This window comes from Sphingomonas elodea ATCC 31461, assembly GCF_000226955.1.
GTDB lineage: Bacteria > Pseudomonadota > Alphaproteobacteria > Sphingomonadales > Sphingomonadaceae > Sphingomonas > Sphingomonas elodea.
Genome location: NZ_AGFU01000067.1, coordinates 1 through 56,108 on the forward strand (window position 1 = coordinate 1; position 56,108 = coordinate 56,108).

General features: G+C 67.7%; 52 protein-coding genes and 1 riboswitch (1 of these 53 running past the window's edge). Of the genes, 30 read left to right on the top strand and 22 right to left on the bottom strand.

Annotated elements, in window-relative coordinates; all coding sequences use genetic code 11:
- On the top strand, positions 1 to 2,223 hold a 2,223-nt coding region (locus tag KK7_RS0116100), incomplete at its 5' end, for an autotransporter family protein (protein ID WP_010545675.1).
- A gap of 256 nt (positions 2,224 to 2,479) precedes the next feature.
- Here KK7_RS0116100 and KK7_RS0116105 read toward each other — a convergent pair.
- The 6 genes from KK7_RS0116105 to KK7_RS0116130 form a co-directional block, all read right to left on the bottom strand.
- Positions 2,480 to 3,586, bottom strand: coding sequence for a pectinesterase family protein (locus KK7_RS0116105; protein ID WP_010545676.1), 1,107 nt, complete (start codon positions 3,584 to 3,586; stop codon positions 2,480 to 2,482).
- Complete coding sequence (locus tag KK7_RS0116110) at positions 3,583 to 4,554, bottom strand: alpha/beta hydrolase (RefSeq protein WP_010545677.1); 972 nt, start codon at positions 4,552 to 4,554, stop codon at positions 3,583 to 3,585. The genes KK7_RS0116105 and KK7_RS0116110 overlap by 4 nt, the downstream gene beginning before the upstream one ends.
- Entirely contained in the window at positions 4,554 to 7,604 is a 3,051-nt protein-coding gene (locus tag KK7_RS0116115) for a TonB-dependent receptor (RefSeq protein ID WP_010545678.1), read from the bottom strand. Before KK7_RS0116115 ends, KK7_RS0116110 begins: the two co-directional genes overlap by 1 nt.
- A 94-nt stretch (positions 7,605 to 7,698) precedes the next feature.
- Entirely contained in the window at positions 7,699 to 8,622 is a 924-nt protein-coding gene (locus tag KK7_RS0116120) for a FecR family protein (protein ID WP_010545679.1), read from the bottom strand.
- Positions 8,606 to 9,175: an RNA polymerase sigma factor gene (locus tag KK7_RS0116125; protein ID WP_040598927.1), complete on the bottom strand. Its 570-nt coding sequence runs from the start codon at positions 9,173 to 9,175 to the stop codon at positions 8,606 to 8,608. The genes KK7_RS0116120 and KK7_RS0116125 overlap by 17 nt, the downstream gene beginning before the upstream one ends.
- A gap of 60 nt (positions 9,176 to 9,235) precedes the next feature.
- Complete coding sequence (locus KK7_RS0116130; RefSeq protein ID WP_010545681.1) at positions 9,236 to 10,540, bottom strand: sugar porter family MFS transporter; 1,305 nt, start codon at positions 10,538 to 10,540, stop codon at positions 9,236 to 9,238.
- A gap of 173 nt (positions 10,541 to 10,713) precedes the next feature.
- On the opposite strand from KK7_RS0116130, the gene KK7_RS0116135 reads away from it, so the two are divergent.
- From KK7_RS0116135 to KK7_RS0116160, 6 genes are all read left to right on the top strand, one after another.
- Positions 10,714 to 12,186: a carboxylesterase/lipase family protein gene (locus KK7_RS0116135; RefSeq protein ID WP_010545682.1), complete on the top strand. Its 1,473-nt coding sequence runs from the start codon at positions 10,714 to 10,716 to the stop codon at positions 12,184 to 12,186.
- Positions 12,187 to 12,373: 187 nt separating this feature from the next.
- Entirely contained in the window at positions 12,374 to 15,448 is a 3,075-nt protein-coding gene (locus KK7_RS0116140; protein ID WP_010545683.1) for a TonB-dependent receptor, read from the top strand.
- Positions 15,449 to 15,545: 97 nt separating this feature from the next.
- Entirely contained in the window at positions 15,546 to 17,060 is a 1,515-nt protein-coding gene (locus KK7_RS0116145; RefSeq protein WP_010545684.1) for a tryptophan halogenase family protein, read from the top strand.
- 39 nt (positions 17,061 to 17,099) lie between these two features.
- Complete coding sequence (locus KK7_RS21005) at positions 17,100 to 17,501, top strand: DUF2946 family protein (protein WP_010545685.1); 402 nt, start codon at positions 17,100 to 17,102, stop codon at positions 17,499 to 17,501.
- Between the two features lie 67 nt (positions 17,502 to 17,568).
- A complete protein-coding gene (locus KK7_RS0116155) occupies positions 17,569 to 19,938 on the top strand; it encodes a TonB-dependent receptor family protein (protein ID WP_040598930.1) in 2,370 nt (789 codons plus the stop codon).
- A 13-nt stretch (positions 19,939 to 19,951) separates the two neighbouring features.
- A complete protein-coding gene (locus KK7_RS0116160; RefSeq protein ID WP_010545687.1) occupies positions 19,952 to 21,322 on the top strand; it encodes a PepSY-associated TM helix domain-containing protein in 1,371 nt (456 codons plus the stop codon).
- On the opposite strand, the gene KK7_RS0116165 is transcribed toward KK7_RS0116160, so the two are convergent.
- On the bottom strand, positions 21,323 to 21,772 hold the full coding sequence (locus tag KK7_RS0116165; protein WP_010545688.1) for a PH domain-containing protein: 450 nt from the start codon (positions 21,770 to 21,772) through the stop codon (positions 21,323 to 21,325).
- Positions 21,773 to 21,815: 43 nt separating this feature from the next.
- Complete coding sequence (locus tag KK7_RS21010; RefSeq protein WP_010545689.1) at positions 21,816 to 22,193, bottom strand: EF-hand domain-containing protein; 378 nt, start codon at positions 22,191 to 22,193, stop codon at positions 21,816 to 21,818.
- A gap of 128 nt (positions 22,194 to 22,321) precedes the next feature.
- Between KK7_RS21010 and purB the strand changes: the two genes are divergently transcribed.
- The 3 genes from purB to KK7_RS0116185 all read left to right on the top strand — a co-directional run bounded on the left by purB (position 22,322) and on the right by KK7_RS0116185 (position 26,841).
- Complete coding sequence (purB, locus tag KK7_RS0116175; protein ID WP_010545690.1) at positions 22,322 to 23,638, top strand: adenylosuccinate lyase; 1,317 nt, start codon at positions 22,322 to 22,324, stop codon at positions 23,636 to 23,638.
- An 89-nt stretch (positions 23,639 to 23,727) separates the two neighbouring features.
- Positions 23,728 to 24,273: a biliverdin-producing heme oxygenase gene (locus KK7_RS0116180; RefSeq protein WP_010545691.1), complete on the top strand. Its 546-nt coding sequence runs from the start codon at positions 23,728 to 23,730 to the stop codon at positions 24,271 to 24,273.
- Positions 24,274 to 26,841 carry an HWE histidine kinase domain-containing protein gene (locus KK7_RS0116185; protein ID WP_010545692.1) on the top strand — a complete coding sequence of 856 codons (2,568 nt, stop codon included), beginning with the start codon at positions 24,274 to 24,276 and terminating at the stop codon, positions 26,839 to 26,841.
- A gap of 37 nt (positions 26,842 to 26,878) precedes the next feature.
- Here the strand turns inward: KK7_RS0116185 and KK7_RS0116190 are convergent, their stop codons facing one another.
- Both KK7_RS0116190 and KK7_RS0116195 read right to left on the bottom strand, forming a co-directional pair.
- On the bottom strand, positions 26,879 to 27,364 hold the full coding sequence (locus KK7_RS0116190; RefSeq protein ID WP_010545693.1) for a cupin domain-containing protein: 486 nt from the start codon (positions 27,362 to 27,364) through the stop codon (positions 26,879 to 26,881).
- 67 nt (positions 27,365 to 27,431) lie between these two features.
- Positions 27,432 to 28,325 carry a LysR family transcriptional regulator gene (locus tag KK7_RS0116195; RefSeq protein WP_010545694.1) on the bottom strand — a complete coding sequence of 298 codons (894 nt, stop codon included), beginning with the start codon at positions 28,323 to 28,325 and terminating at the stop codon, positions 27,432 to 27,434.
- 127 nt (positions 28,326 to 28,452) lie between these two features.
- Here KK7_RS0116195 and KK7_RS0116200 point away from each other — a divergent pair, with 127 nt between their 5' ends.
- Positions 28,453 to 29,502, top strand: coding sequence for an NAD(P)-dependent alcohol dehydrogenase (locus KK7_RS0116200; RefSeq protein ID WP_010545695.1), 1,050 nt, complete (start codon positions 28,453 to 28,455; stop codon positions 29,500 to 29,502).
- Positions 29,503 to 29,537: 35 nt separating this feature from the next.
- On the opposite strand, the gene KK7_RS0116205 is transcribed toward KK7_RS0116200, so the two are convergent.
- The 3 genes from KK7_RS0116205 to KK7_RS0116215 are packed head-to-tail and all read right to left on the bottom strand — an operon-like array spanning position 29,538 to position 31,874.
- Entirely contained in the window at positions 29,538 to 29,762 is a 225-nt protein-coding gene (locus KK7_RS0116205; protein ID WP_010545696.1) for a hypothetical protein, read from the bottom strand.
- Positions 29,759 to 31,201 (bottom strand): radical SAM protein, encoded by a 1,443-nt coding sequence (locus KK7_RS0116210; protein ID WP_010545697.1) that lies wholly within the window; start codon positions 31,199 to 31,201, stop codon positions 29,759 to 29,761. Before KK7_RS0116210 ends, KK7_RS0116205 begins: the two co-directional genes overlap by 4 nt.
- A complete protein-coding gene (locus tag KK7_RS0116215) occupies positions 31,092 to 31,874 on the bottom strand; it encodes a prolipoprotein diacylglyceryl transferase family protein (RefSeq protein ID WP_010545698.1) in 783 nt (260 codons plus the stop codon). Before KK7_RS0116215 ends, KK7_RS0116210 begins: the two co-directional genes overlap by 110 nt.
- Positions 31,875 to 31,957: 83 nt before the next feature.
- On the opposite strand from KK7_RS0116215, the gene recO reads away from it, so the two are divergent.
- From recO to KK7_RS0116230, 3 genes are read left to right on the top strand one after another with little or no spacing between them, the layout of a single operon-like run.
- A complete protein-coding gene (recO, locus tag KK7_RS0116220) occupies positions 31,958 to 32,689 on the top strand; it encodes a DNA repair protein RecO (protein ID WP_010545699.1) in 732 nt (243 codons plus the stop codon).
- Positions 32,690 to 32,742: 53 nt separating this feature from the next.
- Positions 32,743 to 33,795 (top strand): 3-isopropylmalate dehydrogenase, encoded by a 1,053-nt coding sequence (gene leuB / locus KK7_RS0116225; RefSeq protein ID WP_010545700.1) that lies wholly within the window; start codon positions 32,743 to 32,745, stop codon positions 33,793 to 33,795.
- The gene (locus tag KK7_RS0116230) at positions 33,792 to 34,895 is read left to right on the top strand and encodes a glycosyltransferase (protein WP_010545701.1); all 1,104 of its coding nucleotides are present in this window, start codon (positions 33,792 to 33,794) and stop codon (positions 34,893 to 34,895) included. Before leuB ends, KK7_RS0116230 begins: the two co-directional genes overlap by 4 nt.
- A gap of 130 nt (positions 34,896 to 35,025) precedes the next feature.
- Here KK7_RS0116230 and KK7_RS0116235 read toward each other — a convergent pair whose 3' ends face one another.
- Together KK7_RS0116235 and KK7_RS0116240 are read right to left on the bottom strand one after the other, a co-directional pair.
- Complete coding sequence (locus tag KK7_RS0116235) at positions 35,026 to 36,144, bottom strand: NADH:flavin oxidoreductase (RefSeq protein WP_010545702.1); 1,119 nt, start codon at positions 36,142 to 36,144, stop codon at positions 35,026 to 35,028.
- 84 nt (positions 36,145 to 36,228) lie between these two features.
- A complete protein-coding gene (locus tag KK7_RS0116240; RefSeq protein WP_010545703.1) occupies positions 36,229 to 37,533 on the bottom strand; it encodes a phospholipid carrier-dependent glycosyltransferase in 1,305 nt (434 codons plus the stop codon).
- An 82-nt stretch (positions 37,534 to 37,615) separates the two neighbouring features.
- Here KK7_RS0116240 and KK7_RS0116245 point away from each other — a divergent pair, with 82 nt between their 5' ends.
- Genes KK7_RS0116245 through KK7_RS0116255 form a run of 3 tightly spaced genes read left to right on the top strand, consistent with a single transcriptional unit; the run spans position 37,616 to position 40,013 of the window.
- Positions 37,616 to 38,824: a trans-sulfuration enzyme family protein gene (locus KK7_RS0116245; protein ID WP_010545704.1), complete on the top strand. Its 1,209-nt coding sequence runs from the start codon at positions 37,616 to 37,618 to the stop codon at positions 38,822 to 38,824.
- A complete protein-coding gene (gene apaG, locus KK7_RS0116250; RefSeq protein WP_010545705.1) occupies positions 38,821 to 39,225 on the top strand; it encodes a Co2+/Mg2+ efflux protein ApaG in 405 nt (134 codons plus the stop codon). Before KK7_RS0116245 ends, apaG begins: the two co-directional genes overlap by 4 nt.
- The gene (locus KK7_RS0116255; RefSeq protein WP_010545706.1) at positions 39,222 to 40,013 is read left to right on the top strand and encodes a LysR family transcriptional regulator; all 792 of its coding nucleotides are present in this window, start codon (positions 39,222 to 39,224) and stop codon (positions 40,011 to 40,013) included. The genes apaG and KK7_RS0116255 overlap by 4 nt, the downstream gene beginning before the upstream one ends.
- Before the next feature lie 89 nt (positions 40,014 to 40,102).
- Here KK7_RS0116255 and KK7_RS0116260 read toward each other — a convergent pair whose 3' ends face one another.
- The 6 genes from KK7_RS0116260 to KK7_RS0116285 form a co-directional block, all read right to left on the bottom strand.
- Positions 40,103 to 40,885 (bottom strand): ABC transporter ATP-binding protein, encoded by a 783-nt coding sequence (locus KK7_RS0116260; RefSeq protein ID WP_010545707.1) that lies wholly within the window; start codon positions 40,883 to 40,885, stop codon positions 40,103 to 40,105.
- Complete coding sequence (locus KK7_RS0116265) at positions 40,876 to 41,847, bottom strand: FecCD family ABC transporter permease (protein ID WP_010545708.1); 972 nt, start codon at positions 41,845 to 41,847, stop codon at positions 40,876 to 40,878. The genes KK7_RS0116260 and KK7_RS0116265 overlap by 10 nt, the downstream gene beginning before the upstream one ends.
- Complete coding sequence (locus tag KK7_RS0116270) at positions 41,844 to 42,668, bottom strand: ABC transporter substrate-binding protein (RefSeq protein ID WP_010545709.1); 825 nt, start codon at positions 42,666 to 42,668, stop codon at positions 41,844 to 41,846. The genes KK7_RS0116265 and KK7_RS0116270 overlap by 4 nt, the downstream gene beginning before the upstream one ends.
- Complete coding sequence (locus KK7_RS0116275; protein ID WP_010545710.1) at positions 42,668 to 44,518, bottom strand: TonB-dependent receptor plug domain-containing protein; 1,851 nt, start codon at positions 44,516 to 44,518, stop codon at positions 42,668 to 42,670. The genes KK7_RS0116270 and KK7_RS0116275 overlap by 1 nt, the downstream gene beginning before the upstream one ends.
- A gap of 106 nt (positions 44,519 to 44,624) precedes the next feature.
- Positions 44,625 to 44,821, bottom strand: a riboswitch (cobalamin riboswitch).
- A gap of 37 nt (positions 44,822 to 44,858) precedes the next feature.
- Entirely contained in the window at positions 44,859 to 45,746 is an 888-nt protein-coding gene (locus tag KK7_RS0116280) for a bestrophin family protein (protein WP_010545711.1), read from the bottom strand.
- Positions 45,747 to 45,783: 37 nt separating this feature from the next.
- Positions 45,784 to 45,978, bottom strand: coding sequence for a hypothetical protein (locus tag KK7_RS0116285; RefSeq protein ID WP_010545712.1), 195 nt, complete (start codon positions 45,976 to 45,978; stop codon positions 45,784 to 45,786).
- Positions 45,979 to 46,274: 296 nt separating this feature from the next.
- Between KK7_RS0116285 and KK7_RS0116290 the strand changes: the two genes are divergently transcribed.
- Positions 46,275 to 46,613 (top strand): hypothetical protein, encoded by a 339-nt coding sequence (locus KK7_RS0116290; RefSeq protein WP_138983986.1) that lies wholly within the window; start codon positions 46,275 to 46,277, stop codon positions 46,611 to 46,613.
- A gap of 32 nt (positions 46,614 to 46,645) precedes the next feature.
- On the opposite strand, the gene KK7_RS0116295 is transcribed toward KK7_RS0116290, so the two are convergent.
- The gene (locus KK7_RS0116295; RefSeq protein WP_010545714.1) at positions 46,646 to 47,083 is read right to left on the bottom strand and encodes a bactofilin family protein; all 438 of its coding nucleotides are present in this window, start codon (positions 47,081 to 47,083) and stop codon (positions 46,646 to 46,648) included.
- 300 nt (positions 47,084 to 47,383) lie between these two features.
- Between KK7_RS0116295 and rpsL the strand changes: the two genes are divergently transcribed.
- From rpsL to rpsC, 12 genes are all read left to right on the top strand, one after another.
- The gene (gene rpsL / locus KK7_RS0116300; protein WP_010545715.1) at positions 47,384 to 47,755 is read left to right on the top strand and encodes a 30S ribosomal protein S12; all 372 of its coding nucleotides are present in this window, start codon (positions 47,384 to 47,386) and stop codon (positions 47,753 to 47,755) included.
- Between the two features lie 62 nt (positions 47,756 to 47,817).
- Complete coding sequence (gene rpsG, locus KK7_RS0116305) at positions 47,818 to 48,288, top strand: 30S ribosomal protein S7 (RefSeq protein ID WP_010545716.1); 471 nt, start codon at positions 47,818 to 47,820, stop codon at positions 48,286 to 48,288.
- A 66-nt stretch (positions 48,289 to 48,354) separates the two neighbouring features.
- Entirely contained in the window at positions 48,355 to 50,451 is a 2,097-nt protein-coding gene (fusA, locus tag KK7_RS0116310) for an elongation factor G (protein WP_010545717.1), read from the top strand.
- An 81-nt stretch (positions 50,452 to 50,532) separates the two neighbouring features.
- A complete protein-coding gene (gene tuf, locus KK7_RS0116315) occupies positions 50,533 to 51,726 on the top strand; it encodes an elongation factor Tu (protein WP_010545718.1) in 1,194 nt (397 codons plus the stop codon).
- Between the two features lie 270 nt (positions 51,727 to 51,996).
- Positions 51,997 to 52,308: a 30S ribosomal protein S10 gene (rpsJ, locus tag KK7_RS0116320; RefSeq protein ID WP_010545719.1), complete on the top strand. Its 312-nt coding sequence runs from the start codon at positions 51,997 to 51,999 to the stop codon at positions 52,306 to 52,308.
- A gap of 364 nt (positions 52,309 to 52,672) precedes the next feature.
- Positions 52,673 to 53,422, top strand: coding sequence for a 50S ribosomal protein L3 (gene rplC, locus KK7_RS0116325; protein WP_010545720.1), 750 nt, complete (start codon positions 52,673 to 52,675; stop codon positions 53,420 to 53,422).
- Entirely contained in the window at positions 53,423 to 54,049 is a 627-nt protein-coding gene (rplD, locus tag KK7_RS0116330) for a 50S ribosomal protein L4 (RefSeq protein ID WP_010545721.1), read from the top strand.
- Positions 54,042 to 54,353: a 50S ribosomal protein L23 gene (locus KK7_RS0116335; protein ID WP_010545722.1), complete on the top strand. Its 312-nt coding sequence runs from the start codon at positions 54,042 to 54,044 to the stop codon at positions 54,351 to 54,353. Before rplD ends, KK7_RS0116335 begins: the two co-directional genes overlap by 8 nt.
- Positions 54,354 to 54,357: 4 nt before the next feature.
- Complete coding sequence (rplB, locus tag KK7_RS0116340) at positions 54,358 to 55,209, top strand: 50S ribosomal protein L2 (protein ID WP_010545723.1); 852 nt, start codon at positions 54,358 to 54,360, stop codon at positions 55,207 to 55,209.
- 3 nt (positions 55,210 to 55,212) lie between these two features.
- Positions 55,213 to 55,491, top strand: a complete 279-nt coding sequence (gene rpsS, locus KK7_RS0116345; protein WP_010545724.1) for a 30S ribosomal protein S19 — start codon at positions 55,213 to 55,215, stop codon at positions 55,489 to 55,491.
- Positions 55,491 to 55,868, top strand: coding sequence for a 50S ribosomal protein L22 (gene rplV / locus KK7_RS0116350; protein WP_010545725.1), 378 nt, complete (start codon positions 55,491 to 55,493; stop codon positions 55,866 to 55,868). Before rpsS ends, rplV begins: the two co-directional genes overlap by 1 nt.
- On the top strand, positions 55,868 to 56,108 hold the 5' portion of the coding sequence (gene rpsC, locus KK7_RS0116355) for a 30S ribosomal protein S3 (RefSeq protein ID WP_010545726.1). Its footprint extends 470 nt past the window's final position; 241 of the gene's 711 nt are visible here — the first part of the coding sequence; its start codon is at positions 55,868 to 55,870; the stop codon falls past the right edge of the window. Before rplV ends, rpsC begins: the two co-directional genes overlap by 1 nt.

The window sequence follows — 56,108 nt, forward strand, 5'->3', positions numbered from 1 at the left end:
GGCGCCTTCGGTGCGGACAGCTTCACCTATACCGCGACCGGTCCCGGTGGCGCCTCGCAGCCGGCGACGGTGACCGTGACGATCGCCACTCCGGGCGCACCGACGGCGGGCAACGCCAGCGCGGACGTCGCGTTCGGCAGCACCGGTCAGGCGATCGCGCTGACGCCGAGCGGGGTCTTTACCACGCTTCAGGTGGCCACGGCCCCGAGCAAGGGCAGCGTGACCATCGACGGCACCACGGCGACCTATGTGCCGACGGCGGGCAGCTTCGGCGCCGACAGCTTCACCTACACCGTGACGGGGCCGGGCGGCACCTCGGCGCCGGCGACGGTGACCGTGACCATCTCCACCCCGCCGCCACCCGCGGCGGAGCCGGTGAACGTCGCCGCAGCCGGCACCACGGTGCAGAACGGCTCCAGCGTCGGCATCGACCTGTCGACCCTGGTGTCCGGCACCTTTACCCAGGTCGAGATCGCGGCGCCGCCGCGCAACGGCACGCTGGTCCTGCGCGGGCCTGCGTCCGCCGCGGCGGCAACGCGGGTGCCGGGCGAGATCCGGGCGATGGCGACGGTGGGCTGGACGGCCGTCTACTCGCCCAACCCCGGCTTCTCCGGCAAGGACAGCTTCCAGTTCGTGGCGGTCGGCCCGGGCGGTCGCTCGGTTCCCGCTACGGTAGAGATCGATGTGACCGGCCAGGCCCCGACCGTCCTGCCCAAGACCGCCGCGATCGGCGACGCCCAGACGGTGTCGGTCGACCTCACGGCGGGGGCGGTGGGCGGGCCGTTCCTGACAGCGATCATCGACAGCGTCACGCCGGCCGATGCGGCGACCACCCGCATCGTCAAGGGGGGCACCGCGGCGGAGCCGACCTTCCGTCTGGACGTCACCCCCAAGGCGCATTTCGGCGGCACGGTGGTGGTGCGCTATCGCCTGACCAATGCCTTCGGTGCTTCGGCACCGGCGGACGTGACGGTCACCGTCACCGCCCGTCCGGACCCGTCGGCCGATCCGGTCGTCCGGGCGATCTCCGACGGACAGGTGGAGACGGCGCGCCGCTTCGCCCGGGCGCAGGTGTCCAACTTCATGGCGCGGGCGCAGCAGCTGCACCATGGCGGCGGGGCGACCAATCCGCTTGGCGTCGCGGTCAGTCTGCGCGACGTGATTGCCCAGCCGCGCATGCCGGACAACACCCAGCATGATGCCGGCCTGGCGAGCAGCGATCTCACCCGCGCGCTCGGTCGCGACACCGGCGGGGCGGAGAACGACCTGACCAATGCCGCACTGCCCGGCCGGATCACCCGCGACTCCGCCCGGATGGGCGGGGGCAAGGACGGTGCCGCTGCGGACGAGCCCGAGGTGAACGATGCGTCGGGCTCGGGCGAGCGATCGGTCGGTTCGCTGGCCTTCTGGACCGGCGGCTCGATCGAAATCGGCACGCTGGATCGCCGCTCGGGTCGCGCGAAGATCAGCATGTCGAGCGGCGGGCTCTCCGCCGGTGCGGACGTGCGGATCGCCGACTGGGCGACGGTCGGGATTGGCGGTGGCTATGGCGGCGACGTCAGCCGGATCGACGGCGAGGCGGCGCGGGTGCAGAGCAGCACCAAGGTGGTCGCCGCCTATGGCAGCTTCGCACCGGTGGGCGGCATGTTCGTCGATGCGATGCTCGGCCGCGGGTCGCTCGACTACCAGACCCGGCGCACCGTGGCGGCCAACGGCACGGTGGCGCTCGGCCAGCGCGACGGCACGATGACCTTCGGTGCGCTCTCCGCCGGGATCGACCGGCGCGAGGCGGGACTGCGCTGGTCGGGCTATGGCCGGATGGAGTGGCTGCACGGTACGCTCGATGCCTATGCCGAAACCGGCGCGGACCGCTATTCGCTGCGGTTCGACCGGCGCGGCATCCGCTCGCTGACCGGCGTGGTCGGCGGACGGGTGGAATTCACCCGCGACATCGGCTTCGCCAAGGTCAGCCCGCGGATGAGCGCGGAGTGGCTGCACGAGTTCCGCGGCGCGGGCATCCAGGCGCTCGACTATGCGGACTTCACCGGCACCTCGGTCTATCGCCTCCGCAATACCGGCTGGCAGCGCGAGCAGTATCAGTTCGCGGTCGGCAGCAGGCTCAACCTGATCATCCGCTGGAGCATCGATGTGGAGGTCGGCATGCGCGCTGCGGCAGGGGAGCGCGTCGGCCAGGGCCGGCTGCGGATCAGCAAGGAGTTCTGACGCGGCTTCCTCCCCCTTGGGCCGCACCTCGCGGGCCAGCGGGCCGCTGCCCGAACGGAGCGGAGGAGGGTGCAGAAAGGGGCGGCAGCTGTCCGGCCGCGCCCCTTTCGTGCGTCGCGGCAGCGGGCGCTGGTTCTGGCGCCCTGGCCTCTCCCCGACGCGCCTGCCCGAAGGTGGGGCGCCGACAGGGCGGGCAGGAGGGCGGCGGTCGATGCGGGCGGGGCGTCGACGCGGCGCCGGGCCGGCCCTGGTGCCGCTAGCGGCCCGGCTTTTGCTGCCAGCCCTCGAACAGCCGCGCCCGCACGGCCGCGATCGGCAGTGCAGCGGTCCAGCGGATCGCCTGCGGGTTGCGGCGCGCGCCGGGGCCGGTGGAGCCGCTTTCGGAGAAGCGCGACTCCTCGGGCCGGAAGATCGCCGTCTTGGTGCCGTCACGGGCGGTGCCGGCCATGCTGGTCCAGTGATCGGGATGGATATGCGCATCCATCGTGCAGTCGAGAAAGGATGCCTGGCCGACCGCCTGCGGATCGGCATAGCGGCCGTCGGGAAACCGCGTCGTCGGATGCCAGGGCCGGCCGAGCGCGACCGATCCGTCCGCCACGCCGGCCTCGCGGGTGAGACGGGAGCGATGGATCACGATGCCGATCGGTTGCGACAGCGGGGTCGACGGTGCGGTGATGAACGAGGCGTACTCGCCTGGCGGTGTGGGCTGGGCGCGGCGACGCGAGCGGATTTCGCTATCCTCGATCAGCAGCATGCCGCTGCCGAAGATGAAGTCGACATTGCCCGCGATCAGCCCCCGCCGGAACCAGGCGCGGCGTCCGCGGGTAAACAGCGTGTCCTGGTAGCCGAGCAGCGATACCCCGTCGAACGCCACCCGGTCGCTGTCGGTGTCGAGCAGCAGTGCCACGCCCTGGGACGCGCCGACCTTCTTCGAATCGCCCGCAGCCAGGGCATCATTGGCGAGATAGTCGAAGTCGTTCTCGATCGTCAGGCCGCGCACCGTCACGTCGCTGGCATGGATGGTCAGCGTCGCCGAGCCCGGCGTGCCCCATTGGGCGGGGTCATAGCGGCCCGCGGTCTCGGCCACCGCCCCGAACACGATGCGCGTGCGGTCCGCGCCGGCGCCGGTGATCCGCACCCGGTCGCGCCGCACCACCGGCTTCTCCCGATAGGTGCCGGGCGCGATGGTGATCGAGGTCCAGGAGGTCGACCGGTCGCCGGCGGCGGCGTCCAATGCCCCTTGCAACGTGGGGAAGCAGCGCGGCGTCGTGCCGCAGCGCGTCGATACCTGATAGGCGGGCGAGGCGGCAGCGGCGACGCCGGTCAGCATCGTCCCCAGCAGCGCGGCCGATAGCAGCTTCATCGGGATCCTTTCTTCGGCGCGGGCGTGCGCAGGAACAGGTCGATCTCGTCCACCACCCGGTCGAGATAGGGCTGGTACAGCCAGAAGGTGTGCGGCGCGTAGTCGAACGCAAAGAAGCGGTGGCGGATGCCCGCGCGCGCCAGGGCGGCGAGCACCGCATCCTTGCCCGCGGTGAAGCGGGGCTGGCCGCTGCCGAGGATCAGCGTCGGCGGCACATGCGGCCCCAGATGGCTTGCGGCGCTGGCGGTCTTCCAGCGCTCCGCCTGGCGGGTGAAGCCGCCTTCCACCCAGCGCGCGAACGAGGAGGCATCGCCGGCCGCATCCTCGAAGCGGCGCGCGAGCGGGCTGGTCATGTCGAGCACGCCGTCGCAATCGATCAGCGCGCGTACCTTCGTATCCGCCTCGGCGGGCGCATAGAGACCCGAGCCGGCGGTGGTGGCGAGCAACGCCGCCATCTGCCCGCCGGAGGAATCGCCGCCGAGCGCGATCCGCTCGCGTGACACGCCCAGTTCCGCGGCATGCGCCTTGGCCCAGAGGATCGCGTCGTTCACGTCGCGCAGCCCGGCCGGGTACGGGGCCTCCGGCGCAAGCCGGAACTCGGGCAGCAGCACCGCATAGCCGCGCTGGGCGAGCCGATTGGCCATGGCATAGCCGTGCGACTTGTTGCCCGATCGCCAGGCCCCGCCATGCACCCACAGGATCGCCTGTCCGTTCGCGCGGGCCCTGGGCGGCAGGAACACGTCGAGGTGCAGCTCGCGGTCGCCGATCTTCCGGTAGCGGCGATCGAACCAGATCCGCTGCCCTTCCCGCACCGTCAGGTCGGGCAAACGGATGTCTGGATGTTTCGCGCGATCGGACTCGAACCGCGCGGAAACGGTGAAGCTGTCGTCGATCGGGATCGCCTGCTGGGCGGAAGCGATGCTCGCCCAGCCCAGCAGCAGCCCCGCCGTCAGCAGCCGCACCGCCATCAGAAGCGCAACCGCGCGCCGACGAACCACTGCGCGCCGGTATGGGTATATTCGCGCGTCAGGTCCTGGGTGCCGTCGCCGGTACCGTAGATGCGCTCCACTTCGTCGGTGATGTTGATCCCCTCCACGCTGATCGTCAGGCGCGCGCTGACATTGTAAAAGGCGGAGAAGTCGACATGGGTCGGCCCGTATTTCCGCTCCTGGAAGTTACCGCTGCTGCCGGGCTGCACCAGCAGATAATCGTCGCGCTTGTTGGCGGAGACGCGGGCGCCGAACGCCTTGGTGTCGTAATAGAGCGTCAGGTTGTACGAGTTCTTCGAGAGCCCGGTGGAATCGCGCGCCGAGACATAGGTGTAGTTCGACGCCATGCCGAGGTGCGAGAGCAGGCCCGGCAGGAAGGTGAAGGGCTGGTTGTAGGTCAGCTCTACCCCCTTCACGCTGTTGCCGCTGTCCGCGTTGACCGGGATCGTGAAGGTATAGGGCACCTTGGCCGGATCGGCATTGTACGAGGGATCATATTGCGGATCGGCATAGATCGCCGGCCAGAAGGCGGGATCGACCATCCGCTGCACCACCTGGGTGCGCAGCGAGGTGACGATGTCCTTGTTGAACAGGTTCACCGCGAGCAGGCCGCCCTGGCCGAAATAATATTCCAGGCCGACATCAAGGTCGTTCGACTGATAGGGCTTGAGATCCGGGTTGCCGAGATTGCCCACCGTGCGGGTGGTATAGCCGAACACCGGCCCGGCGATGTTGAGCGAGCCGAGCCCCGGCCGCGTCATCGAGCGCGAATAGGCGAAGCGCGCGATCAGCTTGTCGGTGATGTCGAGCGCGAGGTTGAGCGAGGGCAGATAATTCTCGTAGCTGCGCCGCACCGCCACCGGCGTGCCGGCCAGCACCGCCTCGGAGGTGAGGTTGGTCTTCACATAGCGCAGGCCGGTATTGGCGCGCAGCTGCATCGCGCCGATGTCGAACGTGCCGTTCAGTTCGACGAAGCCGCCCAGCGTCTCCTCCTTCACCGTCCAGCCGGCGCCGATATTGGGCTGGTAGCCTGCCGGCACGACATTGCCGGCGGCGATCTTGTCGAAATCGATCACCGCGAACTTCGGCAGGCCGACGCCGCCGAAGTCCTTGCCGAAATTGGCGATGGGGAACGCCATCATGTAGCTGGACGGGTTGAAGCTCGGGTTGCTGCCGGCGCCTTCCGAATAACGGACCTTGCGGTTGTTGTAGGCGAAGCCTGTCTTCAGCGAGACGTGGTCGGCGGTGTAGCCGAGGTTGAGCTTGCCGGTATAGTTTTCCTTGAGGACGTTGTTGATCCGGTTCGAGGCGGTCAGCGCATTGATGTAGTTGCTGGCCTGGTTGGGATCATAGCTGCCGAAGCCGACCACGGGCACATAGGGGTTCTTGGTGTAATCATAGCTGTAGGGGTGCGGGACCGAGCGGGCGTAGAAGCGCAGCTCGGTGCGATCGGCATCGTCGCTCGCCTTGCCGATCATGCCGTCGATCTTGATCTTGTCCGTCACGTCGTAGCTGCTCGACAGGACATATTGGTTGAAGTTCGACGTGGAGCGCTGGTGACGGCTCTCGTACCAGGAAGTCACGTCGTTGAAGCTGGCGGCGATCAACTGCTTGCCATCCGGTGCCACGGTGAAAGACACCGGTGTCTGTCCCACAAAATTGCCCGCCGGGCCATGGGTGAGCAGCCATTCCATCGAATTGTAGCTGAAGCGATCATTGTCGAGCTGCGAGTGGAGCACGTCGAACGTCACCAGCCAGGCATCGACGGGCTTGAACTGGAGCGAGCCGGTGATGCCGAAGCGCTTCTGGTTGTTGCCGAAGAAATCGGCGCGCGGGAGGCGTGGTGCCCACAGGCAGTCGAGCGGATCGGTGGCACCGCAGCCGCCCTTGGGCGTGCCGGTCACCTTCGGGTTGGTATCGGCCCAGGAATCGCCGGTGAGATAGGGCGTCGTCCACAGCACGCTGGATGCGCCTTCCTGATGGACGGTGCGCTCCGAATAGGCGGCCGAGACGAGCACGCCGATGCTATCGTCGGCGAAGGTGTCGCTGATCACCGCGGCCAGGCGCGGATCGACCTTCCGGGTAAGCGAATTATAGCCGCCCTGGGCCGAGCCGTAGAAGTGGAAGCCCTTCGAATCGAGCGGCTTGGCCGAATAGAGGTCGACCGTGCCGGCGATGCCGCCTTCCTCCATCGACGCGGTCTGCGTCTTCTGGATGTCGATCCGGTTGAACAGTTCGGAGGCGAAGACGTGGAAGTCGAAGGCGCGGCCCGCGTTGATCGTGAAGCCGCCGGAATCGAGGCCGTCGCTGCTCGACGGCACTTCCATGCCGTTCAGCGTGGTGCGGGTAAAATCGGGGGCGAAGCCGCGCAGGGTGATGTTGCGGCCCTCGCCGCCCTCGCGCGAGATGGCGACGCCCGGCAGGCGCTGGATCGATTCCGCCAGATTGAGATCGGGCAGCTTGGCGATGTCTTCCGCCATGATGCTCTCGATCGTGTTGACCGCGCGCCGCTTGTTCTGCTGGGCGCCCTGCAGCGAGCGGCGATAGCCGATGACGACGATGTCCTGCTCGGCGGCCTGTTCCGCGGCGGGGGCGTCCTGTCCGATCGGATCGGCGGCGGGCTGGGGGACGATGTCCACCGCCGCCATGCCCGCGCTGCGCATCCCCTGGGTGGCGCTGGCCGGAATGGTCTGGGCATAGAGGTTGCGCGCGACCTGGGCAGGCTTTTCGCGCCGCTTGAGCACGACCGCGCCGCCGACCTTCATCGGCGTGAGATCGGTGCCGGCGAGCAGCTGGCGCAGCGCCGCCTCGACCTCCATCGATCCCTGCACGCGGTTGACATTGAGCCCGCTGGTCAGCGCCTCGGGTGCGAGGATCTGGATGCCTGCTTGGTGCGCGAACTGCGGCACGCCGGTGCGGGCCGGCTGCGCGGCGATATCGAAGCGCCGCACCTGCGCGCGCGCGGCCGGTGCGACGACGAGGCTGGCGACGGAAACAGCGCCCAGCAGCCCATTGCGGAAATGGTGCATCCCGATCCTCTCCCTGTTCTTGTCGGCGTCCCTTTTTCCGGTGCGCTCTTCTGAGGAAGAGTGGAATCGCTTCCCTTTCCGTCAGCTAGCCGAGTTATTTTTTTCGCGACAACAGGATTTCGTCCGCTGACGCCGTGACTTGCACGTCGAGCGTGGCCTCCAGCGTCTGGGCGAAATCGAGCGGGCTGTTGATTTTGAACAGTCCCACCAGCTTTTCGCGCCCCAGCGCCTCGTCGGTGAGGACGAGCTGCTGGTGGTTGTAGCGGTTGAACGTGTCGATCGCGCTGCGCAGCGTGTCGCCCTCCAGCGAAACCTCGCCCTCGCGCCACGCCAGCGCGCGCTCGATCGCGGCGGGGGCGCTGCCGATCTGGGGATTGGGATTGCCCGCCTCGAACCGGGCATAGTCGCCGGCGTGAAGAATGCTCATCGCGCCGCTGGCATCGGTTGCCCACACCGCCACCACGCCTTCGGTGACGGCGATCTGTACGCCCGTTTCGGTGCGGTGCACGGAGAAGGCCGTGCCCACCGCGCGCGCATGGGCGATGCCGGCATCGACCACGAAGGGCCGCCGGCGGTCCTTGGCGACCTGGAACCAGGCCTGGCCGCGATCGAGCGCGATCTGCCGGCTGTCCTTCGACAGCAGTACGCGCACGCTGCTGTCGGTATCGAGCGCGGCGATCGAACCGTCCGACAGCGGCAGGCGGCGGATCTCGCCCTTCGCCGTCGCCAGCCGCTCGCCCCACAGGCGGGGCAGGCCGATAATCGCGGCGAAGCTGGCGGCGAGGCCGCCGCCGGCCGCGCCGAGCAGCCAGCGGCGGCTGGGCCGGACCATGGGGCGGGCGGGGGCCTCGGGCGCCAGGCTTTCGTCGATCACGCTGAGCGCCGCCTGGGCACGCAGCAGCGCGCCGGCATGGCGCCGGTCCGCCGCCAGCCAGCCTTCCAGCGCCTGCTGCCCGGCCGCATCCAGCGGGTGCCGCAGCGCCCAGCGCGCGGCCTCGTCCTCAACGCGATCGGACACGGGCGCGGCCCTCCTGTGCGATGCCGGGTGCGGCGGGTTCGGGATCGGTGAGCAGGTGGAGCAGCTTGCGCAGGCTGCGGCTGGCATCGTTTTCGACCACCGTCTCGCTCACGTCGAGCAGCGCGGCGATCTCCTTCTGCGACAGGCCGTCCAGCCGGCGGAGCAGGAAGATGCGGCGGGCGCGCTCGGTCAGCGTCTCCAGCGCCGACTGGACGCGGCGAAGTTCGAACCGGGCGGAGGCGATGCGTTCGGGCGACAGCTCATCGCTGCCGCGCGCGGCGTCGAGCTCGGCGATCGTCTCCAGATGCACGACGCGCGCCGCCTTGAGCTGCTGCTGCAGCATGTTGCGCGCCATCGCGAACAGATAGGCGCGGCCATTTTCGATGTGCTGCACGTCGCGCAGCTGGGCGAGCCGGCAATAGCATTCCTGGACGATGTCATCGACATCCGAGGCGGTGGTGACGCGACGCCGCAGCCACGTGCGGAGTTCCCGCTCGTGCGGCAGGATCTCGCGTCCCACCCATAAGGCTAGTTCCTCGCGTGTCGTGGCCATTCTCCTCGCAGGAGAAGAGTGCCCGGTGCCGGGTTTCCGTCAACCGGGCATGCAAAATGTTCAGCGCCCCCGGTGGAGCGCCGCTTCCATGTCCTCGAGCCGGACGCCCTTGGTCTCGGGGAAGAAGCGCCAGACCACGAGCAGCTGGAGCAGGGTGGCGCCCGCGAAGAACCAGAAGGGCAGGCTGCGATCGAAATTCTGCGCGACGATCGGGAAGCCGAAGCTGAGCAGCGCCGCCCAGATCCAGTGGGTGGCGCTGCCCAGGGCCTGGCCGCGGGCGCGGACGCGGGTGGGGAAGATTTCCGACAGATACACCCAGATCACCGCCCCCTGCGACACCGCGAAGAAGGCGATGAACAGCACCAGCAACGGCAGCAGTAGCGCCTCGAGCCCCCGGCTCGCATAGACCAGCGCCACGCCGGCCAGCATCACGGCCGTGCCGGCCGCGCCCACCAGCAGCAGCGTGCGGCGGCCGACCCGGTCGATCAGCGTCATCGCGAGCAGCGTCGCCAGCAGGTTGGCCGCGCCGATCGAGACCGCCTGGACGTCGGCGGAGACCTGGCTGAACCCGGCGGCGGCGAAGATGTCGTTCAGATAATAGAGGATCGCGTTGATGCCGGTGAGCTGGTTGAAGCTGGCCACCGCGATGGCGAGCAGGATCGGCGTGCGGTGGCGCGCCCAGGAAAGGCGTTCGCCGTCGTCGCCGTGCGGTGGGGCCAGCGTCCAGTCGGTGAGGCCGATCCGGGCTGCCACGTCCAGCGCCTCGCTCTCGCGGCCGCGGGCGGCGAGCCAGCGCGGGCTCTGGGGAATGGTGAACATCGCGAGCAGGAAGACCAGCCCCGGCACGATCATGACGCCCAGCTTCCAGCGCCAGGCAGCCTCGCCGAGCGGGAGCGCCGAGACCACGGCGTTGCTGCAATAGGCCGCGAGGATGCCGCTGACGATCGAGAGCTGGAAGAGCCCGACCAGCGCCCCGCGCCGCGCGCTGGGGCTGATCTCGGCGATGAATACCGGCGCCAGCACCGAGGCGCCGCCGATCGCCAAGCCGCCGATGAAGCGGAACAGCACGAAGCTGGTGAGGCCGGTAGCCAGCGCGCAGCCCAGCGCCGAGAGGATGAACGCCACGCCCACCCAGCGCAGCACCGCGCGCGCGCCGTAGCGGTCGCCGGGGATACCGGCACCGAGGGCGGCGATCAGCGTGCCGACCAACGCGGCCGAGACCGCGATGCCGGTGCCGGTGGGGCTCAGCCCGAAGGCCTGGGTGATCGGTGCGGTAACCCCGGAGACGACCGCGGTGTCGAAGCCGAACAACAGGCCGGCCAGTGCGGCGGCGACGGCGATCCTGCCCTGGGTGGCTGCGGCCATGCGGTGTTTCCTCTCCTCGTCGGCAATCGGGGCCGTTCCAAGCCTAAGGGCCTGTCGTGGAGGAGAATAGTTGAATTCGTAAAGTTGGTGAATAAAATCGCCGCGGGCCGTCCGACGGCGCTCACCCAAAACGACGTCGCCGGCGGTGTCCGGCAACCGGAGAGGATATCCCCATGCGCATCCCGGCCCGTGCCTTCCCTCTGGGCGTCGCCACGCTGCTGCTGACCGCGGCGGCCGCGCCCGGCGCGCGCACGACCGTCACCGGGGGCGCGGTGCGCGGGAGCGTGGCAGCCGATGGCGCCCAGGTCTTTCGCGGCATCCCCTATGCCGCGCCGCCGCTGGATCGGCTGCGCTGGCGCGCGCCGCAGCCGGTGCGACCCTGGCGGGGCGAGCGCGCGGCGATCGAGGGGGCGCCCGCCTGTCTGCAGAACGACTATGGGTGGAACCGGGGGGACGCGACCCACGCCAGCGAGGATTGCCTGACGCTCGACGTGCGGACGCCGGGCCTCACGGGCAAGCGACCGGTGATGGTGTGGATCCATGGCGGCTCCAATCGTGCGGGCTCCGCGCGCGGCACGGTGGAATCGCGGATCACGCAACAGGGCGTGGTGCTCGTCGCGATCCAGTATCGGCTCGGCATCTTCGGCTTCCTCGCGCATCGCGGCGCGGCGGCGGAGGCGAAAGGCCATGCCGGCAATTACGGGCTGATGGACCAGATTGCCGCGCTGCGCTGGGTGCGCGCCAACATCGCGGCGTTCGGCGGCGATCCGGGCAACGTCACGATCTTCGGCGAGAGCGCGGGATCGCAGGACGTGTCGCTGCTGCTCGCCGCGCCTGCGGCGCGCGGCCTGTTCGCGCGGGCGATCCTGCAGAGCGGCACGCCCGGCTTCGGCATGCCGTTCCGCCCGCTGGGCCAGGCGCTGGCGCTGGGGGACCAGGCCGAGCGACTGGCGGGCGTGCGCGGCATCGCGGGCTTGCGCGCGGCGTCGGCGGCGACGCTGCTCGCGACCGACCGCAAGCTGCACGATCCCGTGATCGCGCGGCCCGACTCGGTGTGGAACGATGACATGGTGTGGCTGCGCACCCAGATCGACGGTGCGGTGCTGCCGCGCTCGCCGCGTGCGCTGCTGCTGGCGGCCCCGCGACGCCCTGTCCTCCTCGGCACCAGCATCGCCGAGTTCGGCCCGGCCGAGGGGGCGCTCGACCTGAGCAGGGCGCTGCGACTCGGCTTCGGCGCGCATGCCGATGCGGCGGCGGCGTTGTATCGCGCGCCCGACGATCGCCGGGGCGGCCCGCTGCTCGCCTTGTCGACCGACCTCATTTTCACGTGCCCGACCGAGCAGCTGGCGACGCTGCTGGCGGGGCGGGGCTGGCCGGTGTGGCGGTATCGCTTCGATTTGGCCCGCGACGGAGGGCGCAGCAGCCATGGATCGGAGCTGCCCTTCCTGTTCGACGGCCTCGCCATCGGCGGCCAGCCGGCGCTGCTCCAGCAGCTGTGGACCCGTTTCGCGACCACCGGTGCGCAGGCAGCCGCATGGCCGCGCTATACCCCTGCTTACCCTCTCGGCGTGACCTTCGACAGCGCCGGCATGACCCCCGGTCCTCTCGCCGTACCCGCCAGCTGTCGTTTCCGTTCAGCCCTCTAGCCGGAACAGTTGCAAAAACGCCGCACTGCGCCGGATCAAAAAGAAAAGTTGAAATATTTAAGTTGACCCTGCTCCGCCTTTGATCTTTACATCCCACCTGACGGCAAAAGCCGCTGATCTGGGAGAGGAAGGGGACGTGCGCGCCGCGCATGCCACGGCATCTCCCGACGACTTGGGAGTTTTCGACATGGCTATCTCTTTCCACCAGCGCCGTGGGGCGCTGCTGTGCGCCGCATCCTTGCTGTGCCTTGCCACCGGCGGTGTCGCGTTCGCGCAGGATAGCGCGCCCGCTGCTGACAGCGCTGCCGGGCAAGACGCTCCGGTCGACATCGTCGTCACCGGCATCCGCGCCTCGCAGGCCCGCGCGATCGGCGTGAAGCGCGATGCGGCCTCCGTGGTCGACGCGATCTCCGCCGAAGACATCGGCAAGCTGCCCGATGTGACCATCTCGGACTCGCTCCAGCGCATTACCGGCGTGCAGATCCGCCGCGACGCGGGCGAGGGGGCCGCGATCAACATACGCGGCCTGCCGCAGGTCACCACGCTGCTCAACGGCGAAGCCTATCTGGGCGCCAACTCGATCACCGCGGTCCAGCCGAACTTCAACGACATCCCGTCGCAGCTCTTCTCGGGCGCGGACGTGATCAAGTCGACCACGGCGGACCTGCTCAACGCCGGCATCACCGGTACGGTCAACCTGCGCACCCGCCGCCCGTTCGACCTGAAGCGCGGCCTGACGCTCGCCGCCACCGCCGAAGGCTCGTACGGCGACAAGACCAAGAGCCTGGACCCCAACGTCAACGGGCTGGTCGGCTGGCAGAACGACCGCGTCGGCTTCATCGTCTCGGCCGCCTATTCCGATCTCAACCTCTCCAACTCGCACAACGGCATCCAGGAAGGGTACGGCGCGGCGCTCCATAACGAGGGCCTGGCCGATGCCACCAGCTGCGGCGGCTTCTCGCCCCAGGCGCCGGGCTGCACCGGCGTCACCCGTCCGCGCGGGACGCCCGTGGCCGGCGGCATCGACGTGAACGGCGACGGCGATGCGAAGGACGCGTTCATCGTGCCGCAGGGCTTCACCGCGTGGAACCGCATCACCCAGCGCCAGCGCCTGGGCGTCAACGGCTCGTTCCAGGCCAAGCTGAACGACGCGCTGACCTTCACCGCCGACGGCTTCTACACCCGGCAGACCCAGTATAACCGCACCGCCGGCATCCAGATGCAGGACGTGAACTGGCAGGCCGCGGAGTTCGTGCCGACCAAGACGCGCAACACCGGCGCGACCTCGGGCGGGTTCGACGTCAACACGATCCAGGCCTATCAGTACGATCTCGGCAACTTCGATTCCTATTCGGAGACCTACCGCTGGAAGTCCGAGTCGCAGAACTACAATGCCGAGCTGCACTTCGATAACGGCGGCAAGTTCCGCGCGACCCTGCGCGGCATTTACGGCAAGGCCAAGCAGGACCAGGACCAGAGCTACCTCCAGTTCAGCCTGAGCAACGGCCTGCAGTGGCAGCCGGGCGGCATCGGCCATTATCCGGCGGCGATCGGCGGCGACCGCGCGTTCAATCCCGCCGGCTACACCGTCAACACGCTGGCCGGCCTGAACTCGCTCCGGGCGACCGTCGACTATACCGGCGACCAGCCGAGTTTCACCCTGCCGACCCAGCTCACCTCGCTGCTCGGCAACGCATCGAACTATGCGCTGAAGACCATGTCCTCCGAGGACAATTATCGCCGCAATGCCGACCTGAAGGTCGCGCGCTTCGATGCCGAATATGATGTGAGCGACCTGTTCAACATCACCGCCGGCGCGCGCTACAGCGATCGCTCGGTCGACAACTACCAGTTCGAGCGGGTCGCCCCGGTCTATGCCGGCCAGGGTGCCAGCAACCCGGCCGGTTGCCTGGTCAAGTGGAAGGCGTTCGACGTTTCGGTCAACGACAAGACCTGTTCGGCGGGCGATGCCGCCGGCTTCTACACCGCCGGGCTCACCCGCAAGGCGACCGACTCCGCATTCGACGGCCAGGTGAAGCAGTACAACCTGCCCGGCGCCGGCCTGCCGGCCATCTATGTGCTCGACCCGCACGTGATGGACGACGCCGCGGCGTTCCAGAACCGGTTCTATCCGGGCGAGCAGGAGCACATGAACCCCGGCGCGTCCTACGACGTGGGCATCAAGCAGTGGTCGGGCTATTTCCAGCTCAACTTCAAGGAGCTGGAGCTGGGCGGCATCACCGTGCGCGGCAATGGCGGTCTGCGGGTGATCAACACCAAGCTCGACATCCGCCAGAACGTCGTCGGCGGGCCGCTGCCCTATGGCCTGTCGAACCTGGATGGCGGTGACCTGCGCACCAAGCGCAACTTCACCGACTTCCTGCCGGCGTTCAACCTGGCGTTCGACTTCACGCCCAAGCTGCGCCTGCGTCTCGCCTATGCGCGGACGATGACGCTGCTCAACCTCGACCAATGGGGTGGGGGCCTGACGCCGAACTACGCGATCCAGACCGATCCGACGACCGGCCAGCCGATCTTCCGCGTCACCGGCGGCAGCCAGGCGGGCAACCCGCAGCTCGACCCGTGGCGCGCGGACAATCTCGATGCCTCGCTCGAATTCTATATCGGCAAGGCCTCGATGATCAGCCTCGCGGCCTTCTACATCGACGTGCAGAGCTTCATCCAGAACGGCATCATCTACCGCAGCGACCTGCCCGACAATGACGGCGTGGTGCGCAACCGCACGGTGCCGATCAACACGCTGGTCCAGGGGGGCGGCGGCACGCTGAAGGGCGTGGAGGCGTCGTGGAAGCAGTCGTTCGGCGACCTCGGCTTCCTGCCGGGCTTCGTCCGCGACTTCGGCTACGACCTGAACTTCACCTACTCGCCGTCGAGCACCGGCAAGACCGATCTGGCCTGGCAGGAGATTCCGTTCCAGGATAACTCCAAATATCAGGCCAATGCCGCGCTCTATTACCAGGCGCATGGTCTGCAGGCGCGTGTTGCGTGGAACTATCGGTCGAAGCGCGCGGTCCAGTCGGACTTCGTCAACGGCCTGACGGGTTCGCAGCTGTACCAGGCGCCGACCAACTATGTCGACGCATCGATCAGCTACGACATCACGCCGAACGTGACGATCTACGGCCAGGGCCAGAACCTGACCGGCGAGTATGAGAAATACTACATCGTCTATCCGGACCAGCGCGCCTACAACAACATCTACGAACGCCGCTTCATGGCGGGTGCGCGCATCAAGTTCTAACCTTCACCCCCGCCTGCGCCCGGGTTCCCGATGAATCCGGGCGCATCTTTTTCCGGGGTGCTTCTTCCTTCCTCCCGTTGGGCGTAGGACCTGAACCATGCGTGCGGCAGGACAACCGATCCGTTCCATCCTGATCGTCGGCGGCGGGACCGCCGGGTGGATGGCGGCAGCCTTGCTCGAGCGGCTGCTCGATCGCCAGCCCGTCTCCATCACCCTGCTCGAAAGCCCCGACATCCGCACCGTCGGCGTCGGCGAGGCGACGGTGCCCGCGATCCGCGACTATTTCCGCGCGATCGGGATCAGCGAGGCCGAGGTGCTGCGCGAGGCCAAGGGCACCGCCAAGCTCGGCATCGAATTCTGCGACTGGGCGCGGCCGGGGCACCGTTTCTTCCATCCCTTCGGCCTGTACGGCATCGCCTCGCGCGGGGTGGGATTCCATCATTATTGGCTGAAGCGGCGCAAGGCCGGCGACACCGCGCCGCTCGCCGACTTCTGCCTCGCCACCCAGATGGCGATGCAGGGCCTGATGATGCCGCCGGCGGAGAACCCGCCCAACGATCTCGGCGTGTTCGACTGGGCAGTGCAGTTCGACGCAGGGCTGTTCGCGCGGTTGCTGGCGCGCGTCGCCACGGCGCGCGGCGTGCGCCATGTCGAGGGCACGGTCGCCAGCGTCCAGCAGGATGGCGAGACCGGCTTCCTCACCGGCGTGACGCTGGCCGACGGCAGCGCGATCGAGGCGGACCTGTTCCTCGACTGCACCGGCTTTCGCAGCCTGCTGCTCGGCCAGACGCTGGGCGTGCCCTTTGTCGACTGGACCCATCTGCTGCCCTGCGACCGCGCGGTGGCGATGCCGTGCGCGCACGGCGATGCCTTCACCCCCTATACCCGCAGCACCGCGCTCGCCGCCGGCTGGCAGTGGCGGATCCCGCTGCAGCACCGTGTCGGCAACGGCTATGTCTATGCGAGCGCCCATATATCCGATGACGAGGCGCAGGCGGTGCTGCGTGGCCGGCTGGAGGGCGAGGCGCTGGCCGAGCCCAATTTCCTGCGCTTCACCACCGGCCACCGCGCGCGGCCATGGGAGAAGAACGTCGTCGCGATCGGCCTGTCCGCCGGGTTCCTCGAGCCGCTCGAATCGACCAGCCTCACGCTGATCCAGTCGGGGGTGGAGCGGCTCGGCACGCTGATGCCAGATCGCGGTTTCGCGCCCGAGCTGGCCGACGAGTTCAACCGGATCACCGCGCTGGAATTCGCGCGCATCCGCGATTTCCTGCTGCTCCATTACTGGGCGAACGGCCGGGTAGGGGAGCCGCTGTGGGATGCCGCCCGCGCGCTGACCTTGCCGGAGGAGCTGGCGCACAAGGTCTCGCTGTTCCGCAGCCGCGGCGTGTTCGCGCGCTACGAGTGGGAATCGTTCCGCGATCCCAGCTGGTTGTCCATGTATGCCGGCTTCGACCTGCTGCCCGAACGGCACGATCCGCTCGCCGACCATTTCACGGACGGCGAACTGGAAGGGGCGTTCGCGCGGATGCGCGAGGCGGTGGGGCGGGCGATGGCGCTGGCCCGGCCGCATCGGGAGTATCTGAAGGCGATCGGCGGGCTTGCGGACTGACGTTCGACAACGCCGCCGCGTCGCGCTACGCACAGGACCGTGACCGCGCTGCGCCGCCTTCTGTTCGATCATCGCCTGCTCTGCGGCTGGCTGATCGCGGCTGCGTTGCTGATGAAGGCGGTGCTGCCGGCAGGGTTCATGCCGATGGCATCGGGCGGCACGATCGTGCTCGGTTTCTGTTCGGGCTATGGCCCGCAGAAGATGGCGGTGACGCTGCCTGCCCGCGGGGACGGGTCGGATCCCGCCGAGCATCAGAAGAGCGAGATGCCCTGCGCCTTTGCCGGCCTCGGCATGGCCGGGCTCGCCGCGGTCGATCCCGTACTGCTGGTTCTGGCGATCGCCTTCGTCCTCGCATTGGCGATCCGCACGGCAACCGCCATTCCCGCGGTCGCGCGCGTCTATCTGCGACCACCCCTTAGAGGGCCCCCGCACCACGCCTGATTCCACCATTTGATGTTCGCGTGCCGGTCGCCCGGCGACCGCGCGCACCCGGATCAGGAAAAAGTGCATGTCCAGATATATGTTGCCGGCGGCCGTCATGGCCGTCTGCTGCGCGTCCGCCGCTTCGGCACAGACCGCCGCTACCGACCGGCGCGCCGAGTTGCTGCGCCAGCGTGCCGCCATCGATGCCGAACTGGCGACGCTTGATGCCGCGCCCTCGCCCTCGCCCTCGTCTACGCCTACGCGCCCGCCGCAGAGCGTGCCGCCCCCGCCTGCCGCGTCCGACGAGATCTTCGTCACCAGCAAGGCGCTGTCGCTCACCACCCGGGTCAGCGGCCAGACCGTGACCACCGTCGATGCCGCCGCGTTCCGCAACACGCCAGCGACGACCATCGCCGATATCGTCCGGCTCTCGCCCGGCGTCGCGGTGACGCAGGGCAACGGCCCGCGCGACGTCAGCGTCTCGGTCCGCGGTTCCAATGCGCGAAATTCGTTCGGCGCGCGCAACCTGCAGGTGTTCGAGGACGACTTTCCCGTCACCCAACCGGACGGCCTTGCCCGTTTCGACCTGACCGACCCGCATGCGTACGGCGCGGTGGACGTGGTGCGTGGTCCGTCTTCGGCGCGCTACGGCAATTACGCACTGGGCGGCGCGATCAACTTCCGCACCCGCGCGGGTCGCGACATTCACGGCGTGGAAGCCGGGTTCGATGCCGGCGGGGACGGGTTCGCCAATCTCTATGCCACGATCGGTGACGGCAATGCCGTCCACGATGTTGCGGTGTTCGGCAGCTATGTGCGCGGCAACGGTGCGACGGGCCATACCGGCTACGCTACCGGCACGCTGAACGCGCTTGCCCGGTTCGAGCTGGGGGCGAAGGACCGGGTGGCGGTGAAGCTGATCTACAATGAGGGCGAATTCCGCCTCTCCACCCGGCTGTCGTACAACCAGTATCTCGCCAACCCGTATCAGCAGGGGTGCAAGACGGCGGCGAGCGCGGCGCCGGGCTGCGGCACCATCTCGGTGCTGGTCAACGGCGTGAACGGCGCGCGGATCGCCCAGACCGCGGACGAGGGCGACCTGGCCCGCAACGATCGCCGCACCATCATCGGGACGCGGTACGAACATGATCTGGGGCCCGACGCCACCTGGCGGACCCAGGCGACCTTCGATGCCCGCGTCGTCAACCAGCCGACCGGCGCGACGCCGTTCAGGGGCACGCTGAACAGCTACAACCTCACGTCGGACATCACCCATCGCGGCAGCCTGGGCGGCATGGCGGCGACCAGCTTCGTCGGCCTGTTCTACAACTATCTCGACAACCAGAGCTACAGCTTCAACAAGACGCCCGGCGGCCGCAACGGCATCGGCGCGCCGACCCAGACCGTGTTCGGCGATGTGCGCAATTTCGGCATTCGCGCCCGCGAGGAGCTGCAACTCTCCCCCCGGCTCCAGCTGATCGCAGGCATCGGTGCCGAGCGCTCGATCCTGAAGGTGCGGCAGACGGCCTATGCCTACCCGCTGACGGCCGCACCGCAGCTGACCCTGATCCCGGCCGAGCGGCACTTCACCAACGTGGCGCCCGAGGCCGCGCTGTTCTGGCAGGCGGTCGACGCGGTGCGACTGCGCGCGCGCATCGGCACCGGCTATGGCATTCCGCAGGCGGGCAATCTGTTCGTCACGGCGGCGGGCGTCCCCGGCAACAACACCAGCCTGAAGGCGCAGCGCAATACCGGCGTCGACCTGGGCGCGGAGGTGGCGCTGGGCAGCCATCTCAAGGCGGAGGTGACCGGCTATTACGAGTGGTTCGCCAACGAGCTGGTCAGCCAGTCGGCCGGGGTGAACCTGCTCGCCTATACCTCGAACGTGCCGCGATCGGTGCATCGCGGCGTGGAACTGGGCCTCAGCTGGCGACCCCTGCCGGGCGTGCTGCCGGGGGCGAAGCTCGATGCGAGCTACAGCTACAACGACCAGTATTACACCGATTTCCGGGAGCGGCTGACCGCCGGCAGCGTCTCCACCGTGCTGGACCGAAGCGGCAAGGCGATCCCGGGGGTGATCCCCCGTTTCCTCAATGTGCGGGGCGGCTATGACCAGCCGGCCGGGCCGCTGCGGGGGCTCGGCGGGTTCGTGGAGCTGACCTATCGGGATCGCTTCTTCGCCGATAACGGCAACCTGCTCGCCTTGCCGTCGGCGACGGTGGTGAACCTCAACCTGCATTACGATCCGCCGCGCGGGGCCGGGCGGCTGAGCTTCTACGCCTCGGTGCAGAACCTGTTCGACGTGACGACCATCGGCTCGGCGGCGGTGATCGCCAACAGCCTCAACGCTGCGACGGGCGCCGAGAATCCGGCGGCGATCCTCGCGAACACCACCGGCTCGATCTACGCGGGGCCGCCCCGCACGGTCTATGCCGGCGTCAAGGCACGCTTCTGAGGGGGAGGGAAGGATGCAGCATCTTCATCGCCGTTGGCCGAGCTACGCCGCCGTGTGGCGCTGGCATTTCTATGCCGGGCTGTTCTGCGTGCCCTTCGTGCTGTGGCTGGCGGTCACCGGCGCGATCTATCTGTTCCGCCCGCAGGTGGAGGCACTGATCGACTCGCCCTATGCCAACCTCGCCGTCACCGGCCCGCGCGCTTCGGCGGCGGAGCAGGCGGCGGCCGCGGTGCGCGCAGTGCCCGGATCGGTGCTCCACCGCTACCAGCTGCCGGAGACGGATCGGCAGGCCGTGCAGATCGTCGTCGGCAAGGATGCCGAGGAGACGCGCGTCTATGTCCACCCGCAGACGCTGGCGATCCTCAAGACCGTCGACGAAGACCAGCGGCTGATGCGGGTGGTTTTCCGCCTGCACGGCGAACTGCTCGCCGGCACGCCCGGCTCCTATCTGGTGGAGCTGGCGGCCTCGTGGACGATCGTGATGTTGCTCTCGGGGCTGTTCCTCTGGTGGCCGCGCGGCGGGGGGCTGGGGGGCGTGGTCTATCCCCGGCTGAACGCCGGCGGGCGGCGCTTCTGGCGGGATCTGCACGGCGTCACGGGCTTCTGGGTTTCCGCCTTCGCGCTGTTCCTGCTCGTCTCCGGCCTGCCCTGGGCGAAGAGCTGGGGGAGCTATCTGAAGGCGGTGCGGCAGGTGGCGGAGGGGCGTCCGGTCAAGCAGGACTGGACCACGGGCCATGCCGAGGAACTGCGCCGGCGCGCCGCCGCCGATGCGGGGACCCGCGCGATGATGGGCGAGCATGCCGAACATCACGGCATGGCGATGGCGCATCCGCCGGTGTCCTATGTCCCGCTCGACCGGCTGATCGCGACGCTGGGGCCGCTGCGGCTGGCGACGCCGGTGCTGGTATCGCCGCCCACCGGCGCCGGCCAGCCCTGGACCGCCAAGTCCGATGCCGCCAACCGCCCCTTGCGCACCGACCTGACGCTGGACGGCGATACCGGCCAGGTCCTCACACGCAAGGATTTCGCGCAGCGCCGGCTGGTCGATCGTCTCGTCGGCTGGGGCGTCGCGGTGCATGAGGGGCAGGCGTTCGGCGGGCTGAACCAGCTGCTCAACCTGCTGACCGCGCTGGGCCTGATCCTGCTTGCCGTCAGCAGCGTGGTGCTGTGGTGGCGCAGGCGCCCCGAGGGCGTGCTCGGCGCGCCGCGCGCCGGGAGCCCTGCGCCGGCGGCGATCGCCTTCTTCGCGCTGGTGCTGCTGCTTGGCCTGTTCCTGCCGCTGATGGGGATCAGCCTCGTCGCGGTACTGCTCGTCGAGCGTCTGGTGTTCGCGCGTCTGCCCGGCGCCCGCCGCTGGCTGGGACTGGAGCGCGTGCCCGGCTGATCAGCCGCGCACGTCTTCCTGCACCATGTCGAACTCGCGCACGCCCCGCAGGCGGCGGGCGTTGCTGACCAGTTCGCGCAGCTTTTCGCGACGCTCCCGGGCATATTCGACGTCGCGGATCACCAGCGGGCCGCCGCGTGTGGTCTCGTCCGAGGAGGTGATGGTGAGGGTGCCGATGCCGGAAATCTGGTTAACGATCGAATAGTCGAGCCGCACGTCCTTCACCCGGTACAGCTCGATCTCGTCGATCGATTTGCGGACGATGCCGCGGTAGAGCACGATCCGGTCCTCGGTGACTTCGTACAGCGTGGCCTTGTTGCCGACCCAGCGGACCGCGAGGATCACGAAGCCGACCCCGACGAGGCAGAGCGCGGCCGTCGCCCACCCCGCGAACGAGCCCTTGAGCCACCCGGCGGTGGAGGATTGGAAGCGATCGATCAGCTGCGCCATGGTGCCATCATAGCCGGGCGACGGGCGCCCGCAACGGGGAAGCTCATCCGTCCCTGGTGGCGAGGAAGCGAGTCCATTCCTCGCGCGTGATCTTCCGGTCATGATCGGCATCGGTGGCGCCGAAGCTGCGCTCGATCCAGTCGCGCGCCTCCGGTTTTTCCGCGCCGAAGCCGGCTTCCTTGGCCGTCCGCACCGCCACCAGCCATGCGGCGAACTCGGTCCGGTCGAGGCTGCCGTCGCCATTCGCATCGGCCTGGGCGAACTGTGTCTGAACGGGCAGCCCGGCCGGATCGGGGCGCGGCGTCGGCTGGGTTGCCTCGGCGGCGGCGGGCGGCGCGGCCGAGGTGGCCGGCGGCGCCGGACGTTCCTGTGGTGCGGGTGCCGTCTGCAGCAGCACGGCGAACAGCAGGGGCATCAGCATCGTCAGTCTCCTCGGGGGACGTAACGGCCGCCTGCGCCTTCGGTTGCCGCTGTGGCCGCTTCTTGCTAGGCGCGGGCGCGACCCGCCCGGGCTGCCGGGCTCCCCTTTTCCGCACACGAAGGAACGCCATGGTCCCCCGTTATGCCCGCGCCGCGATGACCGATATCTGGTCGCCCGAGACGCGCCTCGCCATCTGGTTCGAGATCGAGGCGCATGCCACGCAAGCGCTCGCCGATCTGGGCGTGGTGCCGCAGAGCGCGGCCAAGGCGCTGTGGGACTGGTGGGCGACCAAGCCCGCCATCGACGTCGCCGCGATCGACGCGATCGAGGCGGTGACCAAGCACGACGTGATCGCCTTCCTCACCTGGGTGGCCGAGCAGGTGGGCGAGGAAGCCCGCTTCATGCACCAGGGCATGACCAGCTCCGACGTGCTCGACACCTGCCTGGCGGTCCAGCTCGCCCGCGCCAGCGACCTGCTGCTGGCCGATATCGACGCGCTCCTGGAAGTGCTCGAGCGCCGCGCCCGCGAGCACAAGATGACCCCGACGATCGGCCGCAGCCACGGCATCCATGCCGAGCCGGTCACCTTCGGCCTCAAGCTCGCCGAGGCGCATGCCGAATTCCAGCGCAACAAGGCGCGCCTGCTCGCCGCGCGCGCCGACATCGCCACCTGCGCCATCTCGGGCGCGGTCGGCACCTTCGCGAACATCGACCCGCGCGTCGAAGCCCATGTCGCGGAGAAGCTGGGCCTCGCGATCGAGCCGGTCTCGACCCAGGTGATCCCGCGCGACCGCCATGCGATGTTCTTCGCGACGCTCGGCGTGATCGCCTCGTCGATCGAACGCCTTGCGGTGGAGATCCGCCACCTGCAGCGCACCGAGGTGCTGGAGGCCGAGGAATATTTCTCGCCGGGCCAGAAGGGCTCGTCGGCGATGCCGCACAAGCGCAACCCGGTGCTGACCGAGAACCTGACCGGCCTCGCCCGCATGGTGCGTGGCTATGTCACCCCGGCGCTGGAGAATGTGGCGCTGTGGCACGAGCGCGACATCAGCCACTCCTCGGTCGAGCGCTATATCGGCCCCGACGCGACGATCACGCTCGACTTCGCGCTGGCGCGCCTGACCGGCGTGGTCGACAAGCTGCTCGTCTATCCGGTGCGGATGCAGAAGAATCTCGATCGCATGGGCGGTCTCGTCCATTCGCAGCGCGTGCTGCTGGCGCTGACCCAGGCCGGGGTCAGCCGTGAGGATGCGTACCGGTTCGTCCAGCGCAATGCGATGAAGGTGTGGGAATCGGACGGCGAACTCTCGCTGATGGAACTGCTCAAGGCCGATCCCGAAGTCACCGCGGCGCTCAGCCCAGAGGTGATCGAGGAAAAGTTCGACCTCGGCTATCATTATCGCCATGTCGACACGATCTTCGCGCGCGTCTTCGGCGCGGCATGATTTGAGGCCATCTCGGCCATAATGGAACACATCCACGGCGAGCGATTTTTGCTTGCCGTGGATCGCCGCCTCACGAAAAGTCTGCCCGCATGAACGTCGCACATCGTCGGTTGCGGGAGTCCACGGGCGCCGCGCATGCGCGGGTCGATGCCTTGTTCAGCCGATTCGATCTCGCCCGTCGTGACGATTATGCCGGGCTGCTCGCCGCCCATGCGGAAGCACTGCTGCCGGTGGAGGCATTGCTCGACAGGGACGGCGCGGAAAGCATCACGGAGGACTGGCCGCAGCGCCGCCGCGCAGGCGTGATCCAGGTCGATCTCGATGCGCTTGGCATCACCGTCGATGCGCCGGAAAGCCTGGATTCCGTTACGTCCGATGCGGAGATGGCGGGCATGCTCTACGTGCTCGAAGGATCGCGCCTTGGCGGACGGTTCCTTGCTCGCAGCGTGCCGGACACTTGGCCGCGTGCCTATCTGGGCAGCCACCAGCCGCCGAATATGTGGCCGGAATTGTTGGAAAAACTGGATGCGCTCCTATATGAGCCGCAATCCTTGGAACTTGCCGTAACCGCCGCAAACCAGACCTTCGGGCGGTTCGAGGCCGCCGGCACGAAGTGGCTGGCGAAGGTTGGTTGAGTGGACGACGGCGTATTTCAGGTCGATCTGACCAATTGTGATCGGGAACCTATCCACCAGCTGGGAGCGATCCAGCCCTTCGGCTTCCTGATCGCCTTTTCCAGCGACTGGCTGATCAAGCGCGCTTCCGCCAATGTCGATCAGCATTTCGACCTTAGCGCCGACGAAATGCTCGGCACGCATGTCAGCGCCTATCTGGAAGACGACGCGATCCACGCGCTGCGCAATCGGCTGACGCTGCTGCGCGGCGACGATGCGCTGGAGCGAATCTTCGGCATCAAGGCGCTGCGCACCCGTGCGCGCACCTACGACCTCGCGCTCCACATGATCGGCGACACGATCGTGGTGGAAGCCGAGCCCTGTACGTCGGACGCCGCCGGCGATGCCGCCAGCACGCTGCGCGCGATGATGGGCCGGCTGGACGAGAAGGAAAAGCTGGCCGATTTCTTCCGCGAGGGCGCCCGGCAGGTACGCGCGCTGACCGGCTTTGACCGGGTGATGGTCTATCGCTTCGAGCGCGACGGGTCGGGTATCGTGGTGGCGGAGGCAGCGCGCAGCGGCATCGGCAGCTTCCTGGACCTGCGCTATCCTGCCAGCGATATCCCGCAACAGGCACGCAAGCTCTATCTGCGTACGCCGTTCCGGATCATCTCCGATGTCCATGCGCAACCCGTGCCGATCGTGCCGGGGCGCGATGAATTCGGCGCACCGCTCGACCTGTCGCTGTCGGTGCTGCGCTCGGTCTCGCCGATCCACATCGAATATCTGAAGAACATGGGGGTGCGCGCCTCCCTGTCGATTTCGATCATCGTCGAGGGGAAGCTTTGGGGCCTGTTCGCCTGCCACCATTATGGCGGGCCGCGCTGTCCGGGCTTCGAGCGGCGCTCGATGGCCGAGCTGTTCGGGCAGATGTTCGCGCTCAAGCTGGAGAGCCGCGAGCGCAAGGAACTGGCCGTCTATGAGGCAGCGGCGCGTGCAACCAGCGACCGTCTGCTGGCGGCGGTGGCCGGAGACGGCGGGCTGCTCGACGATCCCGAATGGCTGGGCAGCCGTCTGCGCGAGGTGGTGCCGTGCGACGGCATCGCGATCTGGATCGGCGGCAAGGTTGCGTTCAGCGGCATCACCCCGCCGCCTTCGTCCTTCGCGTCGATTACCCGCCGGCTGAACGCGATGGCGGCGGGCCGCGTCTTCGCGACGGACCGTCTGGCCGATGTGCTGCCGCAGGCGGCGGACTATGCCGATGTGGGCGCGGGGCTGCTCGCCATCCCGATCAGCCGGTCTCCGCGCGACTATGTGCTGCTGTTCCGCCAGGAACTGGTGCGCACCGTCAACTGGGGCGGCGATCCGCACAAGCCCGTGGAGTTCGGGCCCCACGGTGCCCGGCTCACCCCCCGGCAGAGCTTCGAGACGTGGAGCCAGGAAGTGCGCGGCCGCTCGCTGCCCTTCACCGAAGTGGAGCTGCGCGTGGCGGAGGTACTGCGCGCCTCGCTGATCGAGGTGGTGCTGCGCCTGTCGGACGATGCACAGGAAGAGCGTCAGCGCGCGTCGGAGCGGCAGGAACTGCTGATCGCCGAGCTCAACCACCGCGTGCGCAACATCCTGGGCCTGATCCGCGGCCTTGTCCGCCAGTCGCGCGCGCCAGGGATGGATACTACGGCCTATATCCGCATGCTCGAGGGCCGGATCGAGGCGCTGGCGCGTGCGCACGACCAGATCACCGAGGATAACTGGGCGCCGGCACCGCTCGCGCGGCTGCTGCGCACCGAGGCGGCGGCCTATCTCGGCGGTCGCTCGGGGCGGCTCGAGCAGGACGGGCCGATGGTGCTGCTGCGTCCGGCGGCCTTCTCGACGCTGGCGCTGGTGTTCCACGAGCTGATGACCAACTCCGCCAAATATGGCGCGCTGTCGGACAGCGGCACGGTATCGGTGCGCTGGTGGCTCGATCCGCAGGGCGATTGCCGTGTCGAATGGCGCGAGCGCGGCGGCCCCGCCGTGCAGCCGCCGACGCGGCAGGGCTTCGGCACCACGATCATCCAGCGCTCGGTTCCCTATGACTTGGGCGGCAAGGCGACGGTGCGGTACGCGCTGACCGGGCTGGAGGCGGAATTCTGCATCCCCGCGCGGCACGTCGTGCTCGATGGCGACGCGGCCGCGAAGCATATCCGCGATGTCGAGGAGCCGGTCGTCGCGCCGGTCGCGGGCGAGATACAGCCGGTGCTGCAGGGGCCGGTGCTGCTGGTGGAAGACAGCCTGATCATCGCAATGGACGCCGAGGACATCCTGCTGCGGCTCGGCGCGGAGCGGGTGGTGACGGCCTCCTCGGTCGCCGGCGCGGTGGAGGAGATCGCCGCCGAGCGCTTCGGCGTTGCGATCCTCGACGTGAATCTGGGCAGCGAGACCAGCCTGCCGATCGCCGACCGGCTCCGGGCAGAAGGCGTGCCCTATGCCTTCGCCACCGGCTATGGCGAGCAGCTCCAGCTGGACGCCGACCATGCCGGGGTGCCGGTGCTGCAGAAGCCCTATACCGCGGTCAACATGGCGCGGATGCTGGAAGGGCTGCTGGGATAGGCGTCCGGCAGCCTCCCCCGGAGGGGAGGGCCGGGCTTCACTGCCCCTTGGGCAGCTTGATCCCCAGCAGCACCAGCCGTTCGCCGGTGATGCCGAACCAGTGCGGCACGCCCGCCGGTACCAGGATCACGTCGCCGGGGCCAAGCGTGCGGGTGGTGCCGCCCTCGATCCGGCTGCCCTCGACCAGCGTCGGGTTGCGCGTCTGCGGGTCCGGCATGGTGCCGCCGGAGACCAGCGTGCCCGCGCCCTCCAGGACGATCGCATATTCGGCCTGGTCGGGATGGAACGCCGGCTTGCCGGGCTTCTTCCATATCTCGATCGCGGCGATGTTGCTGCCGTCGCGCACCACCGGCTTCCAGGCGAAGCCCTGGTCGGGCTTCATCTCGGCGAGCATCGCCTTGAGCTGGGCCTGGACGTCGCGGTCGCCGGCGAAGCTGGTCGGATCGGCGGTCGTCTGCGCGGAGGCCGGCAGGGCCGCGGCGAGCAACGGCGCCGCCGCAAGGGCGCGGATCAGGATCTTCACGGCAACTCTCCCCATAGCTGTTTGAGAACGCTCGGCGTTCTGTTGCGGGCAGCTTGGCACAGCCGCATCACCCCCGCCAGCGCAGCCTGTCCACCAGCAGGGCGAAGGCGGGCGTCGGCTGGCGGCGGCTCGGGTAATAGAGATGGTAGCCGGCGAAAGGCGGCGAGAATCCGGTCAGCACCGCCTCCAGCGCGCCGCTGTCGAGATGCGGCTGTACTGCCGCGTCGGGCAGGCAGGCGATGCCGAACCCGTCCAGCGCGGCCTGCAGGATCGGGAAGACCGAGGAGAAGGTGAGCGGCCCTTCCACCCGCACCCTGCGCTCGCGGCCGCCCTCCTCGAACTCCCAGGCATAGAGGCCGCCATAGGTCGGCAGCCGCAGGTTGAGGCAGGCATGGGCGGTGAGCTCCTCGATCGCCTGCGGTCGCCCGGCGCGTTCGAAATAGGCGGGCGAGGCGACCGCCAGCATCCGCGCATCGGGCCCGATCGGCACCGCCACCATGTCCTTGGCGATGATGTCGCCGAAGCGCACCCCGGCATCGAACCGCTCGGCGACGATGTCGGTCAGGCGATAGTCGGTATCGACCTCGACGCGGATGTCCGGGAATTCGCGCAGGATCGGCGCGAGGCGCGGCCAGAGCAGCGTCTGCAGCGAAAGCTCGTCGGCGCTGATCCGGACGAGGCCCGCCGGCTTTTCGCGCAGCGCGCTGAGTGCCGCCACTTCCGCCTCGATCTCGTCGAGCCGGGGGGCGAGCGTGGCGAACAATCGCTCGCCGGCTTCGGTGAGGCTCACGCTGCGCGTCGTGCGGTTGAGCAGGCGCAGGCCCAGCCGTTCCTCCAGCCCGCGCATCGCATGGCTGAGCGCCGAGGGGGTCACCCCGCTCTGCGCCGCCGCGCGGGTGAAGCTGCGCTGCCGCGCCACCGCGAGAAAGGCGGCGAGCTCGGAGAGGTGCTGGCGGGTCATTGCTGAATTCTATTCAAAGCTGCATGCAGCTTCCAGCGTCTAATCGCATGCTGGTGCGTTCCCCACCTTGAGAGGTCAGGGGCCGTCTGGCCTCGCGCCTTCAACCACCATCCGGGGAATCCAGAATATGGCCACCAAAGCCTATGGCGCCTATGCCGCCGACAAGCCGCTCGAGCCGATCGAGATCGAACGCCGCGCGCCCGGTGCGCACGACGTGCAGATCGACATCGCCTATTGCGGCGTCTGCCATTCGGACCTCCACCAGGTCCGCTCCGAATGGGAAGGCACGCTCTATCCGTGCGTGCCCGGCCACGAGATCGTCGGCCGGGTCAGTGCGGTGGGCGAGCATGTGCGCAAGTTCGCGGTCGGCGATCTCGTCGGTGTCGGCTGCATGGTCGACAGCTGCCAGCACTGCGCTTCGTGCGACGAGGGGCTGGAGCAATATTGCGAGAACGGCTTCGTCGGCACCTATAACGGCCCGACGCCCGATGCTCCCGGCCATACGCTGGGCGGCTATTCGCAGCAGATCGTGGTCAGCGACAAGTTCGTGCTGAAGGTGAACCATGGCGAGGAACAGCTCGCCGCGGTCGCGCCGTTGCTCTGCGCGGGCATCACCACCTGGTCGCCGCTGCGCCACTGGCAGGTCGGCCCGGGCAAGAAGGTGGGCATCGTCGGCATCGGCGGGCTCGGCCATATGGGCGTGAAGCTGGCCCATGCGCTGGGCGCGCATGTCGTCGCCTTCACCACCTCGGAGAGCAAGCGCGCCGATGCGCTGGCGCTGGGTGCCGACGAAGTCGTCGTCTCGCGCGATGCGGACGCCATGGCGGCGCACGCGAACAGCTTCGACTTCATCCTGGACACGGTGGCCGCCAGCCACAATCTGGATGCGTTCACCACCCTGCTGAAGCGCGACGGCACGCTGACGCTGGTGGGCGTGCCCGAGCATGCGCACCCTTCGCCCAACGTCGCGGCGCTGATCTTCAAGCGCCGCTCGATCGCGGGCTCGCTGATCGGCGGCATCGCCGAGACGCAGGAGATGCTCGATTTCTGTGCCGAGCACGGCATCGTCGCCGACATCGAGATGATCCGCGCCGACGAGATCGAGGCGGCGTACGCGCGGATGCTCAAGAGCGACGTGAAATACCGCTTCGTCATCGACATCGCGTCGATGGGCTGAGGCTGGGGCCGCCCGCCTGCTATGCGGGCGGGCGGCTATTCTTCATACCCATCTGGTTGCCGCAGTAGTCGGCGGCCTAGCGTCAGCAGGCCGAACCCGGCCGCAAAGGGAATCCCGCCCAACGCCATGATCCAGAGCATCATTGGCGTCTGAAAAAGCACGGGCATTGCCATCACGATAGCCGCGAGCGAGCAGAGCCCGCTGGTGGTCATCGTCAGAATGCCGATGCCGAGCAGCAACCCCCCGAAGAAGCGCTTCATGCCAAGGCCCTCCCGCGCGCCAGCACGCCCGCGCCCTCGGCGCCCGGGCGGTAGAAGCTATTGTAGGTGTCGAAGGGAATGATCTGCCCTTCCGGCGTCACGAAGTGGACGCAGCTGCGCTTCACCGTGCCGAGATCGAAATTGTAGCGATCGAGGAATTGCTGGATCACCACGCGGAAGCTGTTCGCATAGCTTGTCTCCTGCGGCACCAGCGCCTGGGGCAGGCAGCAGAGCAGATCGGCCAGCTTGTCCGCGGTATTGCACTGGGCGGTGGCGAGGCTGAGCAGGTCCAGCACCGCATCGCGCAGCTTCGGATAAGCTTCGTAGCTCACCGTGTTGGGCCCCTGCAGGATCAGCTCGCGCGGCAGCAGGGACGTGACGGGGGTCACGTCGCGGCCGCTCCGCACGCCGTAGCCGATGCAGATCTGGTCCGGGTTGCATGGCAGCGGGATCATGTCCTCGGCGGCGAATACCCCCGCTTTCACCACCTCGCGGCGGATCTGGGTGAGCAGCACCCGGTTGGCCTTCGCATCGAACCCCAGGTTGCGTCCGGCGTCCTGCACCGGCTGGAAGGTCACGCCGCGTACGCACGCCCATTCCAGCGCGTGCCGGACGATGGCGGCAACCTCGCCGTCGTTCACCCCGCGCTTCACCACCGCGACCAGCGTGGTCGACAGGTCCGCCCGTTCCAGCGCCTCTAGCGCCGCTTGGCGGACGCGGGCGAGGCGGGCGCCGCGCAGATCCAAAAGCGCATCGTCGTTCAGGCTGTCGAACTGGAGATACACTTCCAGCGCCGGCTTGTAGCTCGCCAACCGTTCCACGAAGGCCGGGTCCTGCGCGATCCGCACGCCGTTGGTGTTGATCATCACATGGCGGATCGGCCGCCGCTTCACCGCATCAAGGATCTCGAAGAACCGGGGGTGCAGCGTCGGCTCGCCGCCGGAGAGCTGCAGCAGATCGGGCTCGCCCTCGCTGGCGACCAGCGCGTCGAGCATCGCCTCGATCGTCGACAGCGGCAGATGCGCCCCGTGCTGGTCCTCCGCATCGGCGAAGCAGACCGGACAGGCAAGATTGCAGGCCGAATTGATCTCGATGATCGCGAGGCAGCTATGCTGCTCGTGATCGGGGCACAGCCCGCAATCGAACGGGCAGCCCGCCTCGGTGCGTGTCTGGGTGGCGAGGGGCCGGTCGCCGGGCTTCAGCCAGTCCTTCTGCGCGCGCCAATAGGCGAGATCGTCGCTGATCAGCGTCTTCTGCACGCCGTGGCTGCGACAGCGCTTGAGATAATAGACGCAGTCGTCCTCCACGATGACCTTGGCGGGAACGACCTCAAGGCAGGTCTCGCACAGGCTGCTCGTCTGGCCGTGGAACAGATAGGGCGCCGCCTTGCGCGGCGGCGGCGCCAGTGCGGTCTCCGCGTGCGATCCAGACAAGGGCATAGAGGCAGAGTCCCATCATGGTGAGGTGGAAGACGTTGAGCGGGCCGATCAGCGGCGGATAGGGCTTGAGGAATTCCCAGGCGAAGCGCTGCACGGCATAGGCCAGGACGAAGGCATGGAAGCCATGGGCCGTGGCCCAGTGCCGCCCGGCCCGCAGCGCGCGGACATAGACGAGCAGGAACAGCGCCATGGCGCAGGATTCGTACAGTTGCACCGGATGCCGCGCGATGCCGTCGCCCAGGTCGGTGCCCCAGGGGAGGCTGGTCGGCACGCCATAGGTCTGATCGGCGAGACCCGCGAACAGGCACCCCCAGCGTCCGACGACGACGCCTAGCGCCAGCGGGACCACGAAGGGCCCGCCGGTCGATCCGCGCACGCCGCGCAGCAGCTTCCAGATCTCCACCGCGACGATCGCCCCCGCCAGCGCGCCGGCGATCGAATGCGACAGCACTGGCCTTGCGTCCCGCAGGGTGTTGAGCGAGCCGAGCAGCCACGCCCCCAACGCGCCGCCGATGGCGAGGGTGACGAAATAGCTGGGGTCGGCCTGGCGGGCGAGGCGCTCGACCGCGCCGCGTCGATGAAGGTAGACCCAGCGGCCTCCCGCCGTCGCGGTTGCCCATGCCGCCACGTCGCCGACATAATGGAGCCAGGGCGCGGTCGGCAGGTGCAGCATCGGTCCCACGCTAGCGCGTGTCGGTACGCACCGGAAGGGTGTGCCGAATTCCCTTTCCGCCTCGCGCGCCCTACATCGCGGGCATGCACCTTCGCGCCGACGCCATCCTGCTCAGTATTCGCGGCCATGGCGAGCACGGCGCGATCGTGCGCGCGTTGACCGAGCAGGACGGGGTGCAGCCAGGCTATGTCCGGGGCGGCCGGTCCCGCGCGCTGCGGCCGGTACTCCAGCCCGCCAATCTGATCCTCGGCGAATGGCGCGCGCGGACCGAGGAGCAGTTGCCGGGGCTTACCGTCGAACTGCTCCACAGCCGCGCGCCGCTGTTCGGCGAGCCGCTTCCCGCCGCGGCGCTGGTCTGGGTGACGGCGCTCACCGCCGCGACGCTTCCCGAAGCGCTGCCCTATCCGCGACTCCATGCCGCGCTAGGCGGGGTGCTCGATGCGATCGAGGCGGCACCGGCGGCACGTGGCTGGGCGGTGGCGCTGGTGCGCTACGAACTGCTGTTGCTCGCCGAGCTCGGCTTTGGTCTCGATCTGGAGCGCTGCGCCGCCACCGGCGCCACCGTGGATCTGGCGTTCGTCAGCCCGAAAAGCGGGATTGCGGTAAGCCGCATCGGCGCGACCGGCTATGAGTCCCGGCTGCTCGCGCTGCCGCCCTTCCTCACGGAAGGCGGGGCGGCGGACTGGGAGGATATCCTGGCCGGGCTGCGCCTTACCGGCCATTTTCTGGCACGCGACCTGCTGATCGGCCGGGGCGCCGATCTGTTGGCGGCGCGTGTCCGGTTGGTGGACCGTTTGTTGCGAGCGGTTGCATAAAGGGTCGCGGGGCGGCTAAGCGGCGCGCGGATTAGGTGCTGCGCGAGGTTCGGATGTCGCTGATTGCTGTTCTGCCGGGTGATGGAATCGGCCCCGAAGTCACGCGCGAGGCGCGCCGGGTGATCGAGGCGCTGAACCTCGGGCACAGCTTCGAGGAAGCGCCCGTAGGCGGCGCTGCCTATCTCGCCTCGGGCCATCCGCTGCCGGAAGCCACGCTGAACCTGGTCAAGCGCGCCGATGCGGTGCTGTTCGGCGCGATCGGCGATCCGCGGTTCGAGAAGCTGGAACGCCATCTGCGTCCCGAAGCGGCGCTGCTCGGCATCCGGAAGGCCTTGGGCCTGTTCGCCAATCTGCGCCCGGCGATGCTGTTTCCCGGCCTGGAGGACGCCTCGCCGCTCAAGCCGGAAGTGGTGAACGGCCTGGAGATCGTCATCGTCCGCGAACTGATCGGCGACGTCTATTTCGGCGAGAAGGGGCTTCGCACCACGCCGGAGGGCCTGCGCCAGGGCTATGACGTGATGAGCTATAACGAAGAGGAAGTGACGCGGATCGCCCGTGTCGGCTTCGAGATGGCCAAGCGTCGCCGCAAGAAGCTCTGCTCGGTCGATAAGGCGAACGTGCTCGAAACCTCGCAGCTGTGGCGCGACGTCGTCACCGCGATGGGCGCGGAATATCCCGAGGTCGAGCTGACCCATATGTATGTCGACAATGCCGCGATGCAGCTGGTGCGCGCGCCGGCCAGCTTCGACGTGATCGTCACCGGCAACCTGTTCGGCGACATCCTCAGCGACCAGGCGAGCATGTGCGCCGGCTCCATCGGCATGCTGCCCTCGGCGTCGCTCGCCGCCTGGTCGGGCGCGAACGGCATGTACGAGCCGATCCACGGCAGCGCGCCGGACATCGCCGGCCAGGGCAAGGCGAACCCTTGCGCCGCCATCCTTTCCGCGGCCATGCTGCTCAGGCACTCGCTGGCCGACGAAGCATCGGCGCAGCGCATCGAAAAAGCGGTTGCCGCAGCGCTCGCCAAGGGCGCGCGGACGGCCGATCTCGGGGGCAATCTTTCAACAACCGCGATGGGGGATGCGGTGCTGCTGGAGCTTCAGTGAGCCAAATCCTGCTCGAACTCGCGATCGTTATCCCCACGTTCAACGAACGCGCCAATGTTCCCCTGTTGATCGCCAAGCTGGATGCTGCCCTTGCCGGCCGTGCCTGGGAGGCGATCTTCGTCGACGACGACAGCCCAGACGGCACCGCGCAAGCGGCGCGGGAGATCGCGCGGGTGGACAGCCGCGTGCGCGTGATCCAGCGGATCGGGCGGCGGGGCCTGTCCTCGGCGTGCATCGAGGGGATGTGCGCCACCGCCGCGCCGTGCGTCGCGGTGATCGACGGCGATCTGCAGCACGACGAGACGCTGCTGCCCAGGATGCTCGACGCGCTGCAGGCGGATGCGGCCCTCGACGTAGTGATCGGCTCGCGCTTCTGCGAAGGCGGCTGCACCGGCGAATGGGACCGCGAGCGAGTCGCCAAATCGGCCTTCGCGACCAGGCTGTCGCGCCAGGTGCTCAAGGCTGACCTGACCGATCCGATGAGCGGCTTCTTCATGATCCGCAGCGAGATCGCGCGCGGGCTGGTGCCGGTGCTCTCGGGCATCGGCTTCAAGATCCTGCTCGACATCATGACCGCGAGCCCGAAGCCGCTGCGCTTCCGCGAACTGCCCTACACCTTCCGGGTGCGCACCGTGGGCGAGAGCAAGCTCGATTACGTCGTGGCGATGGAATATCTGATCGCGCTGTACGACCGGATGTTCGGCAAGGTCGTGCCGGTGCGTTTCGCGATGTTCTCCGCGATCGGCGCGATCGGCGCGGCGGTGCATCTGGCGGTGCTGTTCTTGCTGTTCCGCCTGGTGGAGCTGCCGTTCGTGACCGGCACGATCCTGGCGACGATCATGGCGATGACCTTCAACTTCCTGCTCAACAACGCGCTGACCTATCGCGAGCGTCGGCTGAAGGGGGCGGGGGCGCTGCTCGCGGGTTGGGTGAGCTTTTGCTTCGTTTGTGGTGTGGGGGCCGCCGCCAATGTCGGGCTCGCGGCATTTCTGCACAACGTGCAGCATGGCGACTGGCGACTCTCCGCTCTGGCGGGGATCGGTGTCGCGGCGGTGTGGAATTATGCGCTGTCGTCGCGGTTCGTCTGGGGGCGGTACTAACGGACTAAAGCCCCTCCCCTTCAGGGGAGGGGTTGGGGTGGGGCAGTGTCTCACCGAGACCAACTTCTGTTCTGGAATCCCTCCACCCCAACCCCTCCTCCAAGGAGGAGGGGCTAAGATAGGTTTCAGCTTACACCAGCTCCGCCAGTGCCGCCGGGCTGAAGCCCTTCAGTTCCTCGCCCGCACCGGCCTGGACCTTCTTCACCCAGTTCGCATCGCTGATCAGCGCGCGACCGACCGCGATCAGGTCGAACTCGTCGCGTTCCATCCGCTCGACCAGCTTGTCGAGATCGCTGTGCTGCGAGGTCTCGCCGCCGAACGCCGCGATGAACTCGCCCGACAGGCCGACCGAGCCGACGCTGATCGTCGCAGCCCCGGTGAGCTTCTTCGCCCAGCCGGCGAAGTTGAGGCCGTTCTCGCCGTCGACCTCGGGGAATTCCGGCTCCCAGAAGCGGCGCTGCGAGCAGTGCAGTACGTCCGCGCCGGCATCGACCAGCGGCTGCAGCCACGCGGCCATCTCGTCCGGGGTGGTGGCGAGGCGGGCGCTGTAATCCTGCTGCTTCCACTGGCTGAGGCGCAGGATGACGGGCATGTCCGGGCCCACCGCCGCGCGTACCGCCTTGACCACCTCGACCGCGAAGCGCGAGCGCTCGGCGATCGTGGCGCCGCCATAGCCGTCCTCGCGGGTGTTGGTGCCGGCCCAGAAGAACTGGTCGATCAGATAGCCGTGGGCGCCGTGCAGTTCGACCGTATCGAAGCCCAGCTGCTTGGCATCCGCCGCGGCCTTGGCGAAGGCGGCGATGGTCGCCTCGATGTCCTGCTCGGTCATCGCCACGCCGCGCGGCTTGTCCGGCGCGACCACGCCCGAGGGGCTCTCCACCGGCGCGTCGGGCTGCCAGTTGCGGTCGGGTCCGACGGTCGAGCCGGTGTGCCAGATCTGTGGCGCCATCTTGCCGCCCGCGGCGTGAACCTCGTCGATCACTTCCTTCCAGCCCGCCAGCGCGGCATCGCCGTGGAAGAAGGGGATGTTGGGGTGGTTGCGCGAGGCCGGGCGGTCGATCACCGTGCCTTCGGAGAGGATCAGACCCACGCCGCCTTCGGCGCGGCGGCGATAATAGGCGGCGTTGGCCGCGCCGGGGATGCCCTCGGGCGCGAAGGTCCGCGTCATCGGCGCCATCACGATCCGGTTGGGCAGATCGAGCGACTTGATGCGGAACGGACGGAAAAGAACGTCGGTCGACGTGGCCATGGGAACTCCGTTGCGGTTTGAAACCGAAGTGAAGCTAGCGACTGTCGGCGCGCGTTCAAGATGGCCTCGTGCCCGCAACGAAATTTAGCGCCAGCTGGGGAACCACATCCAGTGGGCAAAGGTCTGGGCGCCGCTCAGCGGGGAGGCGGCGAGGATCGGGTAGAAATAGCCGAAACAGACGAGCGCGAGGGCGACATACCATTCCTCCCAGCCTTTCGCGCGCAGCCGGTCGAACTGGTGGAAGGTCACCGGCAGCACCAGGCACAGGAAGATGCCCGACAGGTGATAGTAGTAATAGAAGCCGAGCGACTTGGGGATGATCGCATAGATCGCCACCGAAAAGGTCCAGAGCAGCGCCAGCGCCAGCGGCCGCCAGGCATGGGTGCGGAACCACAGCACATAGCTGGCGAGCACCGCGACCAGTCCGCCCCACATGATGACCGGATTGCCGATCAGCAGCACGCCGCGCTGGGCGCCGCGATCCCACTCGTAGAAGAACCAGATCGGCCGCAGGAGGATGGGCCAGCTCCACCAGTCCGACTGGTAATTGTGGTGCGGGAGCACCTGCGTCTGCGCGGCGTACATGTCGCGCTGGAGGGAGAGGAGGCCGCCCAGGCCATCGGTGGCGCCGGTCAAGTAGAAGAAGGTGGGCGCGAAGGTCGCGAGATAGACGGGGATGCTGATCAGCCCGAGCAGCAGCACGCCGGCAAGGGTGGGCAGACCGGGCCAGTGTGGCTGGTCGCCCGAAAGCAGCGCAGCCGTGATCGCGCGCTTGGCGCGGCGGCCGTCGCGAACCCGGACGAAGAGCAGCGCGATCGCTATCCCCGCGATGTACGGCGCCGCCGCCCATTTCACTGCGGTCGCCAGTCCCATCAGCGCTGCGCCCGCGCACCAGCGCCAGCGCACCTGGGCGCGGCTGCCGTGCATCGCCCAGAGCAAGAAGACGAGCCCCCAGATCAGGAAGGCGCCGAGGAACACGTCGAGCATCGCGGTGCGCGCCTGGACGAACAGGCTCTGGTTGAGCATCGCAAGGATGGCACCGGTGACTGCCACGCGCATTCGCCCGCGCATGAGGATCCACAGAAAGGCGAACACGCCCAGCACCGTCGCCGTGCCGGCAATCGTCGGCATTATCCGCCAGCCGAGCGGATTATCGCCGAGCAGGTCCATGCCCGCGCCGATCAGTTCCTTGCCGAGCAGCGGATGCTCGATGTTGCGGGGGCCGGACAGCTCGATAAGCGCCTTGGCGGCAGGCACATAATGCACCTCGTCGAACATGATCCCGCCCGGGCGATCGAGATGGAAGGAGAACAGCAACTGCGCGGCGATCCCGATCAGCAGGGCGACGGGCCAGGGGCGGGAGCGGAGAGCCTTCAAACGATCGAGCATGCGGAGGGATTAGCGAACTCCGGGAGCGCCCGGAAGGCGCAGGAGGTTGACGCGCCGCCCCCAAGCGCCGCAAAGCAGCGCCATGAAGCGTCGTACCGGACAGGATCCCAGCGTCACCCGTAACTGGAAGCCCGCGACTCAGGCGGTGCGCGGCGGTACCGCGCGCTCCGAGTTCGGCGAGACCAGCGAGGCGCTGTTCCTCACCTCGGGCTATGCCTATGATTGCGCGGGCGATGCCGCCGCGCGTTTCGCCGGCGAGCAGGTCGGCATGACCTATTCGCGCCTCCAGAACCCGACGGTGGAGATGCTGGAGCAGCGCATCGCCCTGCTCGAAGGCGCTGAGGCCTGCCGCACCATGGCCACCGGCATGGCGGCGATGACCGCCGCGCTCCTCTGCCAGGTCAGCCAGGGCGACCATATCGTCCAGGGCCGCGCCGCCTTCGGCTCGTGCCGCTGGCTGACCGACAGCCTGTTGCCGCGCTTCGGCGTGACCACGACGACGATCGACGCGCGCGATCCGCAGCAGTTCGTGGATGCGATCCGCCCGAACACCAAGATCTTCTTCTTCGAGACCCCCGCCAATCCGACGATGGATGTGGTGGACCTGGCAGCGGTCTGCGCGATCGCCCGGAAGCACGGCATCGTCACGGTGGTCGACAACGCCTTCGCGACCCCCGCCCTCCAGCGGCCGATGGAGTTCGGCGCGGACGTCGTCGCCTATTCCGCCACCAAGATGATGGACGGGCAGGGCCGCGTGCTGGCCGGCGCGGTGTGCGGGTCCGAGGATTTCATCACCAACACGCTGCTGCCCTTCACCCGCAACACCGGCCCGACGCTCAGCGCGTTCAACGCCTGGGTGGTGCTGAAGGGCCTCGAGACGCTCGACCTGCGCATCCGCCGCCAGAGCGAGAATGCGCTCAAGGTCGGCAGCTTCCTTGAGGAACGGGTGCCGCGGGTGAACTTCCCCGCGCTGCCCAGCCATCCGCAGCACGCCCTGTTCATGCGCCAGATGGCAGCCGCCGGCCCGATCTTCAGCTTCGAGGTGGATGGCGGCCGCGAACAGGCCCATGCGCTGCTCGACGGCCTGGAGCTGATCGATATCTCGAACAACATCGGGGACTCGCGCTCGCTGATGACTCACCCGTCCTCCACCACCCATTCCGGCCTCGCCGAGGAGAAGCGGCTGGAGATGGGCGTCACCGAGGGCATGATCCGCATCAATGTCGGCCTCGAGGACGCAGACGACCTGATCGCGGATCTCGACCAGGCACTGCGAGGCGCCGGGCTGTGAAGGCGCTCTTCACCGACGAGGCGACGACGCGCGGCGTGGTCGTCCGCGTGTCGGTGTCGTATCTGCCCGAACAGTCGGAGCCGCATCGCGGCCGCTGGTTCTGGGCCTATCACATCCGCATCGAGAATGAGGGGCCGGTGACCGTGCAACTGCTCACCCGCCACTGGATCATCACCGATGGGCGCGGGCTGCGCCACACGGTGGAGGGCGAAGGCGTGGTCGGCGAACAGCCGATGATCATGCCGGGCGGGAGCTTCGACTATGTCTCGGGCTGCCCGCTCTCGACGCCGAGCGGATCCATGCAGGGCACCTACCACATGATCGCCGAGGACGGATCGGCATTCGACGTGACCATTCCGCGCTTCGCCCTGATCGCGCCGGCGGTGGCGGGGGAACAATGAAGCGTACCCATCTCCCCCTGAACGGCATGCGCGTGCTCGATGCCGCCGCGCGCCATCTGTCCTTCACCCGCGCGGCGGACGAGCTGGCGGTGACCCCCGCCGCAGTCGGCCAGCAGATCCGCGCGCTGGAGGATACCCTCGGCGTCGTGCTGTTCCGGCGCACCACCAAGGGGCTGGAGCTCACCCCCGAGGCCGAGAGCGGGCTTACCGCGCTGCGCAACGGCTTTCTCCAGTTCGAGGAAGCGGTGCGGGCGATGCAGGCGGGGCAATCCTCCAAGTCGCTCACCATCGCCGCGCCGCGTGACCTTACCGCCAAATGGCTGATGCCGCGCCTGTCGGACATTGCCCGCGCCGATCCCGACCTGCGATTCGTGCTGGTCCCCGCCGACGACGCCCTCGACTTTACCGAGGCCAATCTCGATCTCGCGATCCGCTGGGGCGAGGGGCCGGGCGAGCATGAGGGCGAGGCGCTCGAAAGCGACGGGATGGTCATGATCGAGCGCCCCGGCGGCGGCATCGACGTGCGCATCTCCTGGCCCGGCTGCATGGCGGAGGATGCCGGATCGCTGGTCCGCGTGGCCGATGCCGGCCTGGCGATCGACGCGGCGGCACAGGGGCTGGGCCGGGCGACCGTGCCTGAACTTTTGGCGCGGGCGGACATCGAGAGCGGGCGCGTGGCGGTGATCGGAGAACCCAGGGCCTCGCGACTCGGCTATTGGCTGGTCGCGCCGCTGCCGCAGTGGCGGCAGAAGAAGGTGCAGACCCTCGTCGAGGTGCTGGGCGCCTAGAGCATTTTCAAGTTGACCGTTTACGGTCAACGACTCGGAAAATGCGGCAATCGAAAACCTAGGGCGTCTTCGCCCAAGGTGAAAACGCTCTAGGCCGGTTTCACGCGCCCGATCGGCACCGGCAGCAGCCTGCCCTGATCGTCGCCGATCACCATCACTTCCACGCCGAACGCCTCGCGCAGCGGCTGGTGGGCGAGCGTCGTCGCGGCCGGACCGACCGCCACCGGCCGGCCCTCGCGGAGCAGCAGCACGTCGTCGGCGGCGCGGGCGGCCTGCACCAGGTCGTGCAGCACGATCACCACGCCCATGCCACCCGCGGCCAGCGCGCGGAGCCGATCGAGCAGGTCGAGCTGGTGGACCGGATCGAGGCTCGCCAGCGGCTCGTCGGCCAGCAGCCACTGCGGCTCCCCGGCCAGCACGCGGGCCAACAGCACCCGGGCACGCTCGCCGCCGGAGAGCTGGGTGACGAGCCGGCCGGCCAGCGACCGGACGCCGGTCGCCTCGATCGCAGAGTCGATCGCAGCATGATCCTCGGTGGAAAGTCCGGCAAAAGGCGCGCGGTGGGGCAGGCGGCCGAGCGCCACCAGGTCTGCCACGCCCACGTCCCAGTGCACCGTCGCTTCCTGCGGCAGATAGCCCATGCGCCGGGCGCGCTCGCGCGGGTCGAGCCGGGCGAGCGGTGTGCCGCCCAGCGTCACCCTGCCCGCGTCGGGCGTGAGCAGACCGGCAAGTGTGCGCACCAGCGTCGACTTGCCGGAGCCGTTGGGACCAAGGATCGCGGTGACCTTGCCGGGCCGCAGCACCGCGTTGATGCCATGCAGGACGCGGCGCTTGCCGAGGCTTACGGACAGATCAGAGGCGCTCAGTTCCATGTCGACCGCCGTAGCTTGAGGAGCAGCACGAAGAAGAAGGGCGTGCCGAGCAGCGCCATCGCGACGCCGAGCCGGATCTCGCTCGCCCCCGGCGACAACCGCACCAGGCTGTCCGCCGCCAGCAGCAGCGCCGCGCCGCCGAGTGCGCTCGGCAGAAGCAGGGCAGAGGGTCGCGCGCCGGTGAGCGGGCGGAGCAGATGGGGCACGATCAGGCCGACAAAGCCGACCACGCCCGTCACTGCGACGCTGGCGCCGACCGCCAGCCCGGTTCCGAGCACGACCAGCAGCTGGGTCCGCTCCAGCCGCAGGCCCAGCGAGCGGGCGGCGGCCTCGCCCAGGGTGAGGGCGTCGAGCGCCCGGCCGGTGGCGAACAGCACCGCGCAGCCGATCGCGATGAACGGTACCGCCAGCTGCACCTCGGCATAGCTGCGGTCGGTAAGCGCACCCATGATCCAGTCGAGGATCTCGGCGGTGGCATAGGGATTGGGCGAGATCGAGATCAGGAAGCTGGTCAGCGCGCCGCCCAGGCTGGCGAGCACCGATCCCGCCAGGATGAAGGCGACCGCGCTCTCCGCCCGCCAGGCGAGGGTGGCGAGCAGCAGCATCGAGCCACACGCCGCCATCATCGCGCAGCCGAACAGCACCAGCGGCGCGCTGCTCCCGAGCAGCACGATCGAGGCGACCGCGCCCAGCGCTGCGCTGGAGGAGACGCCGACCACCGCCGGATCGGCCAGCGGATTGCGCAGGAAGCCCTGCAGCACCGCGCCGGACAGCCCCAGCGCCGCGCCGATGGCCAGGCCTAGTATCGCGCGGGGCAGGCGCAGCTCGGCAATGATCCACCAGCGCGGGTCGTGGCTGAACCAGGCGGAGAAGGGCACCCAGAACTTGCCTGCCATCAGCGAGCCGGCGAACAGCAGCGCCACCAGCAGGGCGAGGCCGAGGTTGAGGGCAAGGCGACTCATCGAACACTCCGGCGGATGGCGGCGAGGCGGGCGAGCGCCTTGGGGATGACCGGGCCGCCGCAATTGACCAGCTGGCGCGGAAATTCGGCCTGGGTCACGGGCAGACCCGTTTCGGCGATGGCGCGCTTGCGCAACGCGGCGGCACGCGAGTCGCTGTCGTGCGCGGCGTGTTCCGGCACCAGCATCACCCGGGGCGGATCGGCGATCACCCGTTCCATCGGCAGCTGTGCCGTGTGGGTAAGGCCATAATGCGCCGCCTGGTTGGCGAAGCCGGCATGGGTCATCAGGTCGTCGAGCAGTGTCTGCCCTCCCGTCGCCAGGTTGCCGCCGATCCACAGCAGGGCAGGGGCCGGGCGGCCGTTCCAGCGGGCGGCGGCGACCGCGGCGTCGATCCGGGCATTGAGCGCCGCGCCCCTGGGCGCCGCGCCTACCGCGGTCGCGAGCTCGGTCACCTGCGCCTTGCTTTCGGCGATGGAGGGGGGAATGCCGAGGTACAACACCTTCAGGCCGGCGCGGGCAAAGGCCTCGCGGGTCGAGGGCGGGGTGAAGCTGCTGGCGATCACCAGATCGGGCCGCATCCCGATCACCTCTTCCGCGGTGCCGTTGTTGCCGCGAAAGCGCATCGCAACCTCCAGCGGGATCGAGGTGGAATCGGCGCGTCGCGAATAATGGCTGATCGCGGCGATCCGCGCGGGCGGTACCAACTCGACCAGGATCGCATCCGCGCACGGGTTCATCGACACGATGCCCCCGCCCCCGGCGGCCGGAGGCGCCGCGCAGCCCGCGAGCCCCAGGCAGGCGAGCAGCGCGGCGCCGCGCATCACTGGAATCGCACCCGCACGCCGGCATAGGCAGCGCGGCCATAGGTGCCGTAGCCGGTGATCTGCTGGTAGCGCACGTCGCCGATATTATCGATGCGGCCATAGACGGACAGCGATTTCGCCACCGGCATCTCCGCGCGTACGCCGGCAAGGGCGTAGCCGTCGATGCCGGTGCGGTTGCCGGCGTCGTTGAAGCTGTCACCCACCATCGTCACCGTGCCGCCGATCGCAAGCCCGAAGGGGAAGCGATAGTCGGCCGAGACGCTGCCGGTGTCTCGCGGGCGGCGCGGCAGGTCCTTGCCGAGCGCATCGGCGCTGCGGTTCTGGGCATAGACATGGGTGACGCTGGCCCGCACGGTCAGCGCCGTCACCGGCTGCAGCACACCCTCCAGCTCCACCCCCTCGGCGCGGGTCTTGGTGAGGTTGTAATAGGTGGAGGTCGCGAAGTTATAGTCGATCTGGTTGTCCGCATCGCGGTGGAACCAGGTTACGCCCAGCGCCACCTTGCCGCCCGCCAGCATCTGGCGCGCGCCGGCTTCGTAGTTCTTGGCCGTCTCGGGCTGAAGGCCGGTAAAGCCATAGGCGCTGTAGAGCTGGTAGAGCGTCGGCGCCTTGAACCCCTCGCCATAGCTGGCGTGGAGCAAGGTGCTGGCGGTGGCACGCACGGCGACGTCGGCATTCCAGGTCCAGTGGCCGCCGAACTGATCGTGATCGTCATTGCGTACGCCGCCGGTCACCGTCACCGGCTCGATCGGCGTGAGGATCGCCTGGCCATAGATGCTGGTGATGCCGACCGACTTGCGCCCGGCGCTGCCGAAGCCCTCGTCATAGCGGATGCGGCTTTCCTCATGCTCGGCGCCGAAGACCAGGCGGAGCTGCTTGGCCAGCGTCGCGTCGCCCTGATAGCTGTAGCGCTCGGCGCGGCCGCGATAGCGATAGGCGATACTGTCGTCGGCATTGTAGCCGTCGCGGGTAATGTCGGAGAGGGTGAAGCCCAGCCGACTGTGCAGCGCCCCGCCAAAGGCCTCGTTCCGCAGGCCGGCATAGCCGTAGATCTCCTGGGTCTTGGCATATTCGCCGGTGTCGCCGAAAGCATAGGTGGGCGGGGCATAGCCGTCGAGGTCAACCTTGCTGTCGGCGAAATAGCCGCGCAGGTCGAGTGCGAGGCCGGGGGCCAGTTGCACCTGCACATTGCCGGTGGCGCCGGCCTGGCGATAGCCGTCCGCCTCCTTGCCGTTCGCCGCGGCCGAAATGCCGTCGGTGGTCAGGTAGCCGGCGGTAAGCCCTGCGGTCACCCGATCGTTGCCGCCGGCGATCGAGGCGTTTGCATTGGCCGTGCCGAACGACCCGCCCTCGGCGTTGGCGCGGACGTGGAACCCCTGGCTGCCCTGAAGCGTGGTGATGTTGACCACGCCGCCGATCGCCTGGCTGCCCCAGATCACCGAGTTCGGCCCGCGCAGCACCTCGACCCGCTCGACCGAACCGGCAAGCAGGCTGGCGAAGTTGTAGGCGCCGCCGGTGGCAGAGGGATCGTTCACCCGGATGCCGTCGATCAGCACCAGCGTCTGGTCGCTCTGGGCGCCGCGGATGCTGAGCGCGGTGGCGGTGCCGAGGCCGCCGTTGCGGACGACGGTGATGCCGGGGGTGGTGGCGAGCAGATCGGAGAGCGCGACCGTCTGGCGCTGCTCGATCTCTTCGCGGTCGATGACGGTTACCGAGCGGCCGACGGTATCGGCACGCTGTGCCACACCGCTGGCGACGACGATAATCTGCGCGTCATCGCTCTGGGCATGCGCCACCAGCGGTGCGAGCGCGGCGGTGGCGACGAGAGGTAGCTTTGTGAAACGCATCTGGATCAGACACCCGAAGATGGGGGAGCATCGGCTCCCCGCATGGTTTGGTGTCGCTCACACGGGGATTTCAGCCCCGATCACCCGGTGCACCCCGCCCGCGTGAAGGAATCGACCGTAACGGGCAGGTCTCCTGGCTCCCGGGTCATCGCAGGCATGCCGCCTTCCCGGAAGCGCGCGGGCTCCAGTGGCAGATTGGCATGCCGGCTCACCGGCTACAGTTGCGGGGGCAGCCTCGGACTTGAACCGAGTTCCCTTTTCACCTTTCCGTGCAGGAAAGGCACCCGTTACGCGGCCGCCTTTAACGGGAAGCGGCGGGTGGCCGCAAGCCGTCGCGCACTTACCACAAGACGCCTTGTTTGTCGGGCGCTGCCGGATCGGGCGCCGGATCGCCGATCGACTGGAGCAGGTCGATCTCGATGGTCCGGCACATCGCGTTCAGCGGCAGGTCGTGCACCGTGTTGGCGAAGGGGTCGACAAGGTCGTCGCCGATCGCCAGTGCGGCAAGGAACATCAGTCCCGCCACGGTGGAGCCCAGCGGCGTTGCCACGCCCAGAGTCTCGACCAGCCCGATCGGCAGCAGCACGCAGAAGATATGGGTGAACAGCGTCGGCACCAACCGGTACTGGACGGGCAGGGGGGTGTTCTTCAGCCGCTCCATGCCGCCCTGGGCGTTGGCGATATCGATGAGCACGCGCTCCATCGAGCTTTGCTGGATCGTATCGATCCAGCCCTTTGATCGCGCCAACTCGATCCGCCGGCCGGTACCGTCGACGATGCCGTTGGCAACGTTGGTCCGGGCAAGCGCGAAGTCCGCTTCTCCGCGCGACAGGAAGCGCAGCACCTCCTGGTCGGGCGACTGGCGCCGCAACTGGCAGCGCAGCGCATGCACATAGGCGATCTGGCGCAGCACGATGGTACGCTTTAGGTCCACCGCTTCGCCGTCGGGCAGGAAATTGCGCGCTGCCCGCGCGAGGTTCCGGCTGGCGTTGATCATCAGACCCCACAGCCCGCGGCCTTCCCACCAGCGCTGATAGGCGGAGTTGCTGCGGAAGCCGAGGAACAGCGCCAGCACCGATCCGAACAAGGTCAGCGGCAGCGAGGGTGCGCGGAACGGCAGCACGAAATAGACGACGGTGACGACCACGTCCCACACGAAGAGCAGCGCCAGCGGGCGCCACACTTCGCGGAGGATCTGCTTGGTACGGGGAGCGGAGGTAACGATCATGGCCGCTCAATACGCGCGAAGAACCTTTCGGCTCCGATCACCCGTCGTTCCGAGCCGGGGCCGGCGCGGCCGCATGCGACATGGCGGCCGCAGTGCCGCTCGCCGGCCGCAGGTGGAACCATTCGGGGCGATCGATCGCGATCAGGAAGGCGAGGGTGCCGAGGCCAAACAGCAGAAGGGCGATCGAGCTTCGCAGGCGTTCGCGTCGGCGGCTGCGTTCTTCGGTAGACATGGGGCAGTGCTCCTCTGGTCGGGGGAGCAAGCGAGGTAGGTGGCGAATGCGAACGGGAAATTATCTAGAAGTTACAAACTTTTGCGCGTTGCAGCATTCACGTTGCGCTGCCGCATTCTTGCGATGGACCGCAAGCAGCAAAGCGCCTGCACCCTATTCCCGGCTGCCCGGCCGCAGCTAACAAAAAGCAGCCTTCGTCTGGAAGAGGAGGTAAAGAAATCATGAATATGAACGCGCCTTTTCGGAGCGCCAGCAGAGACCGGGCGTTCGACGCTTCCAGGAACGAGGAGGTTCGTATGAAGAAGAAGCATCTGTTGATCCTGGGCGTCGTCCCGATCTTCGCGCTTGCCGCCTGTGGCAGCAACACCACGACCCCCGCGGCAGACAATGGCGACATGGTCACCAATCTTCCCGCAACCGAGGCGCCGGCCGACAACATGGCCGGGATGAACGGGATGGACGGCAACTCGACGGCCGCGGTGGCAATGTCGGGACAGGATTTCGCCAACACCATGGCCGTCAGCGACGCTTATGAGGTCGCGGCCGGCAAGTTCGCCCAGCAAAAGGCGACGTTCCGTCGCTTCGCGACTTCGCCGGCGAGGTGCAGGACGTGGTGTCCAAGCACTACGACATGATCAAGGGCATGTGAGCGCCCGGCGGGGCGGGTTCAGGCCGCCTCGCCGCTCGCTTCGATCAGGACGGGCGCTGCCGATGCGGCGGCGTCCGTTCCCAGGTGCTTCAGGCGGCCGTCGATATGGCCGCCCTGTTCCACCATGATGGTCTCGTATTCGACATCGCCGGTGATCCGTGCGGTACGTTCGATGGTGAGCTGGCGGGCGCGTACCGAACCTTCCACCGCCCCCGCGAGCCGGGCGTCGTCGGCCTCGACTCGACCGAAGATCTGGCTGTCGGGCCCCTGCACCAGGCTGCCGCAGCGGACATCGCCTTCGATCCGGCCGTCGATATGCAGATCGGACGTGGCGGTGAGATCGCCGGTGATCGTGATATCCGCACCCAATACCGAGAACTGGCCGCGGCGCGCGCCCGGCTGGGCTGCGCCGGGCGCACCAGTGTGCGCCTCGCGGTGACGGTTGCCGTTGAACATGCCTGGTCCCACCCCGTTGCTGTACGAATCCGCAGGGCTTGGGTAGCACAGCCACACCCGCGCGGCAGCCCCGGAAGGGGACAGGGCGTGCGCTGCGTGCCGGCCGCCGCCGCTGTTGACCGGATCGCCCCGCATCGGTATAGGCCGCCCGGTTCCGGGTAGGGCGAGTCCTGCCTTGGGTACAAAGAGCTGAACGTTGCTGGAGACGCAATCGCCCGGGGGGCTGAGGCCTTCGGGGCTTTTTCGTATTCTGTCCAACAGGGCTCCAGCAAAGTAACCATCTGAAAGGTGAAGGGCTTCATGCCGACGATTAACCAGCTGGTCCGCAAGGGCCGCGAACCGCAGAAGGCCAAGAGCAAGGTCCCTGCGATGGAACAGAACCCGCAGAAGCGCGGCGTCTGCACCCGCGTGTACACGACGACCCCGAAGAAGCCGAACTCGGCACTTCGCAAGGTGGCCAAGGTCCGTCTGACCAACAGCCGCGAAGTCATCAGCTACATCCCGGGCGAAGGCCACAACCTGCAGGAGCACTCGGTGGTGCTCATCCGCGGTGGCCGTGTCCGCGATCTTCCCGGCGTCCGCTACCACGTCCTTCGCGGCGTGCTGGATACGCAGGGCGTCAAGGATCGCAAGCAGAGCCGTTCGAAGTACGGCGCGAAGCGTCCGAAGTAATCAGGCCATAGTAAGCCCCGGACGTGTTCCGGATCGGCTGAAGATCAGAAGGAATTAGTGAGATGGCACGTCGTCGTCGTCCCGAAAAGCGGGAAATCCTGCCCGATCCCGTCTATGGGGATCAGGTTCTGTCGAAGTTCATGAATTCGGTCATGCTGGACGGCAAGAAGGCAGTCGCGGAAGCGATCGTCTATGGCGCCCTCCAGACCGTCGAGCAGCGCGCCAAGCGCGAGCCGATCGGCGTCTTCCATGACGCGCTGAACAACGTGAAGCCCGGCATCGAAGTCCGCAGCCGCCGCGTCGGCGGTGCGACCTACCAGGTTCCGGTCGAAGTTCGTCCGGAGCGTGCGCAGGCGCTCGCGATCCGCTGGCTGATCGCCTCGGCCCGCAACCGCAGCGAGCACACCATGGCCGCCCGTCTCTCGGGCGAGCTGATGGATGCGGCGAACAACCGCGGCAACGCGGTGAAGAAGCGCGAAGACACGCACCGCATGGCGGAAGCGAACCGCGCCTTCAGCCACTACCGCTGGTAACTTTCGACCCTACATATTGGGGAGCCGGACGGTCCGGCTCCCCAAATTTTCAAGGAAACCACGATCATGGCCCGCAGCCATCCGCTCGAGCGTTACCGCAACATCGGCATCATGGCCCATATCGACGCCGGTAAGACGACCACGACCGAGCGTATCCTTTATTACACCGGCAAGTCCTACAAGATCGGCGAAGTGCACGAAGGCACCGCGACGATGGACTGGATGGAGCAGGAGCAGGAGCGCGGGATCACGATCACGTCCGCTGCTACCACCTGCTTCTGGCGCGCCCAGGACGGCAAGGGCGAAGAGCACCGCATCAACATCATCGACACCCCCGGCCACGTCGACTTCACCATCGAAGTCGAGCGTTCGCTGCGCGTGCTCGACGGTGCGGTTGCGTGCTTCGACGGCGTTGCCGGCGTTGAGCCGCAGTCGGAAACCGTGTGGCGCCAGGCCGACAAGTACGGCGTGCCGCGCATGTGCTTCGTCAACAAGCTCGACCGCACCGGTGCAGACTTCTATTTCTGCGTGAACTCGATCATCGACCGCCTCGGCGCGCGTCCGGCGGTGCTGTATCTCCCGATCGGCATCGAGGGCGGCTTCAAGGGCCTCGTCGACCTGGTCGAGAACCGCGCGATCATCTGGCTCGAAGAGAGCCTGGGCGCGAAGTTCGAATATCAGGAAATCCCGGCGGATCTCGCCGAGAAGGCCGCGAAGTATCGCAGCGATCTGATCGAGATGGCCGTCGAGCTCGATGACGCGCTGATGGAAGCCTATCTCGAGGGCAACGAGCCGAGCGTCGCCGACCTCAAGCGTCTGATCCGCAAGGGCACGCTGGAGATGGCGTTCGTGCCGGTGATCTGCGGCTCGGCGTTCAAGAACAAGGGCGTGCAGCCCCTGCTCGACGCCGTGATCGACTATCTGCCGAGCCCGCTCGACGTTCCGGCGATCAAGGGCGTCAAGCTCGACGGCGAGACGCCGGACGAGCGTCCGTCCTCGGACACCGAGCCGTTCGCGGCGCTGGCGTTCAAGATCATGAACGACCCGTTCGTCGGTACCCTGACCTTCGCGCGCATCTATTCGGGCAAGCTCGAAGCGGCCACCACCGTGATGAACTCGGTGAAGGACAAGAAGGAAAAGGTCGGCCGCATGCTCCTCATGCATGCGAACAGCCGTGAGGACATCCAGGAAGCCTATGCGGGCGACATCGTCGCACTCGCCGGCCTCAAGGATACCACGACCGGTGACACGCTCTGCGCGCAGAACGCCCCGATCATCCTCGAGCGGATGGAGTTCCCCGAGCCCGTGATCGAGCTGTCGGTGGAGCCGAAGACCAAGGCGGACCAGGAAAAGATGGGCGTCGCGCTCAATCGTCTTGCCCGCGAGGACCCGTCGTTCCGCGTCTCGTCCGACTCGGAGAGCGGCCAGACCATCATCAAGGGCATGGGCGAGCTCCATCTCGAGATCCTGGTCGACCGCATGAAGCGCGAGTTCAAGGTCGAGGCGAATGTCGGCGCGCCGCAGGTGGCGTATCGCGAATATCTCGCGAAGCCGGTCGACATCGACTACACGCACAAGAAGCAGTCGGGCGGCACCGGCCAGTTCGGTCGCGTCAAGGTCAAGCTGACGCCGGGCGAGCGCGGTTCGGGCATCGTCTTCAAGGACGAGATCAAGGGCGGTAACATTCCGAAGGAATATATCCCCGCGATCGAAAAGGGCTTCCGCGAGACGGCAGCTACGGGCTCGCTGGTCGGCTTCCCGATCATCGACTTCGAAGTGCTGCTGTATGACGGTGCGTACCACGACGTCGACTCGTCGGCGCTGGCGTTCGAAATCACCGCCCGTGCAGCGATGCGCGAAGCGGCGCAGAAGTCCGGCATCAAGCTGCTCGAGCCGATCATGAAGGTCGAAGTCGTCACTCCGGAAGACTATCTGGGCGACGTCATCGGCGACATGAACAGCCGTCGTGGCCAGATCCAGGGCACGGACACCCGCGGTAACGCGCAGGCCGTCACTGCCATGGTGCCGCTGGCGAACATGTTCGGTTACGTGAACGCGCTCCGCTCGTTCACCCAGGGCCGTGCGCAGTACACGATGCAGTTCTCGCACTATGACGAGGTGCCCGCCAACGTCGCCGACGAAGTGAAGGCAAAGCTGGCGTAATCGGAAAACAGCCGCTATGGGGCCGCGTTCTCGCGAGTCCCCATGGCGGCACGGGAAATTGAATCAGAAGGTAGGAAGACAATGGCGAAGGCAAAGTTCGATCGGAGCAAACCGCACCTCAACATCGGCACCATCGGTCACGTCGACCATGGCAAGACGTCGCTGACGGCTGCGATCACGAAGATCCTGGCGGAGAACGTTGCGGGCAACGCAGCGGTCGATTTCGCGAACATCGACAAGGCTCCGGAAGAGCGCGAGCGCGGCATCACCATCTCGACCGCGCACGTCGAGTATGAGACGAACAGCCGTCACTACGCGCACGTCGACTGCCCGGGTCACGCCGACTACGTGAAGAACATGATCACCGGCGCGGCGCAGATGGACGGCGCGATCCTGGTGGTGGCAGCGACCGACGGTCCGATGCCGCAGACCAAGGAGCACATCCTGCTCGCCCGTCAGGTCGGCGTGCCGACCATGGTCGTGTTCCTCAACAAGTGCGACCTGGTCGACGACGAGGAAATCCTCGAGCTGGTCGAAATGGAAATCCGTGAAGAGCTCTCCAAGCGTGAGTTCGACGGCGACAACATTCCGATCATCCGTGGTTCGGCGACCGCCGCTCTCAACGGCACCGACGACAAGCTGGGCAAGGACGCCATCCTGGCGCTCATGGCCGCTGTCGACGAGTCGATCCCGGAGCCGGAGCGTCCGCTCGACAAGCCGTTCATGATGCCGATCGAAGACGTGTTCTCGATCTCGGGTCGCGGCACCGTGGTGACCGGCCGTGTCGAAACCGGCATCATCAAGGTTGGTGAGGAAGTCGAGATCGTCGGCATCCACGACACCCGCAAGACCACCGTCACGGGCGTCGAAATGTTCCGCAAGCTGCTCGACCAGGGCCAGGCCGGCGACAACGTCGGTGCGCTGCTGCGCGGCGTCGCTCGCGACGAGGTAGAGCGTGGTCAGGTTCTGGCGAAGCCGGGCTCGATCAAGCCGCACACCGAGTTCAAGTCGGAAGTGTACGTCCTGTCGAAGGACGAGGGCGGCCGTCACACGCCGTTCTTCGCGAACTATCGTCCGCAGTTCTACTTCCGTACCACGGACGTGACCGGCACCGTCGAGCTGCCCGAGGGCACCGAGATGGTGATGCCGGGCGACAACATCGCGCTCGGCGTTAAGCTGATCGCGCCGATCGCTATGGACGTCGGCCAGCGCTTCACCATCCGTGAAGGCGGTCGTACCGTCGGCGCGGGCGTGGTTGCCTCGATCGACAAGTAAGCATTTGCGGGCCTTGGCCCGCAGGTGACTGCAAAAAAGGTTCCGCCCGGCACTCAAAAATGAGTGTCGGGCGGTTGCCTTTTTATGGAAGGGCCGTTATTGGCGCGCCCTTCGGTTTTAGAGTTCAACAGCAAGAGGCGGCCATCCAGCCGCCACCCCGGACCAACCGGCGCTCGCCCACCTCGCTCTCGCAGCGGACAGGGCAGGGGCCGGGGCTTTCCCCGGCGTGGCATTGGGTGCGTTGCCCCGCTCTTTCGCATCGGTAGGACCATGGAAACGCAGAATATCCGCATTCGCCTCAAGGCGTTCGATCACCGCGTGCTCGATCAGGCTGCCGGCGACATTGCCGACACCGCCCGCCGTACCGGCGCCCTCATCCGTGGCCCCATCCCGCTCCCGACTCACATCGACAAGTTCACGGTCAACCGTGGCCCGCACATCGATAAGAAGTCGCGCGAGCAGTTCGAGACGCGCACCTACAAGCGCATGCTCGACATCGTTCAGCCGACCCCGCAGACCGTGGACGCGCTCATGAAGCTCGACCTGGCTGCCGGCGTCGACGTCGAGATCAAGCTGGCCTGAGCCGGCTCCGGCCCCCGCGCTTCGCGGGGGCTTTTGGCGTTCACCCTTTAATGCGGTGGACATGGAAGCGTAGCTGACGTAAAGGCGCCGCTTCCTCGAGATTCGCGGCTCCTTCGCTGGAGTCGCCATCCTCCTCGACCGGATCGTTTCCCGATCCAACGCAAGGAATGGCGGGCCGACCAGGCTCGCAGCGACAAGGGATACCGCCGGCGGCTTTCGAGTGGCCGGGCCTGCGTCCCCCGTCTCTTCCACCGCAAGGTGGAGGTTCAGCCCGGACGGGGGCTTCGCAGTAAAACATGCAGGGTTGAACACGCACCCGCGGGAATGGTCCCGGGGGTGCCTCTGTAATAGGAGCAACAGGCCGATGCGCACTGGCGTTATCGCGAAGAAGATGGGGATGACCCGCCTGTTCCAGGACGACGGCCGGCACGTGCCGGTGACCGTTCTGGCACTGGAAGGCGTCCAGGTGGTCGCGCAGCGCACCACCGAAAAGGATGGCTATGTGGCCGTTCAGGTCGGCGCCGGCACGGCGAAGGCCAAGAACGTCGCCAAGCCGCAGCGCGGCCACTTCGGCAAGGCCGAAGTCGAGCCGAAGGCGATCCTCTGCGAATTTCGCGTCGAGGAAGATGGTCTGCTGGACGTGGGTGCCGAGATCTCGGCCGACCATTTCGTCGCAGGCCAGCTGGTCGACGTGTCGGGCCGTACCCAGGGTAAGGGTTTTGCCGGCGCCATGAAGCGTTGGGGTTTCGGCGGTCTGCGCGCCACCCACGGCGTTTCCGTCTCGCACCGTTCGCACGGTTCGACCGGTAACCGCCAGGATCCGGGTCGCGTCTTCAAGAACAAGAAGATGGCCGGTCACATGGGCGACCGCAATCGCACCCAGCAGAATCTGGAAGTGGTCGGCACCGATGCCGAGCGCGGCCTGATCTTCGTCAAGGGTTCGGTTCCGGGCTCGAAGGGCGGCTGGCTGATCGTGAAGGACGCCGTCAAGGTCGCCCGTCACGCCGAAGCGCCGTACCCCGCCGGTCTGAAGACCGTCGCGAACAGCAACGAGGCTCCCGCCGAAGCGCCCGCCGTGGCCGCTCCGGAAGCCACCGAAGGCCAGGAGGGCTAAGTGAAGGTCAAGGTTCAAACCCTCGACGCCGCCGAGAAGGGCGATATCGAGCTCAACGACGAGATCTTCGGTCTCGATCCGCGCGCCGACATCCTGCACCGCGTCGTCACCTGGCAGCTCGAGAAGCGTCGCGGCACTGCCCGCGGCACCCGCGAGCGTTCGGACGTTGCGCGTTCGGGCAAGAAGTGGGGCCGCCAGAAGGGCGGTGGTACCGCACGTCACGGCGATCGCCGCGCGCCGGTGTTCATCGGCGGTGGTAAGGCGCACGGTGCTCGTGTTCGCGACTTCAATCCGTCGCTGAACAAGAAGATCCGCGCGCTGGGCCTGAAGATGGCGCTGTCGAGCCACGCCAAGGCGGGTTCGCTGATCGTCATGGACAGCCTGGTCGTCGAGAATGGCAAGACCAAGGTTCTGGCCGGCAACCTCGAGAAGCTGGGCTTCGGCAAGAAGGCCCTGGTGATCGATGGCGACACCATCGAAACCACCTTCGCGCTGGCGGCAGGCAACCTGCACCAGGTGGACGTGCTGCCGGCGATCGGCGCCAACGTCTACGACATCCTGAAGAGCGACACGCTGGTCCTGACCCGCGCTGCCGTCGAGAAGCTGGAGGCGCGCTTCAATGGCTAAGCAGTCCAAGCCGGTCGACATCCGTCACTACGACGTGGTGCTCGCCCCGCACATCACCGAAAAGTCGACGCTCGTCTCCGAGGCGAACGCCGTGGTCTTCAAGGTCGCCAACGACGCGACCAAGCCGGAGATCAAGGCTGCCGTCGAGGCGCTGTTCAACGTCAAGGTCACCGGCGTGAACACCCTCGTCCAGAAGGGCAAGACCAAGAAGTGGAAGGGCGCGCCCTACCGCCGTTCGGACTTTAAGAAAGCGGTCGTGACGCTCGCCCAGGGCGAACAGATCGACGTGACCACGGGGATCTGAGACCATGGCGCTTAAGAATTACAATCCGACGTCGCCGGGCGTCCGCGGGCTGATCCTGATCGACCGCTCGCAGCTCTTCAAGGGTCGCCCCGTCAAGGCGCTGACCGAAGGCAAGACGAAGACCGGCGGCCGCAACAACAAGGGCCATGTCACCTCGCGTGGCATCGGCGGCGGTCACAAGCAGCGCTATCGCATCGTCGATTTCAAGCGTCGCCTGTGGGACGTCGAAGGCACCGTCGAGCGGATCGAGTATGACCCGAACCGCACCGCCTTCATCGCGCTTATCAACTACGGCGCCGACGAAGCCGGCAAGGATCGTCTGGCCTACATCATCGCTCCGCAGCGTCTCGCTGTCGGCGACAAGGTGATCGCGGGCAAGAAGACCGACGTGAAGCCGGGCAACGCCATGGAGCTGGGCCAGATGCCGGTCGGCACCATCGTCCACAATGTGGAGATGAAGCCGGGCAAGGGCGGTCAGATCGCCCGCTCTGCCGGTGCGTACGTCCAGGTCGTCGGTCGTGACCGCGGCATGGTGATCGTGCGTCTGGGCTCGGGTGAGCAGCGCTACATCCACGCCGCCTGCATGGCGACGGTGGGTGCGGTGTCGAACCCCGACAACCAGAACCAGAACTTCGGTAAGGCCGGTCGCAGCCGCTGGCAGGGGGCGCGTCCGCTCACCCGCGGTGTCGCGAAGAACCCGGTCGACCACCCGCACGGCGGTGGTGAAGGCCGTACCTCGGGCGGCCGTCACCCGGTTACCCCGTGGGGCAAGCCGACCAAGGGTGCGCGCACCCGCCACAACAAGGCGACGGACAAGATGATCATCCGTTCGCGTCACGCGAAGAAGAAGGGCTGATAGATGGCTCGCTCCGTATGGAAGGGTCCGTTCGTGGACCTGCACCTTCTCAAGAAGGCAGAAGCCGCCCAGGATCAGGGCACGCGCGCTGGTCCGATCAAGACCTGGTCGCGTCGTTCGACGATCCTGCCGCAGTTCGTTGGCCTGACGTTCAACGTCTACAACGGCCGCAAGTTCGTCCCGGTCTCGGTCAACGAGGAAATGGTCGGCATGAAGCTCGGCGAGTTCGCGCCGACCCGTTTCTTCCCCGGCCACGCCGCGGACAAGAAGGGTAAGCGCTAATGAGCAAGCAGGCAGCCCCCCGCAAGGTCGGCGACAAGGAAGCCCTTGCCGTCGCCACCCAGATCCGTGGTTCGGCCCAGAAGCTGAACCTGGTCGCCGGTCTCATCCGTGGTCGCACCGCGGCTGAAGCGATGAACATCCTCGCCTTCTCGAAGAAGGCGATGGCGGTCGACGCGCGCAAGGTGCTGGCTTCGGCCATCGCCAACGCCGAGAACAACCACAACCTCGACGTCGACGCGCTCGTCGTCGCCGAGGCCTCGGTCGGCAAGTCGATCACGATGAAGCGCTTCGCGACGCGCGGCCGTGGCAAGTCCACCCGCATCCTGAAGCCGTTCAGCCGTCTGCGCATCGTCGTGCGCGAGCAGGAAGAAGCATAATGGGTCAGAAGAGCAATCCCATCGGTCTGCGCCTGCAGATCAACCGCACCTGGGACAGCCGCTGGTTCGCGGAAGGCCATGACTATGGCCGTCTGCTGCTGGAGGACCTCAAGATCCGCAAGTTCATCCTCAAGACGCTGCCGCAGGCCGCGATCTCGAAGGTGGTCATCGAGCGTCCGGCCAAGCTGTGCCGCATCTCGATCTTCGCGGCGCGTCCCGGCGTGATCATCGGCAAGAAGG

Bases quoted from the DNA above. Each gene is read 5' to 3' on its own strand.
- KK7_RS0116205 (WP_010545696.1), bottom strand. From the start codon at position 29,762: ATGAAGCGCTTCTTCGGGGGGTTGCTGCTCGGCATCGGCATTCTGACG.
- KK7_RS0116130 (WP_010545681.1), bottom strand. From the start codon at position 10,540: ATGGCCGCAGCCACCCAGGGCAGGATCGCCGTCGCCGCCGCACTGGCC.
- KK7_RS0116135 (WP_010545682.1), top strand. From the start codon at position 10,714: ATGCGCATCCCGGCCCGTGCCTTCCCTCTGGGCGTCGCCACGCTGCTG.
- KK7_RS0116235 (WP_010545702.1), bottom strand. From the start codon at position 36,144: ATGGCCACGTCGACCGACGTTCTTTTCCGTCCGTTCCGCATCAAGTCG.
- KK7_RS0116160 (WP_010545687.1), top strand. From the start codon at position 19,952: ATGCAGCATCTTCATCGCCGTTGGCCGAGCTACGCCGCCGTGTGGCGC.
- KK7_RS0116335 (WP_010545722.1), top strand. From the start codon at position 54,042: ATGGCTAAGCAGTCCAAGCCGGTCGACATCCGTCACTACGACGTGGTG.
- rplV (WP_010545725.1), top strand. From the start codon at position 55,491: ATGAGCAAGCAGGCAGCCCCCCGCAAGGTCGGCGACAAGGAAGCCCTT.
- KK7_RS21010 (WP_010545689.1), bottom strand. From the start codon at position 22,193: ATGCTGATGCCCCTGCTGTTCGCCGTGCTGCTGCAGACGGCACCCGCA.
- KK7_RS0116140 (WP_010545683.1), top strand. From the start codon at position 12,374: ATGGCTATCTCTTTCCACCAGCGCCGTGGGGCGCTGCTGTGCGCCGCA.
- rpsL (WP_010545715.1), top strand. From the start codon at position 47,384: ATGCCGACGATTAACCAGCTGGTCCGCAAGGGCCGCGAACCGCAGAAG.
- KK7_RS0116260 (WP_010545707.1), bottom strand. From the start codon at position 40,885: ATGGAACTGAGCGCCTCTGATCTGTCCGTAAGCCTCGGCAAGCGCCGC.
- KK7_RS0116105 (WP_010545676.1), bottom strand. From the start codon at position 3,586: ATGAAGCTGCTATCGGCCGCGCTGCTGGGGACGATGCTGACCGGCGTC.
- rpsG (WP_010545716.1), top strand. From the start codon at position 47,818: ATGGCACGTCGTCGTCGTCCCGAAAAGCGGGAAATCCTGCCCGATCCC.
- KK7_RS0116285 (WP_010545712.1), bottom strand. From the start codon at position 45,978: ATGTCTACCGAAGAACGCAGCCGCCGACGCGAACGCCTGCGAAGCTCG.
- KK7_RS0116280 (WP_010545711.1), bottom strand. From the start codon at position 45,746: ATGATCGTTACCTCCGCTCCCCGTACCAAGCAGATCCTCCGCGAAGTG.
- rpsS (WP_010545724.1), top strand. From the start codon at position 55,213: ATGGCTCGCTCCGTATGGAAGGGTCCGTTCGTGGACCTGCACCTTCTC.
- KK7_RS0116240 (WP_010545703.1), bottom strand. From the start codon at position 37,533: ATGCTCGATCGTTTGAAGGCTCTCCGCTCCCGCCCCTGGCCCGTCGCC.
- KK7_RS0116110 (WP_010545677.1), bottom strand. From the start codon at position 4,554: ATGGCGGTGCGGCTGCTGACGGCGGGGCTGCTGCTGGGCTGGGCGAGC.
- rplB (WP_010545723.1), top strand. From the start codon at position 54,358: ATGGCGCTTAAGAATTACAATCCGACGTCGCCGGGCGTCCGCGGGCTG.
- KK7_RS0116200 (WP_010545695.1), top strand. From the start codon at position 28,453: ATGGCCACCAAAGCCTATGGCGCCTATGCCGCCGACAAGCCGCTCGAG.
- KK7_RS0116275 (WP_010545710.1), bottom strand. From the start codon at position 44,518: ATGCGTTTCACAAAGCTACCTCTCGTCGCCACCGCCGCGCTCGCACCG.
- KK7_RS0116125 (WP_040598927.1), bottom strand. From the start codon at position 9,175: ATGGCCACGACACGCGAGGAACTAGCCTTATGGGTGGGACGCGAGATC.
- fusA (WP_010545717.1), top strand. From the start codon at position 48,355: ATGGCCCGCAGCCATCCGCTCGAGCGTTACCGCAACATCGGCATCATG.
- recO (WP_010545699.1), top strand. From the start codon at position 31,958: ATGCACCTTCGCGCCGACGCCATCCTGCTCAGTATTCGCGGCCATGGC.
- KK7_RS0116145 (WP_010545684.1), top strand. From the start codon at position 15,546: ATGCGTGCGGCAGGACAACCGATCCGTTCCATCCTGATCGTCGGCGGC.
- KK7_RS0116180 (WP_010545691.1), top strand. From the start codon at position 23,728: ATGAACGTCGCACATCGTCGGTTGCGGGAGTCCACGGGCGCCGCGCAT.
- KK7_RS0116270 (WP_010545709.1), bottom strand. From the start codon at position 42,668: ATGCGCGGCGCCGCGCTGCTCGCCTGCCTGGGGCTCGCGGGCTGCGCG.
- KK7_RS0116155 (WP_040598930.1), top strand. From the start codon at position 17,569: ATGTCCAGATATATGTTGCCGGCGGCCGTCATGGCCGTCTGCTGCGCG.
- KK7_RS0116195 (WP_010545694.1), bottom strand. From the start codon at position 28,325: ATGACCCGCCAGCACCTCTCCGAGCTCGCCGCCTTTCTCGCGGTGGCG.
- rpsJ (WP_010545719.1), top strand. From the start codon at position 51,997: ATGGAAACGCAGAATATCCGCATTCGCCTCAAGGCGTTCGATCACCGC.
- KK7_RS0116265 (WP_010545708.1), bottom strand. From the start codon at position 41,847: ATGAGTCGCCTTGCCCTCAACCTCGGCCTCGCCCTGCTGGTGGCGCTG.
- rplC (WP_010545720.1), top strand. From the start codon at position 52,673: ATGCGCACTGGCGTTATCGCGAAGAAGATGGGGATGACCCGCCTGTTC.
- KK7_RS0116255 (WP_010545706.1), top strand. From the start codon at position 39,222: ATGAAGCGTACCCATCTCCCCCTGAACGGCATGCGCGTGCTCGATGCC.
- KK7_RS0116210 (WP_010545697.1), bottom strand. From the start codon at position 31,201: ATGCCCTTGTCTGGATCGCACGCGGAGACCGCACTGGCGCCGCCGCCG.
- KK7_RS0116165 (WP_010545688.1), bottom strand. From the start codon at position 21,772: ATGGCGCAGCTGATCGATCGCTTCCAATCCTCCACCGCCGGGTGGCTC.
- KK7_RS0116245 (WP_010545704.1), top strand. From the start codon at position 37,616: ATGAAGCGTCGTACCGGACAGGATCCCAGCGTCACCCGTAACTGGAAG.
- KK7_RS0116215 (WP_010545698.1), bottom strand. From the start codon at position 31,874: ATGCTGCACCTGCCGACCGCGCCCTGGCTCCATTATGTCGGCGACGTG.
- tuf (WP_010545718.1), top strand. From the start codon at position 50,533: ATGGCGAAGGCAAAGTTCGATCGGAGCAAACCGCACCTCAACATCGGC.
- KK7_RS0116295 (WP_010545714.1), bottom strand. From the start codon at position 47,083: ATGTTCAACGGCAACCGTCACCGCGAGGCGCACACTGGTGCGCCCGGC.
- purB (WP_010545690.1), top strand. From the start codon at position 22,322: ATGGTCCCCCGTTATGCCCGCGCCGCGATGACCGATATCTGGTCGCCC.
- leuB (WP_010545700.1), top strand. From the start codon at position 32,743: ATGTCGCTGATTGCTGTTCTGCCGGGTGATGGAATCGGCCCCGAAGTC.
- KK7_RS0116115 (WP_010545678.1), bottom strand. From the start codon at position 7,604: ATGCACCATTTCCGCAATGGGCTGCTGGGCGCTGTTTCCGTCGCCAGC.
- KK7_RS0116290 (WP_138983986.1), top strand. From the start codon at position 46,275: ATGAAGAAGAAGCATCTGTTGATCCTGGGCGTCGTCCCGATCTTCGCG.